This is a genomic window from Nocardioides sp. SYSU D00065, assembly GCF_017916425.1.
In the GTDB taxonomy this organism is placed as follows: domain Bacteria; phylum Actinomycetota; class Actinomycetes; order Propionibacteriales; family Nocardioidaceae; genus Nocardioides.
Map to the genome: position 1 here is coordinate 222,082 of NZ_JAFMSX010000004.1, position 56,591 is coordinate 278,672.

The 56,591-nt window shown below is 73.0% G+C and carries 53 protein-coding genes (2 of these 53 only partly in view); 22 read left to right on the forward strand and 31 right to left on the reverse strand.

Annotation, left to right across the window (positions count from 1 at the left end; genetic code table 11):
* Both J3P41_RS16575 and J3P41_RS16580 read right to left on the reverse strand, forming a co-directional pair.
* On the reverse strand, nt 1-1,820 hold the 5' portion of the coding sequence (locus tag J3P41_RS16575) for an alpha/beta fold hydrolase (protein ID WP_307862042.1). It extends 787 nt beyond the left edge of the window; the window shows 1,820 of its 2,607 coding nt (coding positions 1-1,820); it begins with the start codon at nt 1,818-1,820; its stop codon lies off the left edge, out of view.
* Nucleotides 1,817-2,842 (reverse strand): 3-oxoacyl-ACP synthase III, encoded by a 1,026-nt coding sequence (locus tag J3P41_RS16580; RefSeq protein ID WP_210651592.1) that lies wholly within the window; start codon nt 2,840-2,842, stop codon nt 1,817-1,819. Before J3P41_RS16580 ends, J3P41_RS16575 begins: the two co-directional genes overlap by 4 nt.
* A 327-nt stretch (nt 2,843-3,169) precedes the next feature.
* Between J3P41_RS16580 and J3P41_RS16585 the strand changes: the two genes are divergently transcribed.
* From J3P41_RS16585 to J3P41_RS19370, 3 genes are all read left to right on the forward strand, one after another.
* Complete coding sequence (locus J3P41_RS16585; RefSeq protein WP_210651594.1) at nt 3,170-4,444, forward strand: calcium-binding protein; 1,275 nt, start codon at nt 3,170-3,172, stop codon at nt 4,442-4,444.
* 122 nt (nt 4,445-4,566) lie between these two features.
* Entirely contained in the window at nt 4,567-5,862 is a 1,296-nt protein-coding gene (locus tag J3P41_RS16590; protein ID WP_210651596.1) for a hypothetical protein, read from the forward strand.
* Between the two features lie 722 nt (nt 5,863-6,584).
* A complete protein-coding gene (locus tag J3P41_RS19370; RefSeq protein ID WP_210651598.1) occupies nt 6,585-10,409 on the forward strand; it encodes an Ig-like domain-containing protein in 3,825 nt (1,274 codons plus the stop codon).
* Nucleotides 10,410-10,479: 70 nt separating this feature from the next.
* Here J3P41_RS19370 and J3P41_RS16600 read toward each other — a convergent pair whose 3' ends face one another.
* A complete protein-coding gene (locus J3P41_RS16600; protein WP_210651599.1) occupies nt 10,480-11,115 on the reverse strand; it encodes an isochorismatase family protein in 636 nt (211 codons plus the stop codon).
* A 106-nt stretch (nt 11,116-11,221) separates the two neighbouring features.
* Between J3P41_RS16600 and J3P41_RS16605 the strand changes: the two genes are divergently transcribed.
* Nucleotides 11,222-12,175, forward strand: a complete 954-nt coding sequence (locus J3P41_RS16605) for a GlxA family transcriptional regulator (RefSeq protein ID WP_210651601.1) — start codon at nt 11,222-11,224, stop codon at nt 12,173-12,175.
* A 69-nt stretch (nt 12,176-12,244) separates the two neighbouring features.
* Here the strand turns inward: J3P41_RS16605 and J3P41_RS16610 are convergent, their stop codons facing one another.
* From J3P41_RS16610 to J3P41_RS16655, 10 genes are all read right to left on the reverse strand, one after another.
* Nucleotides 12,245-13,384, reverse strand: a complete 1,140-nt coding sequence (locus tag J3P41_RS16610; protein WP_210651603.1) for a uroporphyrinogen-III synthase — start codon at nt 13,382-13,384, stop codon at nt 12,245-12,247.
* The gene (gene nirD / locus J3P41_RS16615; RefSeq protein WP_210651604.1) at nt 13,381-13,773 is read right to left on the reverse strand and encodes a nitrite reductase small subunit NirD; all 393 of its coding nucleotides are present in this window, start codon (nt 13,771-13,773) and stop codon (nt 13,381-13,383) included. The genes J3P41_RS16610 and nirD overlap by 4 nt, the downstream gene beginning before the upstream one ends.
* Nucleotides 13,770-16,391 carry a nitrite reductase large subunit NirB gene (gene nirB / locus J3P41_RS16620; protein WP_246862354.1) on the reverse strand — a complete coding sequence of 874 codons (2,622 nt, stop codon included), beginning with the start codon at nt 16,389-16,391 and terminating at the stop codon, nt 13,770-13,772. The genes nirD and nirB overlap by 4 nt, the downstream gene beginning before the upstream one ends.
* Before the next feature lie 123 nt (nt 16,392-16,514).
* A complete protein-coding gene (locus J3P41_RS16625; protein ID WP_307862043.1) occupies nt 16,515-17,921 on the reverse strand; it encodes an FAD-dependent oxidoreductase in 1,407 nt (468 codons plus the stop codon).
* Nucleotides 17,914-19,986: a molybdopterin oxidoreductase family protein gene (locus tag J3P41_RS16630; protein ID WP_210651605.1), complete on the reverse strand. Its 2,073-nt coding sequence runs from the start codon at nt 19,984-19,986 to the stop codon at nt 17,914-17,916. The genes J3P41_RS16625 and J3P41_RS16630 overlap by 8 nt, the downstream gene beginning before the upstream one ends.
* Nucleotides 19,986-21,455 (reverse strand): MFS transporter, encoded by a 1,470-nt coding sequence (locus J3P41_RS16635; RefSeq protein WP_210651606.1) that lies wholly within the window; start codon nt 21,453-21,455, stop codon nt 19,986-19,988. The genes J3P41_RS16630 and J3P41_RS16635 overlap by 1 nt, the downstream gene beginning before the upstream one ends.
* Nucleotides 21,456-21,552: 97 nt before the next feature.
* A complete protein-coding gene (locus J3P41_RS16640) occupies nt 21,553-23,241 on the reverse strand; it encodes an ABC-F family ATP-binding cassette domain-containing protein (RefSeq protein ID WP_210651607.1) in 1,689 nt (562 codons plus the stop codon).
* 363 nt (nt 23,242-23,604) lie between these two features.
* Nucleotides 23,605-25,722 carry a xanthine dehydrogenase family protein molybdopterin-binding subunit gene (locus tag J3P41_RS16645; protein ID WP_210651610.1) on the reverse strand — a complete coding sequence of 706 codons (2,118 nt, stop codon included), beginning with the start codon at nt 25,720-25,722 and terminating at the stop codon, nt 23,605-23,607.
* Nucleotides 25,719-26,720 carry a xanthine dehydrogenase family protein subunit M gene (locus J3P41_RS16650; RefSeq protein ID WP_210651612.1) on the reverse strand — a complete coding sequence of 334 codons (1,002 nt, stop codon included), beginning with the start codon at nt 26,718-26,720 and terminating at the stop codon, nt 25,719-25,721. Before J3P41_RS16650 ends, J3P41_RS16645 begins: the two co-directional genes overlap by 4 nt.
* Nucleotides 26,717-27,220 carry a 2Fe-2S iron-sulfur cluster-binding protein gene (locus tag J3P41_RS16655; RefSeq protein ID WP_210651614.1) on the reverse strand — a complete coding sequence of 168 codons (504 nt, stop codon included), beginning with the start codon at nt 27,218-27,220 and terminating at the stop codon, nt 26,717-26,719. The genes J3P41_RS16650 and J3P41_RS16655 overlap by 4 nt, the downstream gene beginning before the upstream one ends.
* A gap of 112 nt (nt 27,221-27,332) precedes the next feature.
* Here J3P41_RS16655 and wrbA point away from each other — a divergent pair, with 112 nt between their 5' ends.
* The gene (wrbA, locus tag J3P41_RS16660; protein ID WP_210651616.1) at nt 27,333-27,923 is read left to right on the forward strand and encodes an NAD(P)H:quinone oxidoreductase; all 591 of its coding nucleotides are present in this window, start codon (nt 27,333-27,335) and stop codon (nt 27,921-27,923) included.
* Nucleotides 27,924-28,042: 119 nt separating this feature from the next.
* On the forward strand, nt 28,043-28,366 hold the full coding sequence (locus J3P41_RS16665; protein ID WP_210651617.1) for a helix-turn-helix domain-containing protein: 324 nt from the start codon (nt 28,043-28,045) through the stop codon (nt 28,364-28,366).
* Nucleotides 28,367-28,419: 53 nt separating this feature from the next.
* Here J3P41_RS16665 and J3P41_RS16670 read toward each other — a convergent pair whose 3' ends face one another.
* From J3P41_RS16670 to J3P41_RS16695, 6 genes are all read right to left on the reverse strand, one after another.
* Nucleotides 28,420-29,022, reverse strand: a complete 603-nt coding sequence (locus J3P41_RS16670; RefSeq protein WP_210651618.1) for a ClpP family protease — start codon at nt 29,020-29,022, stop codon at nt 28,420-28,422.
* The gene (locus J3P41_RS16675; protein ID WP_210651619.1) at nt 29,019-29,633 is read right to left on the reverse strand and encodes a ClpP family protease; all 615 of its coding nucleotides are present in this window, start codon (nt 29,631-29,633) and stop codon (nt 29,019-29,021) included. The genes J3P41_RS16670 and J3P41_RS16675 overlap by 4 nt, the downstream gene beginning before the upstream one ends.
* 131 nt (nt 29,634-29,764) lie before the next feature.
* Nucleotides 29,765-31,042 (reverse strand): glycoside hydrolase family 16 protein, encoded by a 1,278-nt coding sequence (locus tag J3P41_RS16680; protein WP_210651620.1) that lies wholly within the window; start codon nt 31,040-31,042, stop codon nt 29,765-29,767.
* A gap of 136 nt (nt 31,043-31,178) precedes the next feature.
* Nucleotides 31,179-31,913 carry a SigB/SigF/SigG family RNA polymerase sigma factor gene (locus J3P41_RS16685; RefSeq protein ID WP_210651621.1) on the reverse strand — a complete coding sequence of 245 codons (735 nt, stop codon included), beginning with the start codon at nt 31,911-31,913 and terminating at the stop codon, nt 31,179-31,181.
* 132 nt (nt 31,914-32,045) lie between these two features.
* On the reverse strand, nt 32,046-32,783 hold the full coding sequence (locus tag J3P41_RS16690) for a TetR/AcrR family transcriptional regulator C-terminal domain-containing protein (protein WP_210651623.1): 738 nt from the start codon (nt 32,781-32,783) through the stop codon (nt 32,046-32,048).
* Nucleotides 32,784-32,844: 61 nt separating this feature from the next.
* A complete protein-coding gene (locus J3P41_RS16695) occupies nt 32,845-33,138 on the reverse strand; it encodes a hypothetical protein (RefSeq protein ID WP_210651624.1) in 294 nt (97 codons plus the stop codon).
* Between the two features lie 102 nt (nt 33,139-33,240).
* Between J3P41_RS16695 and J3P41_RS16700 the strand changes: the two genes are divergently transcribed.
* Both J3P41_RS16700 and J3P41_RS16705 read left to right on the forward strand, forming a co-directional pair.
* Nucleotides 33,241-34,704 (forward strand): YdiU family protein, encoded by a 1,464-nt coding sequence (locus J3P41_RS16700; RefSeq protein WP_210651625.1) that lies wholly within the window; start codon nt 33,241-33,243, stop codon nt 34,702-34,704.
* 41 nt (nt 34,705-34,745) lie between these two features.
* Nucleotides 34,746-35,054, forward strand: coding sequence for a hypothetical protein (locus J3P41_RS16705; protein ID WP_210651626.1), 309 nt, complete (start codon nt 34,746-34,748; stop codon nt 35,052-35,054).
* A 27-nt stretch (nt 35,055-35,081) separates the two neighbouring features.
* Here J3P41_RS16705 and J3P41_RS16710 read toward each other — a convergent pair whose 3' ends face one another.
* From J3P41_RS16710 to J3P41_RS16720, 3 genes are all read right to left on the reverse strand, one after another.
* Nucleotides 35,082-35,294: a hypothetical protein gene (locus J3P41_RS16710; RefSeq protein ID WP_210651627.1), complete on the reverse strand. Its 213-nt coding sequence runs from the start codon at nt 35,292-35,294 to the stop codon at nt 35,082-35,084.
* Entirely contained in the window at nt 35,291-35,536 is a 246-nt protein-coding gene (locus J3P41_RS16715) for a hypothetical protein (protein ID WP_210651628.1), read from the reverse strand. Before J3P41_RS16715 ends, J3P41_RS16710 begins: the two co-directional genes overlap by 4 nt.
* A gap of 357 nt (nt 35,537-35,893) precedes the next feature.
* A complete protein-coding gene (locus J3P41_RS16720; RefSeq protein WP_210651629.1) occupies nt 35,894-36,187 on the reverse strand; it encodes a DUF3253 domain-containing protein in 294 nt (97 codons plus the stop codon).
* Between the two features lie 74 nt (nt 36,188-36,261).
* Here J3P41_RS16720 and J3P41_RS16725 point away from each other — a divergent pair, with 74 nt between their 5' ends.
* Nucleotides 36,262-37,239, forward strand: coding sequence for a zinc-binding dehydrogenase (locus J3P41_RS16725; RefSeq protein WP_210651630.1), 978 nt, complete (start codon nt 36,262-36,264; stop codon nt 37,237-37,239).
* A 4-nt stretch (nt 37,240-37,243) separates the two neighbouring features.
* Here J3P41_RS16725 and J3P41_RS16730 read toward each other — a convergent pair whose 3' ends face one another.
* Nucleotides 37,244-37,567, reverse strand: coding sequence for a putative quinol monooxygenase (locus J3P41_RS16730; RefSeq protein ID WP_210651632.1), 324 nt, complete (start codon nt 37,565-37,567; stop codon nt 37,244-37,246).
* A gap of 91 nt (nt 37,568-37,658) precedes the next feature.
* Here J3P41_RS16730 and J3P41_RS16735 point away from each other — a divergent pair, with 91 nt between their 5' ends.
* The gene (locus tag J3P41_RS16735) at nt 37,659-38,654 is read left to right on the forward strand and encodes a 5'-3' exonuclease H3TH domain-containing protein (RefSeq protein WP_210651634.1); all 996 of its coding nucleotides are present in this window, start codon (nt 37,659-37,661) and stop codon (nt 38,652-38,654) included.
* Here the strand turns inward: J3P41_RS16735 and J3P41_RS16740 are convergent.
* Nucleotides 38,646-38,954: a MerR family transcriptional regulator gene (locus J3P41_RS16740; RefSeq protein ID WP_210651636.1), complete on the reverse strand. Its 309-nt coding sequence runs from the start codon at nt 38,952-38,954 to the stop codon at nt 38,646-38,648. The genes J3P41_RS16735 and J3P41_RS16740 overlap by 9 nt on opposite strands.
* A 133-nt stretch (nt 38,955-39,087) precedes the next feature.
* Here J3P41_RS16740 and J3P41_RS16745 point away from each other — a divergent pair, with 133 nt between their 5' ends.
* Entirely contained in the window at nt 39,088-39,525 is a 438-nt protein-coding gene (locus tag J3P41_RS16745; protein ID WP_210651638.1) for an Hsp20/alpha crystallin family protein, read from the forward strand.
* 121 nt (nt 39,526-39,646) lie between these two features.
* Here J3P41_RS16745 and J3P41_RS16750 read toward each other — a convergent pair whose 3' ends face one another.
* Nucleotides 39,647-40,318 carry a GPP34 family phosphoprotein gene (locus J3P41_RS16750; protein WP_210651640.1) on the reverse strand — a complete coding sequence of 224 codons (672 nt, stop codon included), beginning with the start codon at nt 40,316-40,318 and terminating at the stop codon, nt 39,647-39,649.
* 9 nt (nt 40,319-40,327) lie between these two features.
* Nucleotides 40,328-40,924 (reverse strand): hypothetical protein, encoded by a 597-nt coding sequence (locus tag J3P41_RS16755; protein ID WP_210651642.1) that lies wholly within the window; start codon nt 40,922-40,924, stop codon nt 40,328-40,330.
* A gap of 212 nt (nt 40,925-41,136) precedes the next feature.
* On the opposite strand from J3P41_RS16755, the gene J3P41_RS16760 reads away from it, so the two are divergent.
* The 9 genes from J3P41_RS16760 to J3P41_RS16800 all read left to right on the forward strand — a co-directional run bounded on the left by J3P41_RS16760 (nt 41,137) and on the right by J3P41_RS16800 (nt 51,249).
* Nucleotides 41,137-43,185, forward strand: a complete 2,049-nt coding sequence (locus J3P41_RS16760; protein WP_210651643.1) for a PhoX family phosphatase — start codon at nt 41,137-41,139, stop codon at nt 43,183-43,185.
* Nucleotides 43,186-43,321: 136 nt separating this feature from the next.
* The gene (locus J3P41_RS16765) at nt 43,322-45,589 is read left to right on the forward strand and encodes an esterase-like activity of phytase family protein (protein ID WP_210651644.1); all 2,268 of its coding nucleotides are present in this window, start codon (nt 43,322-43,324) and stop codon (nt 45,587-45,589) included.
* A gap of 31 nt (nt 45,590-45,620) precedes the next feature.
* Nucleotides 45,621-46,976, forward strand: coding sequence for an endonuclease/exonuclease/phosphatase family protein (locus J3P41_RS16770; protein WP_210651645.1), 1,356 nt, complete (start codon nt 45,621-45,623; stop codon nt 46,974-46,976).
* 267 nt (nt 46,977-47,243) lie between these two features.
* A complete protein-coding gene (locus tag J3P41_RS16775; RefSeq protein WP_246862355.1) occupies nt 47,244-48,134 on the forward strand; it encodes a ferritin-like domain-containing protein in 891 nt (296 codons plus the stop codon).
* Entirely contained in the window at nt 48,131-48,307 is a 177-nt protein-coding gene (locus tag J3P41_RS16780) for a hypothetical protein (protein WP_210651649.1), read from the forward strand. Before J3P41_RS16775 ends, J3P41_RS16780 begins: the two co-directional genes overlap by 4 nt.
* A gap of 68 nt (nt 48,308-48,375) precedes the next feature.
* The gene (locus J3P41_RS16785; RefSeq protein ID WP_210651651.1) at nt 48,376-48,810 is read left to right on the forward strand and encodes a twin-arginine translocase TatA/TatE family subunit; all 435 of its coding nucleotides are present in this window, start codon (nt 48,376-48,378) and stop codon (nt 48,808-48,810) included.
* On the forward strand, nt 48,807-49,091 hold the full coding sequence (tatA, locus tag J3P41_RS19050; protein ID WP_210651653.1) for a Sec-independent protein translocase subunit TatA: 285 nt from the start codon (nt 48,807-48,809) through the stop codon (nt 49,089-49,091). Before J3P41_RS16785 ends, tatA begins: the two co-directional genes overlap by 4 nt.
* An 11-nt stretch (nt 49,092-49,102) precedes the next feature.
* A complete protein-coding gene (gene tatC, locus J3P41_RS16795; protein ID WP_210651655.1) occupies nt 49,103-49,933 on the forward strand; it encodes a twin-arginine translocase subunit TatC in 831 nt (276 codons plus the stop codon).
* 2 nt (nt 49,934-49,935) lie between these two features.
* Nucleotides 49,936-51,249 (forward strand): Nramp family divalent metal transporter, encoded by a 1,314-nt coding sequence (locus tag J3P41_RS16800; RefSeq protein ID WP_307862044.1) that lies wholly within the window; start codon nt 49,936-49,938, stop codon nt 51,247-51,249.
* 9 nt (nt 51,250-51,258) lie between these two features.
* Here J3P41_RS16800 and ctlX read toward each other — a convergent pair whose 3' ends face one another.
* The 5 genes from ctlX to J3P41_RS16825 all read right to left on the reverse strand — a co-directional run bounded on the left by ctlX (nt 51,259) and on the right by J3P41_RS16825 (nt 55,105).
* Nucleotides 51,259-52,290 carry a citrulline utilization hydrolase CtlX gene (ctlX, locus tag J3P41_RS16805; protein ID WP_307862045.1) on the reverse strand — a complete coding sequence of 344 codons (1,032 nt, stop codon included), beginning with the start codon at nt 52,288-52,290 and terminating at the stop codon, nt 51,259-51,261.
* A gap of 44 nt (nt 52,291-52,334) precedes the next feature.
* A complete protein-coding gene (locus tag J3P41_RS16810; RefSeq protein WP_210651659.1) occupies nt 52,335-53,444 on the reverse strand; it encodes a low specificity L-threonine aldolase in 1,110 nt (369 codons plus the stop codon).
* A gap of 15 nt (nt 53,445-53,459) precedes the next feature.
* A complete protein-coding gene (locus J3P41_RS16815) occupies nt 53,460-53,663 on the reverse strand; it encodes a hypothetical protein (RefSeq protein WP_210651661.1) in 204 nt (67 codons plus the stop codon).
* A gap of 37 nt (nt 53,664-53,700) precedes the next feature.
* Nucleotides 53,701-54,507 (reverse strand): thermonuclease family protein, encoded by an 807-nt coding sequence (locus J3P41_RS16820; RefSeq protein ID WP_210651663.1) that lies wholly within the window; start codon nt 54,505-54,507, stop codon nt 53,701-53,703.
* Between the two features lie 64 nt (nt 54,508-54,571).
* Nucleotides 54,572-55,105 (reverse strand): 2'-5' RNA ligase family protein, encoded by a 534-nt coding sequence (locus tag J3P41_RS16825; protein ID WP_210651665.1) that lies wholly within the window; start codon nt 55,103-55,105, stop codon nt 54,572-54,574.
* 53 nt (nt 55,106-55,158) lie between these two features.
* Between J3P41_RS16825 and cobT the strand changes: the two genes are divergently transcribed.
* Together cobT and J3P41_RS16835 are read left to right on the forward strand one after the other, a co-directional pair.
* The gene (gene cobT / locus J3P41_RS16830; protein WP_210651667.1) at nt 55,159-56,196 is read left to right on the forward strand and encodes a nicotinate-nucleotide--dimethylbenzimidazole phosphoribosyltransferase; all 1,038 of its coding nucleotides are present in this window, start codon (nt 55,159-55,161) and stop codon (nt 56,194-56,196) included.
* On the forward strand, nt 56,193-56,591 hold the 5' portion of the coding sequence (locus J3P41_RS16835) for an adenosylcobinamide-GDP ribazoletransferase (protein ID WP_307862046.1). It continues 366 nt past the right edge of the window; 399 of the gene's 765 nt are visible here — the first part of the coding sequence; it begins with the start codon at nt 56,193-56,195; its stop codon lies beyond the right edge, outside the window. Before cobT ends, J3P41_RS16835 begins: the two co-directional genes overlap by 4 nt.

A 56,591-nucleotide genomic window follows, 5' to 3' on the forward strand; every position in this document is an offset into this window, starting at 1 on the left:
ACGCCGGACAACGCCTCGCGCTGGGCGACGGTCAGGTCGTCCTGCGTCGCGACCACGCGGCGCAGGGCTGCCGGGGAGGCGAAGACGATGCGCGCGTCGACGGTGCTCGCCGCGTCGGCGAGGAGCGGGGCGGTGAGAGTGTCCGGCGCGGTGACGTCGATGTCGGGCACCGCCGATCCGAGTCCCAACGCGGGTCCGAGGATGGAGAACGGCGCGAAGGCGGCGACGAACGTGTCGTCGGGCTGCAGGCCGTACGTCGCCCGGACGAGGTCGACCTGGGCGCGCACCTGGCGGTGGCGGTAGACGACCCCCTTGGACGGCCCGGTGGCCCCGGAGGTGAAGACGACGGCGCAGTCCGCGTCGGGGTCGGGGGGCGTCGGCGACGCCGCGGTCCGACCGAGGCGCGCGAGCTCGTCGAGGTCGTGGTCGACGCCGAGGAGCCGACGGGCCGCCGCGGGCACCGGCTGGGCCGCGATCCGCGATCCCGGCAGCCCCATCGCGCGGGCGGCGGCGAGGCCGGCCCGGCTGCCCACGACGTGGTCGACGGCAGCCCCGCGCAGCGCGCGGCGCATCCCGGCGAAGCCGAGTCCCTTGTCGGCGACCACCACCACGCCCCCGGCCCTCCACACGGCGTAGACCACCGAGGTCAGGGCAGCGGACGGCTCGACCAACAAGCCGACCCGGTCGCCGGGGCGTACGCCCGCCGAGGCGAACCCGGCGGCCAGCTCGTCGACGCGCTGGGCGAGCGCGGCCCAGCTCACCGTGGTGCCGTGCGCCGAGAAGACGGGGCTGGTGTCGTCCGAGCGCCGTTCGAGCGGGGCCCACAGCGGCTCGTGCGGACGGCTCGCCGAGGCGGTGGGGGTCGGCCCCGGGGGACCCGGTGGCTGGTCGAGCTCCTGCACCCAGGTGGTCACCACCTCGGCGTACTCCGGCGCGTCCTCCGTCACGAGGTGCGAGGCACCCTCGAACCGGTGCACCCGGGCGTGCGGCAGCCGCTCGCGCAGGTCCCTCAGGTAGCGCTCGCCGAAGACGGGGTCGCGTGGTCCCCAGAACAGCAGGGCCGGTACGTCGAGGGTGCGCACCCCCTCCGCGAGCTCGGCCACGACGTCGTACGACGGGTGGCCGGCCGAGAAGGGGATGTCGGCGACGAAGGCGCCCACGGCACGTCGGCGTTCCGCGGTGGCGTACGGCGCCGCGAGCGCGTCGCGGACCTTGCGGGGCAACGGCGGCCGGGACAGCGCCGAGGTGGCGCGCACGAAGGTGGGGGTCACCACGCAGCCGAGCGGGCGCACGCCCGGCAGGTGGGCCAGGCGGATCAGCGGCGGGCCGAGGTCGCCGGGCGGCTGGGCCACCGCGGTGTTGCCAAGGACGACCCCGCGCAGCTGGTCGCGGTGGGCCAGCGCCCAGCCCAGCGAGAGGATGCCGCCCCAGTCGTGGCCCACCGTGACGACGGGCCCGGTGACGCCCAGGGCGTCGGTGAGCCCACCCAGGTCGGCGACGCGCTGCGCCACCGTGCGGTCGGCGTCGGGGCGTTCGGAGAATCCCATGCCGAGGTGGTCGGGGGCGACGACGCGCCAGCCGGGCGGCGCGGCGGCGAGGAGCCGGCGCCAGAGGTAGGACCACGTCGGGTTGCCGTGCACGCACAGCAGGGTGCCCTCGGTGGGCTCCACGCCGTTGTCGAGCACGTGCCACCGGCGCATGCGTCCCTCGGCGTCCGGGGCCGACAGCATCCTCGACCACGCCGGGTCGAGGCCCGGCAGGTCCAGCACCGGATCCGGGAGCGTCGCCGCGGCCCGGCCGGACGTCGCGCGCGGACTCACCAACGAACCTCGAGGCAGCTGGCGTTGAGGCCCGACCCGATCCCCATGAGCAGCACGCGGTCGCCGCGGGTCAGCGAGTGCTGGTCGCCGGCGAGGGTGTACGCCACGGACGCGGGCCCGATGTTGCCGAAGGCGGGGAAGCTGCGCGGGACGAGGTCCGGGTCAATCTTGAGCCGCTCGCAGATGGAGTCGGTGTGCACCTGGGAGACCTGGTGCACGAAGAAGCGGGTGATGTCGTCGTCCCAGCCGAACTCGCTGGCCGCGCCGTCCCACAGCCCGGTGGACAGGTCGAGCCCGGCCGCGAGCAGCCCCTTGAGGTCGGTCCTCATGACGTCGTTGTCGCCCACGCAGAGCTCGTGGTGCTCGGTGGCGGCCCGGCTCACGCCGGCCACCAGCCGGTGTCCCTCGGGGTGCTGGTCGGCCCGGGCCAGCACCATGGCCACGGCGCCGGACCCCAGCGTGAGGGCGGCGAACTCGGACATCAGGTCGCGCGAGCTGACGCCGGCCTCGGACAGGCGACGGATCGTCGACTCCTGGACCGGCCGGGAATCCTCGCTGTCGACCACGAGCGCGACGTCGATGAGCCCGGCCTCGATCATCGCGGCGGCGATCTCCATGCCGTTCATGAAGCCGAGGCAGGCGTTGGTGACGTCGAAGTTCTGGCACCCGGGCGACAGGCCCAGGGCGTCGTGGATGACGACGGCGGTGGACGGCTCCAGCCAGTGGCGGCTGAGCGAGGTGTTGACCAGCAGGTCGACCTGCCCGGGCTCGATGCCGCTGGCGGCCAGGGCGGCCCGGCCGGCCTCGACCGCGCCGTCGGTGAAGTCCTGGTCCTCGCCCCACCAGCGCCGCTCACGGATGCCGACGAGTCCCTCGAGGAGCCCGGGGCGCATGCGGGTACGGCGGTAGACCTCGCCGAGTCGCTCGTCGAGCTGGGCGGACGTGACGACCTCGGGGGCCTCCACCCGCTCGACGCCCAAGACGACGGTGCGGTCGTAACGACGGGTCGAGTTCCGGTTCATGTCGTCTCCTGCCGCGCCCTCTGCCGCGGTTGCTGCGGAGTCCGTCGAAGAGTACCCGTGCGTCAAACCCGCATACGCCGAGAGGGTGTGCGGCTCGGGGCCGTACCCGTCGATGCTGACTGCGCCAGCGCGGCAAAGCGCACGCCTAGGCTGCCACCGGCTCCTGCGTGGCCTGGCTCGAGTGACACCAGTCCTGCTCGCGATGATCATCCGGTCGAGCCTCCGCGCGAAGGACGTCGGCCGACAACTCCCGGGCGGGTACGTGCGTCACACTCGAGACGGCCCGCAGACGGAGGCCGGCGCACCTGGAGGAGAGCCATGCGACGCATGCCCATCACTGTCTCGTTGATCGCCTTGGCGCCGCTCGGCGTCGTGGGCCTGGCCGCTGGTCCCGCGACCGCCGAGACGACGTGTGACGGCAAGGTGCCCACGATCCTCGTCGTCCCCGGTACGCCGACCACCGGCACGCCGGGTGACGACGTCATCCTCGGCACGTACGCCCAGGACCGGATCGACGGGGGTGCGGGCAACGACACGATCTGCGGGCTCGGCAACGCCGACACGCTGGTCGGCGGGCCGGGCGACGACCGGCTGTTCGGCGGCCTCGACGACTACTACGCCCCCGACGACGGCTACGCCGGCGACACGCTCGTGCCGGGCCCGGGGAACGACTTCATCGACCTGGGCGACGACCCGGCGTCGGCCACCGTCGACTACGTCGACCGGCTGGCGGACTACGACAGGATCATGTACGAGGACGCGCCGGGTCCGGTCGACGTGGACCTCTCGGCGGGCACGGCGACGGGCGAGGGGACGGACACGATCGTGGTGCCGACCTACTCCGGCGGCATCGTGGGCTCGTCGTACGACGACGTGCTGACGGGGACGGACGGACCGGACCGCATCGTCGGCGGCGCCGGCGACGACCGCATCCACGCGCTGGACGGCGACGACGACATGGAGTCCGGGACGGGCGACGACGTCGTACGCGGAGGTGACGGTGAGGACATCATCGTCTCGCCGGACAAGGGACGGGACCGGTTCTACGGCGACGACGGTGTGGATTACGTGGAGGCTCGCGGGCGTGGGAGCGCCATCGGCGGTGGTGGCGGCGACGACCACCTCGCCGCCCATTTCGGCGCCACGGTTCACGGCGGAGCAGGCGACGACGAGATCTGGGCGGAGCTGACCCGCAGGACCCGGAGCGAGGTGGACGCAGGCGACGGACGACGCGACGTCGTCCTGCTGCGGGCGCCGAAGTCGGAGTTCCCGCGGGGCACCAGGTACGTCATCGACGTGCCCCGCAAGCGCGTGACGATCGACGACGCGACACGTGCGCGCTACGAGGGCGTCGAGGACGTCAGGTTCTCCGGGCGTCCTGGCAGCCTGACCTACCTAGGCGGTCCCGGGCGCGACCGCCTGTCGGTGAGCGGCGGCATGCAGGTGACGGCGTACGGGCGCCGTGGGGCCGACATCCTCGTGGGCGGTTCGCGCAACGACCTCCTCGACGGTGGTCCCGGTCGCGACCAGCTCGTCGGTGGTTCCGGACGGGACCGGTGCATCGGCGGTGAGCAGCGACGCCAGTGCGAGGTGCGCCGCTGACGACGAGCGAGCGAGGGCAAGCAGGGGGCCAGTCTCCGTCAGCGGATCGTGACAACCTTTTGGTCCGATGCGTGGTCATACGGGTTCGTCAACGATCAAGGGGACTCATGAGGATGATCAGGTTGGCCGCCGTCGCGCTTCTAGGCGCGGCGCTGCTCGCGCCAGTGGGCACGGCCACCGCAGCGGGCGAGACATGTCAGGGGCAGGCGGCGACCATCGTCGGGACGCCTGGGGATCAGATCACCGGAACGGAGGGCGCGGACGTCATCGTGACGAACGACGCGATACGTGTCGACGCGCTCGGCGGCGATGACCTGGTGTGCTCGACCGGCGAGAACGGCGGCGTGACCTACGCTATCGGCGTCATCGTCGTCCTCGGCGCGGGGGCCGACACGTTCATCCCCTCCGAGCGCGACAATTCCACGATCTACGCGGGCACCGTCGACGGCACCGACACCGAAGCCGACGTCGTCCGCGTCAGCGGTGAAGGCCTCGTCATCTCCGGCATGGCAGGCCGGCCGAACGCCGACATCATCGACCTCGTCGTCGCCGCCGGCGAAGTCAGTTGGAGCGGCATCCAAACGGCCCCGGGCGCGGTGTCCGCGGACAGTAACGGCATCGGCATCTTGAGCGTTCGATCCGCCAACGGCGACGTCACGATGGACGCCAGCGACACGGTGACGGGCGCCGACACGGCGCTCACCTGGACGGGCCGGTTCGTCCAGCTCGGTTTCACTACGTCGGCCGAGTACGGACGGTTCACGTTCCGCGGCACCGACGGCATTGAGCGCGTCAAGGTCAACGCGCCGACGACGTATGACCGCGACATCGCGCTCGGCGGCGGGCACGACTCCTACGAGTCGAACAACCTGGGCGGAAAGGCGACGCGCATCAAGGGCGGCGACGGGCGCAACACACTGCTGCTCGACCTCGAGAGCCACGACCGGGTGCGCGCCGACCTGAGCCGTTCCCGGGTGACGGCCACCAAGGCGGGCGTCACGGACTCGATCCGCGTCCGCGGCTTCCCTGACCTCACCGCGGCCGCGAAGCGCGCCGACGTCATCGGCACCGACCGCGCGAACCACATCACCGTCGCCGCGTGCCGGACGACAATCAAGGGAATGAAGGGCCGGGACATCCTCTCCGCTGAGGCCAGGTACAGAGATCTCGCAGACCATTGGGTCAGGCCTCGGTGCTCCAACTACGAGGCCACGATCGACGGCGGCCCTAGCATTGACTTCATCGAAGGGAGCAGCGGCGATGACCGCCTTGTTGGCGGCCGTGGCCGCGACACCATCGCGGGCGGCCCCGGAAGGGACCGCCTCATCGGCGGCCCCGGAAAGGACCGCGTCAGCGGTGGACTCCAGCGCGACGTCTGTCAGGGCGAGAAGCTTCGGAACTGCGAGAAGCGCATCTGACCCAGCGATAGGCGCGTCTCGTGTGCCCCGCAGCGGGTCAGGTAGCAGCCGGGCCGTACCCCTCCCCGGGACGGCCCGGCGGCCCGTCCACCGTCTGACCGCGCGGAGAAAGCAACGACCTCGATAGAAGACGGAGGACGGCTCTTCCAAAGCGTCCGCTCATGCCGCGTTGAGGGCGGCCACGCTCGCCGCGCTCTGCCGTCCTCGGTGGGATGTGCCGCGATCGGAAACGTCGTCGGGCTGAAGCGTGCAGGGCGTCATGAGCTCGAGCGGTTCGAACCGGTAGTTCTCATGACGTCATGGAGGGGCGCCGGGACAGCCACTGGCCATGACGTCCGGCAAGGGTCCCTCACGTCCCAACATGCCGGGCTCCGCGCCTCTAACAGCTTTGCCTTCGGCGGCCTCTAGGGCATCCCGATCTGGCGACCCTCGTCACGAGCGCCCGAATCGCCAGTCCCACTCCCCGGCGGGACGTCACCCGCCTGACCGATGACCGGCCGCCGGCTCGAAGGCGCTCCGAGTCGATGACAGGCAGGACAGCGCACACCCCCCAGGACCCAGATCGTCACACGAGCGACCGCAACGTGACCCCACCGTCAACGCGACGAAACGCGCCCGTAAACGGACGATTTTAACGTTTCAAGCTCGCTGCTCAGTCTCGCCAGCAGCTCGCGTCGACGCTGCCGCGAGCCGCGTGCGACCGAACTCCCCAGGAGTTGTACGTGCGCCTCACCCTCCGACGTCGAGCAGGAGTCGGCCTCTCAGCCGCCCTCCTCGTCGCCCCCCTCGCCGCGCTCGCCGCGGCACCGGCATCTGCCGAACCCACCGAGACCTCCGCCTCCGGAGACGGCTGGGCCGTCACCCGGGCACCCGGCGGCTATCTCGTCACCGTGGACCTCGACGGTCCGCTGCCCATGAAGTCGGACGCGCCGACCGTCGTCGTCGACGGCGAGCCGATCGGCCTCGCGACCCAGTCGCCCGACGGCCGCTCACTCAGCACCTTCACGACCGACCCGGCGGTGCTCGACGCGACCTCCGCCGAGGCCGGGTGGGCCAGCCAGGCTCCGGTCGGCGACGGGACGCCGTCCCGCTCCGTCGCGGTGCCCGAGGCAGGAGCCGCCGCTGTGGCCCCGCTCGAGGCCGACCCGAGCGCACCCGGCGACTTCGAGTGGACCGAGTCGATCTACAAGTTCGGCGACCAGGCGATCCCGCTGTCCGCCATCGGCGGGGTCCGCGGCGAGCTCGAGGGCAAGGTCTACCTGCCGACGACCGGCGGGGCCCGCCCGACCGTGATCCTGCTGCACGGGCGCCACACCTCCTGCTACACCGCCGTCCCCGGCACCCCGGCGAACCCGGCCCGGTGGCCCTGCACCGCCGCGCCCGGTCCCGCGGACGCGCCGTACGACACCGGCCGCATGTCGATCCCGAGCTACGCCGGCTACGACGGCACCGCCCGGGCGCTGGCGAGCCGCGGCTACGCCGTCGTCTCGATCTCGGCCAACGCGGTCAACTCCAACGACAACGAGCTCGCCGCCGACCAGGGCGCACAGGCGCGCGGCCAGCTGCTGCTCGACACCCTGACGATGCTCGAGAAGGCCAACGCGGGCGAGCCGGTCAGCTACTACGACGCGTTCACCGACCGCGACGTCTCCCTGGCCCGGGCGCTCACCGAGGGATCCGCCTCGTACGCCCTGCGCGCGCCCGGCTTCGTCAACGGTGCCCCGGAGCTCGACACGATCACCCCGGAGACCCTGGTCGGCCGCTTCGACCTCAGCACGATCGGCATGATGGGCCACTCGCGGGGCGGTGAGGGCGTCACCTCGGCGGCGACACTCAACCAGGCGCTGGCGGACCCGTGGGCGATCGAGTCGATCCTGCCCCTCGCACCGGTCGACTTCGGCCGGATGACCGTGCCCAACGTGCCGATGAACGTGATCCTCCCCTACTGCGACGGCGACGTCTCCAACCAGCAGGGCCAGCACATGCTCGACGACTCGCGCTACGCCTACGGCGACGACGTGCTGCGGTCCGGCACGTGGGTGATGGGCGCGAACCACAACTTCTACAACACGGTCTGGACGCCGGGCGAGTACGCCTACAGCGTGAGCGACGACTGGAGCAACAGCGCCGCTCGACGAACCGAGCCCACGTGCGGCACCGACCCGACCGTGTCGGCGACCTCCATCCGGATGACCCCGGCCGAGCAGTACGCCCAGGGCACGTCGTACATGACCGCGTGGTTCCGGCTGACCCTCGGCGGCGAGGACCGGTTCCTGCCGATGTTCGACGGCACCGGCGCGGTTCCCGCGGCGCTGGACGGTGAGGACGTGCGCACGACCGCGACGGCTCCGTCCAGCTCGCGCGCCACGATCGCGACGTTCGAGAAGGCGTCGTCCCTCGTGCGGACCTTCGGGACGGCCACCGCCAACCCGTGCGCCAGCATGAGCGGCCGCACCACCCCGCAGGACCTCGCGGCGTGCAGCACCACGATGGCGAGCTCCCAGCTGCCGCACTGGACCCCGGCGTCCAACGGCGGCAACGTGCCGGCCACTCCGGTCACCCGGCTGGTGTGGACCAGCGCCACCGGCGCGATCCGGGTCTCCGTGCCCGCCGGCAAGCGCGACGCGACCGGCTTCGAGCGGCTCTCGGTCAAGATGGCAGCCGACGAGTCCGTCGTGACGGGCACCGACCTCACCCTCACCGTCGTCGACGGACAGGGTGAGACCTGGAGCTCCCTGGTGTCCGCGCTCAACCCGTACGCCCTGGTGCGGATGCCGACCTCCGCGAGCACCGCTGCGACGAGCACGCTGAAGAAGGTCGTCCTCCACCAGGTCAACGTGCCGGTGGCCGACCTCGCGACCGCAGGCCTCGACACCAGCGACATCCGCGAGGTCCAGTTCACGGCCGCGCAGGGCGCGGACGCCGTCGCCACCGGCGGTGCCTACCTCTCCGACCTGGCCTTCGAGTCCTCGTCGGTCGGCACGGCGAACAACCGGACCGAGCCGGTCGTGAACGTCTTCGCCCCGAGCGTCGACGAGGGGTCGGCCCCGGGCACCGTCGAGCTGGCTGCCTACCTCGACAGGCCCGCGACGGTCCCCGTGACCGGCTGGGTCTCCCTCCTCGGGTCGACCACGTCCCGCGCCGGCGCGACCATGGAGAAGGTCACCTTCGCGCCGGGCGAGACCTGCCAGGTCGTCACCGCGGCCGTGCAGGGCGACAAGGCCGACAGCACGACCGCGTCGACCAGCGTCAAGGCGAGCATCATCAACGTCTCGGGCGCGGTGCAGGGCAAGCAGGCGATCGTGTTCACCCGCATCCGTGAGGACGACGGCCTGCTCCCGAGCGGCAACCCCCCGACCACCCCGACCGCGCTGCCGCCGTTCGGCACCCCGGGCTCGGTCTGCGCGGAGCTGGACAGCGTGCTCGACGGCGGAACGGTGACCGTCCCGGCCACCACGGCCCCGGACACGACGGCCAGCGTCTCCTCGGCCGGCTTCCGGGCCGGCGAGGCGGTCACCTTCACGGCCCCCGGGCTGGCGTCGGTGACCTCTCTCGCCGACGGCGCCGGGACCGCGACCGCCGACCTGGCGGTGCCGGCCGCGACGCCGCGCGGTGCGCTCACGGTCACCGCGACCGCGGCGGCCACGGGCCGGGTCGCCTCGGGTGACCTCGGCATCCGCGACACCAGCACGACGACCCTGGCGATCTCGCCCGAGGCGCCTGCCCTTCGCCAAGCGGTCACGCTGACGGCCACCGTCGCCGGTGGCGACACCGACGGCACGGTGACCTTCTTCGACGGCACGACCGTGCTCGGCACGAGTCCGACCGTCGACGGCGTCGCCACCTTGACGGTGCCGGCCGGTCTCGGAGCGGGCGCCCACGCCCTCACGGCCGCCTTCGGGCGGTCCGCGGTGACCGAGGCGTCGGAGTCCGCCCCGGTCGCGTTCACCCTCGCCAAGGCGACGCCCACCACGGTCGTGACCCTGAGCAGCGCCTCGTCCGTCTTCGGCTCGCCGTCGGCCACGGCCGCCGTCGTCGTCGGGGGCGCCGTGGGTGGCGGCGACGTGGAGGTCACCGTCGGTACGACGACCGTCTCGCTGCCGCTCGACGGCGCCGGGCGTGCGTCGTACGCCCTGCCGGGCATGCTCCCCGCCGGCTCGTACGTCGTCTCGGCCCGCTACCTGGGCTCGGCCGACGCCGAGCCGTCCGCGGTGAGCTCGGCGGCGTACGCCGTCTCGCCGAAGGCGACGGCCACCCGGGTGAAGGCCGTGTCCAAGAAGCGCGGCAAGCAGGTCCGAGTCACCGTGACCGTCGCCGGCGCCGTGGCCGGCGTGCCGGCCACCGGCACGGTCCGGGTGACGTTGCGCGGCGCGGTCAAGGTGACCCGGACGGTGACCGTGCCGAGCTCGGGCAAGGTGGTGCTCTCGGTGCCGACGAAGAAGGCCAAGCAGCTCAAGGCCAGGAAGGTCGTCGTCCGGGCGACCTACCGAGCGACCGGCAGCTACGCCTCGAGCACGTCCCCCGCCAGGACGGTGCGCCTGAAGTAGCAGCAGGCGGGCAGACCCACAGCGGGCAGGAGGCGTCGGCCTCCTGCCCGCTGTGGCGTCGGCGGGTCGGTCAGCCGCCGAAGGCGGCGCGGCCCTGCGTGGCGGACGTACCGAGGTCGCTCTTGGGCAGAGCCCTACCGGCGGTGACGGCCGCAACCCATGCGTCAGTGGGTGCGACGGCCGCGAAGTTGGAGTGCAGGAGCACCAGGAGCGTCTCGTGCAGCTGGTCCGCGGAAACCTTGCCGGCCTCGTTCGCCAGGTGGATGGCGCCCGTCGCGTCAGACAGGATCTCGGCGGCCAGCCCGAGCTCCTCGGCACCCACGGCCGTGGCGATGTCGCAGTTGTTCGTCATGTACCCGACGATCGTGATGGTGTCGACGCCCTGCTCGGTCAACCACTCGGCAACATCGGTGCCGGCGAAGACGCTGCCCTTGGACTTCGTGACGCGCTTCCAGGCGGGGCTCAGGCGCTGCTCGACCTGGGGGTGCAGGGACCAGCTCTCGCTGTCCAGCGCGAAGACCGGCGCCCCCTGCGGCAGCTCGTGCTGCACGACCACGACGGGCAGGTCCTGCTGCTGGGCGACCTCGAGTGCGGCAACGATGTTGGCGAGCGACGTGTCGCGTGACGGGGCCTGGATCTGGAGGATCCCGTTGAAGTACTCCTGCTGGACGTCGACGACGATGAGTGCTCGGCGTGGGGCGGTCATTCGGTGCTCCTTGGTGCCTGACGGATGAGTGCGCACTCCACGATGGCTCAGCGGCCGCGGTAGCGTGAGTGGCATGCACGACGACATTCGATGAGATCGGGCCAGGATGCGGATCGCTGTCTACGCCTTCGACGGCATCACCATGTTCCACCTCGCCGCGCCGCTGCTGGTCTTCGGCGAGGTGGGTCGCCAGGGCCTCGCCGAGGGGTGGGACCCGGTCGTGTGGACCCGGGACGGCCGTGGCATCCGGACCGTCGAAGGTCCCCGGGTGGAGAATGTGAAGGGGCCTGCGGCGGTCGATGAGGCCGACCTGGTGGTGCTGCCGTCCTGGCCGACCGATCTACCTGCCGCTGACGCGGCTCTGGCCGGCAGGATCCGTGCCGCGCAGGCCCGAGGCAGCCGCGTAGCAGGCTTGTGCCTGGGCGCCTTCCCCGTGGTGGACAGCGGCGTGCTCGACGGCCGCGAGGTCGTCACCCACTGGGGCGCCGCCGAGGAGCTCGCACGACGCCGCCCCCAGGTCCGGGTCGACCCAGCAGCGCTGTACCTCGACCACGGCGACGTCCTCACCTCAGCGGGCACCGCCTCCGCGATCGACGCCTGCTTGCACATCGTTCGCTCGCAGCTGGGATCTGCCGCCGCCGCAACCGTCGCCCGCAACCTCGTCGTGGCTCCACACCGCGAAGGCGACCAAGCGCAGTACGTCGACCGCCCGATGCCCCTGCCCGGCGGCGTCGGGCACCTGGGGCCGACCATCGACTGGGCGCTGGCCCACCTCGATCGACAACTCACGGTCGACGACCTCGCACACCACGCTCGGATGAGCAGGCGTCACTTCACCCGCCGTTTCGCCGAGGTCACAGGGACCACCCCGGCGCGTTGGGTGATGGGCCGGCGCCTGGACGAGGCGCGACGCCTCCTCGAGACGACGACCTGGCCGGTAGCCCGCATCGCCACGGCCTGCGGGTTCACGAGCGTGGTGACGTTCCGGCAGAACTTCGTCGCGACCTACGCCACGACCCCCACCTCCTACCGCCAGCGCTTCTCGCTTCCTTCGACGTGACACCAGGCCTGCCGGTGCGGCGGCGCCCTCTGATCGGGCGGGTGAGGTCCGCACCCATGCGCGCGAGTCCTACTCTCCGGGGGTCCGCACGGCCGGCTCCACCGCCAGGCGATAGCCGCGCTTCACGACCGTCACGACCGCCTTGGTGCCGATGGCCGCCCGGAGCCGGGCCACCGCCATCTCGACGGCGTGCTCGGACCCCGCCTGCCCGCTCGGCAGCGCCGCCAGCAGGGCGCGCCGCGAGACGACGAACCCGGGGTTCACCAGCAGGGCGTTGAGCACGGCGAGCGGCGCGGCGGAGAGCTCGACCGGCACACCGTCGAGCAGCAGCGAGTCGGTGTGGACGATGAGCGTCCGGCCGTCGGCGAGGCGTACGTCGACTCCGTCGCGGCGGGTGGGCAGCTCGACCTCGAGCTGCTTGACCATCCCGGCCAGGCGCGAGCGGTCGGGGAAGATCGTGGGCACGCCCCACATCTCGAAGGCCGCCGCGGTCACCGGGCCGACGCACGAGGCGACGACGTCGGACTGGAAGGCCGAGATGGTGTCGTCGCGCCGGCCGACCGAGTAGGCGGCCTCCATCAGCGCCGCGACGGCCGGCGCGGAGGTGAAGGTGACGGCGTCCAGCCGGCGGTCGGCGATGAGGTCGATCATGGCGAACATCGGCTCCGGGTCGTCGGCCGAGGCGACACGGTAGATCGGCACGGTCACCACCGACGCGCCCAGGCGGCGCAGCGCGTGCGCGGCCATCGACAGCGACTGGCCGTGCTCCTGCACGACGATGCGCTTGCCGGTGAGGTCGCGGCCCCGCAGGTGGGCCAGCACGTCCTCGAAGCACTCGGACTCCGGCGCCCACAGCTCGCGCAACCCGTGGCGCCGCAGCACGCCGACGCTCTTCGGACCGCGGGCGAGGATCTCGGCCCGGCCGAGCGAGGCCACCAGCTCGTCGTACATCCCGGCGTCGGTGGCCGCCTCCAGCCAGGTGCGCATGCCGATCCCGGTGGTGGCCAGGAACAGGTCCACCGGACCCGCCATGACCTCCCTGGTGGCGGCCAGCAACTCGTCGAGGTCGACGTGGTTGGGCTCGAGGGACAACGCGGCCGCCCACTCCACCTCCGCGCCCCGGCGCCTCAGCAGGGCCACCTGCTCGTCGGCCTTCCGGGCGGCGGTGACCCCGATCCGGAACCCCGCGAGCGGTCGGGCCGCGCTCACGCGCCCTCCCGTGCCGCGTCGGCCAGCACGGGGCCGACCAGCACGGGGCCGACCAGCACCGTGCCGTCGACCACCGAGACGGCGTACGCCGGCACGCCCACCGACTCATCGTCGAGGCACCGGCCGGTGCGCAGGTCGAAGGCCTGCTTGTACATCGGCGAGCTCACCACCGGGACGTCGCCGCGGCTGCCGACGATGCCGCGCGCGAGCACCGACGCCCCGCTGAACGGGTCGATGTTGCCGAGGGCGAGCACCTCTCCGTCGTAGGTCCGGAAGACCGCGACCGGCTCCCCGCCGACCAGCACCGCGACGCCGCCCTCGAGCGGGATGGCGTCGACCCGGCACACCGGGGTCGCGGTCGGCTGCTCGGCGTCCACGGAGGTCCTCATGCCGGCGCTCCGACCGGGATCCGCGCGGGCAGGACCGGCTGGATCTGGTCGCGCTCGGTCGTGAAGGCGATCGACGGGTCGGGGGTGTCCGGCGCGTTGACGAACGAGACGAAGCGCTCCAGCTTGGCCGGGTCCTCCAGTGTCGCTCGCCACTCGTCCTCGTAGCCGCCCACGTGCCGCGCCATCTCGGCCTCGAGCTCGGCGCCCAGGCCGAGCGAGTCGTCGACCACGACCGAGCGCACCCGGTCGAGCCCGCCGTCGAGGTGCTCGATCCAGGTGGAGGTGCGCTGGAGCCGGTCGGCGGTGCGGACGTAGTACATGAGGAAGCGGTCGAGGTACGACACCAGCGTGGGGGTGTCGAGGTCACCGGCGAGCAGCCGCGCGTGGGCCGGCGTGGCGCCGCCGTTGCCGCCGACGTAGAGGTTCCAGCCCTTCTCCGTCGCGATGACGCCGAAGTCCTTGCCGCGGGCCTCGGCGCACTCGCGGGCGCAGCCGCTGACGCCGCCCTTGAGCTTGTGGGGGCTGCGCAGGCCGCGGTAGCGCAGCTCCAGCGCGATCGCGAGGCCGACCGAGTCCTGCACCCCGAAGCGGCACCACGTCGACCCGACGCACGACTTCACCGTGCGCAGCGACTTGCCGTAGGCGTGGCCGGACTCGAAGCCGGCGTCGACCAGCCGCCGCCAGATCGCGGGCAGCTGCTCCATCCGGGCGCCGAAGAGGTCGATCCGCTGACCGCCGGTGATCTTCGTGTAGAGCCCGTGGTCGCGGGCGACCTCGCCGATGACGATGAGCTTCTCGGGCGTGATCTCGCCGCCGGGGATGCGCGGCACCACCGAGTAGGTGCCGTTGCGCTGGATGTTGGCGAGGTAGGCGTCGTTGGTGTCCTGCAGGCCGGCCGTCGCCGGCTCCAGGATGTGCGTGCTGGTCTGGCTGGCCAGGATGCTCGCGATCGCCGGCTTGCAGACGTCGCAGCCGCGACCGGTGCCGTGCGCCTCGACGATGTCGTCGAAGCGCCGGTAGCCGTGCACCGCCACCACGTCGAAGAGCTCCTGCCGGGTGAGCCGGAAGTGCTCGCACAGCCCCTTCTCCACGACCTTGCCGACACTCGCGAAGTGGTCCTCGATGATGCTCTTCACCGTCGGCACGCACGACCCGCAGGTGCTGCCCGCGCGGGTGCACTGCTTGACCGCCGCGACGTCCTCGCAGCCCTGCTCTGCCACCGCGTGGAGGATGTCGCCCTTCGACACGTCGTTGCACGAGCAGACCTGGGCCTCGTCCGGCATGCCGAGCCGGACCCCGCCGCCGACCGGCAGGATCAGCTGCTCGGGGTTGTCGGGCAGCGCGATCCCGCTGCTCACCATCGGCCGGAGGACGCCGTACGCCGACGCGTCGCCGACCAGGATCCCCCCGAGCAGCCGGGTGCCGTCCTCGCTGACCACGAGCTTCTTGTAGACGCCGGCCACCGCGTCGGCGTACGTCAGCTCGAGCGCGCCGTCGGTCGTGGCGAACGCGTCGCCGAAGCTCGCGACGTCGACACCGAGGAGCTTCAGCTTGGTGGACATGTCGGCGCCGGTGAAGGTGCCGGGGCCGTCGAGGAGGGCGTCGACGACGACCTCGGCCATGGCGTAGCCGGGGGCGACCAGGCCGTACATCCTGCCACCGGGCGCGGCGCACTCGCCGACCGCGAAGATCGCGGGATCGGCCGTGCGGCACTGCGCGTCGACGAGGATCCCGCCACGCTCGGCGACCCGGAGGTCGCACTCGCGGGCCAGCGCGTCGCGCGGCCGGATGCCGGCGGAGAACACGACGACCTGCGCGTCGACGACCTCGGTGGGCGCGCCCGCCTCGGTCCCCGCCTGCCGCATCCGGAGCCCGGTGACGGACTCCGCGCCCTCGATCTCCTCGGTCACCACGCCGGTGTGCACGGTGACGCCGAGCCTCTCGACGTGCCGGACCAGCGTCGAGCCGGCCGCACCGTCGAGCTGGACGGGCATCAGGCGAGGGGCCATCTCGACGACGTGGGTCTCCAGGCCGAGCTGCACGAGCGCGTTGGCGGCCTCCAGACCGAGCAGGCCGCCACCGATCACGACCCCGCTCGTCGCGGCCACGCCGGCGGCCCGGATCGCCTCGAGGTCCTCGATGGTGCGGTAGACGAAGCAGCCGTCCTTGCCGCGGCCCTCGACCGGCGGGACGAACGGCGCCGCGCCTGTCGCGAGGACCAGGACGTCGTAGTCGTGGACGGTGACGGCACCCGGGTTCGCGAGGAGGTCACCGACGGCCGACGGCGGCGAGACCACGGTCACCGTGCGTGCCACGCGGTCGATCTCGGTCACCACGCTGTCCAGCACCAGGCGCACCCGCGGATCGTCGTACTCGCCGCCCGGCAGCAGCGACAGCGCCTCGGCCCCCTGGCCGAACCAGCTGGTCAGCGCGACCCGGTCGTACGCCGCGCGCGGCTCCTCGCCGAAGATCACGACGTCGTGGGTCTCGGTGAGGCCGCGCTCGATCGCCGCCTGGGCGAACCGGTGCCCCACCATGCCGTGCCCGACGACGACGATCCGCTTGCGTGCGGCCGTGCTCATGTCCTTGCCCATGCCCTTGCCCTTGCCCTTGCCCATGTCGAGGACGGTAGGAAGTCGATGTTGTCGGCGGCCTCGCCCAATGTTTCGGGGAGGAAAACTGGCCGGCACGGCCTCACGGACGCCTCCCGTGAGTCCGGGGGTGTCGGTCAGCGGCCCGGGTCAGGTCGCAGCGGACAGGGTGCCCACGAGCCGGCGTACGACGTCCGCGCAGCCCCCGCAGCCGGTGGTCGCGCGAGTGACGTCGGCGCACTCCCCCATCGAGCTGCACGCCCGGATCTCGCCGGCAGTGACGCCTGCGCAGGCGCAGACCTCGGCGTCGTCGGGCAGGGGCGCGGGAGCGTCGGCGGGTTCGGGGAGCAGGAGCCGGCCCGGCTCGTCCGGACCGAGCAGGGTGCCGCGATCGTAGAGCTGGGTGATCAGCCCGACGCGGGACAGGTTTCCGACGAGCGCCGCCGCCACCACCCGGCCGCCGTGCAGGACGAGGCGGCGGTGCGAGCCGGCGATCGGGTTGGTCACCTCGACGACGTCGCCGTCCGCGCCCTCGGCGTCGCCCAGGACGGCGACGTCGAGTCCCGTGGCGCGCAGCCGCGCGACGCTGCGCCGGCCGTCGTACTCCGCGTCCTCGCCGCGCAGCACCCGGGCGAGCACCTCGGCCTGCTCCCAGGCGGGTGCCACGAACCCGGTCGTACGACGGCGGTGCTCGGCGCAGTCGCCGATGGCGTGGATGCGGTCGTCGGTGACGCTCGCGAGCGTGCGGTCGACCACGACGCCGCGACCGACCATCAGGCCGGCGCGGCGGGCCAGCGCGGTCGACGGACGGCCTCCGGCGGTCAGCACGACGAGGTCGGTCGACAGCACCGCACCGTTGTCGAGGTGGAGCCCGGCGTCCGTCAGCCGGACGGCGCGCGCGCCGGTGTAGACAGCGGTCCCGAGCCGGCGCAGGTCGCGGGCGAGGACGGCGCCCGCGCGCGGTCCCAGCTGGCGGGCCAGGAGGTGGTCGGCGCCCTCGACGACCTCGGTCGACACCCCGCGCACGGACAGCGCGCGGGCGACCTGGAGGCCGAGCAGGCCACCGCCCACGACGACGGCTCTCGGTGCGTTTCCGGCGGACAACCCGTGCTCGACCAGCGGACCCAGCGCCGCGTCGAGCCGGTGGCAGTCGCCGAGGCTCCGGAAGGGGTGGACCCGCGGGTCGAGCGTGCCGTCGCGACGGACCAGGCCGCGCACCGGCGGGAGGCTGGGGATCGAACCGCAGGCCAGCACGAGCCGGTCGAAGGCGATCCGCTCCCCGTCGACGAGGACGACCTCCGAGGCCGTCCGGTCGATCTCGAGCACCCGCGCCCCGAGGCGGAGTTCGAAGCCCTGCGCCGCGAACCAGGCGGGCGAGCGGAGGGTCAGCGCGTCCGCGGGGTGCGTCCCCTCGAGCACGGCCGAGAGCAGGATCCGGTTGTACGGCGCGTGGTGCTCGTCGGCGAGCACGGTCAGTCGGACGTCGGCGCCGACCAGCGACTCGGCCAGCCGGGCGGCCGCCATGCCACCGCCGACCACGACGACGCGCTCAGGCACGGGCGACCGGGTCTGGTGAGGGTCGCTGCGCGACCTCCTCGACGCGCGCGAGGCGGGCCGCGCACACCTTGAACTCCGGCATCCGCGAGGCCGGGTCCAGCGCGTCGTTGGTCAGCCGGTTGGCGCCGACCCAGTGGAACGGGACGAAGACGGTGTCGGGGCGGATCGTCGGCACCACGCGCGCCGGCGCGCTCATCGTGCCGCGGCGCGTCGACACCCGGAGCGGGTCACCGCTGTCGACACCGAGGCGTGCGGCCAGCAGCGGGTGCACCTCGATGAACGGGCCGTCGTCGGGGAGCGACCGGACGCGGCGGGTCTGGGCCCCGGACTGGTACTGCGCGAGCACGCGGCCGGTCGTGAGGTGGACCGGGTAGTCGGCGCAGGGCTGCTCGGCGGCGCCGCGGTGCTCGACGGCGTACATCCGGGCTCGGCCGTCCGGGTGCGCGAAGGACTCGGCGAAGAGGCGCTCGCCGCCCCAGAACACGCCGCCCTCGTCGCGGATCCGGTCGTAGGTGATCGCGGAGTAGTCGGCCGGCCCGCCCGCCGACGCGCGCCCGAGCTCGGCGAACACCTCCTCGGGGTCCGTGGAGAACGGCACCGACGACAGCCGGGAGGCGAGGCCGGCGATGACGTCGAGGTCCGAGCGCACGCCCGGAGGCGGGGTGATCGCCCGCTGGCGCAGCACGACGCGACCTTCGAGGTTCGTCATGGTCCCGGTCTCCTCGGCCCACTGGGTGACGGGCAGCACGACGTCCGCCAACGCCGCGGTCTCCGACATCACCACGTCGCAGACCACGAGCAGGTCCAGCGACTCGAGGCGCTCGGTCACGTGGGTGGCGCGGGGCGCGCTGACCACGATGTTGGACCCCATCACCAGCAGCGCGGACGGCCCGCCGGGGGTGCCGAGCGCGTCGAGCAGCTCGTACGCCGACCGCCCGGGGCCCGGCAGCGTGTCGGGGTCGACGCCCCACACACCGGCCACGTGGGCGCGGGCGGCGGGGTCGTCGATGCGGCGGTAGCCCGGCAGCTGGTCGGCCTTCTGCCCGTGCTCGCGCCCGCCCTGGCCGTTGCCCTGGCCGGTGAGGCAGCCGTAGCCGGCACCGCGCTTGCCGACCATGCCCAGCGCGAGCGCCACGTTGATCCACGCGAGGACGGTGTCGGAGCCGGTGGAGTGCTGCTCGGCGCCGCGGGCCGTGAGCACCATGACCCGCGGCGATCCGGCGAGCATCGCCGCGAAGGCACGCAGCTCGTGCGCCTCGATCCCGGTCACCCGCTCGACGCGCTCGGGCCACCACGCGGCGACCGACTCCCGCACCTCCGGCCAGCCGGTCGTCCGCGCGGCGAGGTAGTCCTCCTCGACGGCGCCGCCGGCCACGAGCAGGTGCAGCACCCCGAGGGCGAGCGCCAGGTCGGTCCCGGGGACCGGCTGCAGGGTGAGGTCGGCGCGGTCCGCGGTCGGCGTACGGCGCGGGTCGACGACGACGACGCGACCGCCCCGCTCGCGGAGCCGGTCGAGGTGGCGGGCGGCCGGCGGCATCGTCTCGGCGAGGTTCGACCCGACGAGCACCAGCACGTCGGCCTCCTCGACGTCGGCGAGCGGGAACGGCAGCCCGCGGTCCAGCCCGAAGGCGCGGATGCCGGCCGAGGCGGCCGACGACATGCACCACCGGCCGTTGTAGTCGATCTGGGAGGTGCCGAGCGCGGCACGGGCGAGCTTGCCGAGCGAGTACGCCTTCTCGTTGGTGAGGCCGCCGCCGCCGAAGACCGCGACGCCGTCCGGCCCCCGATCGGCCCGGGCGGCCCGGAAACCCGCGGCGACCCGGTCCAGCGCGTCGTCCCAGGACACCGCCGACCACTCGCCGGTCTCCCGGTCGCGGACCAGCGGGGAGGTCAGCCGGTCACGACCGCCGTACAGCCCGGCCGCCGACCAGCCCTTGCGGCACAGCGCTCCCCGGTTGACCGGGAACTCCTCCCACGCCGAGACCTCAGGCACCCGGCGGCCCTCCAGCCGCATGCCGCACTGCAGCGAGCAGTAGGGGCAGTGGGTCTCGACCGCGGCGCCCATCAGATCTCCGCTGCGGCGAGGCCGTGCGCCCGCACGGGCCGACGCAGGTAGAGGGCCCACGTCATCAGCGCGCACAACAGGTAGTAGGCGGTGAAGACGGCGAACGCGCCGCGGGTCGCCGACAGCGGGTCGGCCACCCAGGGGGCGGAGAACGCCAACGGCACCAGGAAGCCGCCGACGGCTCCGACCGCGCCGATGACGCCGAGCGCGGAGGACGACTGCCGAGTGGCGGTGACGAGGGCTGCCGCACGCTCCGGCGTACCGGGTCGCGTGGACCGCTCCGCCGCTGCACGCCACAGCGACGGGATCATCTTGTAGACCGAGCCGTTGCCGATGCCGGTCGCGGCGAAGATGCAGAGGAAGAAGCCGAGGAACAGCGGGAACCACTCGGCGTTGCGGTGCGCGACGGCCGGGTCCGCGCCCGGGTTGGCGGTGAGCTGGGAGACGGTCCACAGCACGCCGAGGGTGAAGCCGGTCATCGCGCCGAACGCCGCGAGGGTCACCCGGGCACCGCCCCACCTGTCGGCGAGCCAGCCGCCGAGGGGTCGCGTGAGCGAGCCGACGCCGGCGCCGAGGAAGGCGTAGAACGCGAAGTAGATGCCGGTGCCCAGCGGCGCCGGCTCCGGCACCCAGAAGTTGAGCTTGATGAGCAGCGGCATCGCGGCCGAGTAGCCGATGAAGGAGCCGAACGTGCCGATGTAGAGCATCGACAGCAACCACGTCTGCCGCTGCTTGACGACCTGCATCTGCTCGCGCGGCGACGACGTGACCGTGCTGAGGTTGTCCATCCACAGCCACGCCGCGGCCGTCGCGAGCAGCGCCAGCCCGGCATAGACGTACGCCGCCCGCTCGAGGTGGATCCCGCTGCCCGAGGCCTGGACCAGGCCGAAGATCCCGGCGCCGCCGACCATGACCGGGAGCAGCAGCTGGATGAGCGAGACGCCGAGGTTGCCGCCCGCCGCGTTGAGCCCGAGCGCCGCGCCCTTCTTGTCCGAGGGGTAGAAGAAGTTGATGTTGGCCATGGACGAGGCGAAGTTTCCCCCGCCGACGCCCGCGGTCGCCGCGATCACGCAGAACACCCAGAACGGGGTGGCGGGGTTCTGGACCGCGACCGCGAACAGCAGCGTCGGGACGAGCAGCAGCAGCCCGCTGACGATGGTCCAGTTGCGCCCGCCGAACCGCGGCACCGCGAAGGTGTAGGGCAGCCGAAGCACCGAGCCGACCAGGTTGGGCACCGCGACGAGCAGGAAGAGCTGCTGGGCGCTGAACTCGAAGCCCTGCGCCAGCAGGAACGCCGACGACACGCTCCAGATCAGCCACACCGAGAAGCCGACGTGCTCGGCGAACACCGACCACACGAGGTTGCGCCGCGCCACGCTGCGGCCGGTGCTCTCCCAGAACTCGGGGTCCTCGGGACGCCAGTCCTCGATCCAGCGGCGGGTGCGACGGGAAGGGTTTCGCGTGCTCATGCGAGGAGCGTCCGCCCGGCGTGTGTCGTCCTGCGCCAGACGTGGTCACCTCGTGGTCACCATCTCCTCACAACCTCACGCGGCGTAGACATGCTGATCATCGATGAGGCGGACCCTCGCCGAGGGAGGCGCCCAGCTCGAGACGCGGCCACCCGCCCAGGTCGGCGAGCATCTGCCGGTCGTGCGTCGCCACCACGACGGCAGACGAGGTCGTCATCAGCGCCTGGGTGAGCTCGTCGACCAGGGCGATCGAGAGATGGTTGGTCGGCTCGTCCAGCATGAGGAGGTCGGGCCTGGAGGAGAGGCACATCGCCAGGTGCAGACGTCGCTGCTGGCCCTGGGACAGGCGTCCGACCGGGGTGCGCAGGGTGGCCGCGTCCAGCAGGCCCATGCCGGACAGTGACGGAGGCTGTCCCGGGCCGCCGGACGCCAGCAGCCGGTCCACGTGCGCTCGGTAGGTCTCGTGCGCGGTGCGGTCGGGGTTCCAGGGCGGCACCTCCTGCGACAGCAGCACCACTCGGGCTTCCCGGTGCACTCGGAGCTGTCCGTGTGTCGGCTCCAGCTGGCCGGCGAGCACGGCCAACAGCGTCGACTTGCCGGCGCCGTTGGGTCCGGTGATCAGCAGGCGGTCACCGCCGGTGAGGGACACGTCCACCGCACGCTCGAGGCGACCGGCCACGGTCAGGCCGCGGCCGTGGAGCACCGGTCGGCCGGTCCGGGTCGCCGCGTCCGGCCAGGACAGGCGCCGCGGCGGCTCGGGCACGGTGATGCGGTGCCGCTCCAGCTCCTCCACCCGCCGGTTGAACGCCTGCACCACCCCCGCCGTGCGGGTGGCGCGCTGGTGCTTGCCGGTCCCCTTGTCCGGGCGCCATCCGGTCAGCAGGCGCGCTCGGGCGTCGGCGGCAGCCTGCTCGAGCTGGGCGCGCTCCGCCAGCTGGGCGTCATGCTCCTGCTGCCACCGCTCGCGCTCGCGGCGACGCCCCTCGACCCAGCCGTCGTACCCGCCGGCGTAGTGGCGCGGCAGACCGTCGCGGCTCGGGTCGAGGTCGAGGAAGGTCGTGGCGACCTCGCGCAGCAGCGCCCTGTCGTGGCTCACCACGGCCAAGCCGCCGGGACGCTCGCGGAGGCGCCGGGTCAGGAAGTCGAGCGCGTCGGCGTCCAGGTGGTTGGTCGGTTCGTCCAGCAGGAGCAGGTCGGTGCTGGCGCCGAGCACGACGGCCAGGCGCACCCGGTAGCGCTGCCCGACCGAGAGCGTGGCCAGGCGTCGACTCCGGTCGGTGCACGCGCCCAGCCCGTCGAGGGCGAGGTCGATGCGCCGTTCGGCGTCCCAGGCGTCGAGGACGGTGGCGACCTCCAGAGCCTCGGCGTAGGCGTCCTCGGCTCCGGGCTCGCCGGCCGCCAACGCCACGGTCGCCGCGTCCAGTCGTTCGAGGGCGGCCAGGGAGTCGCCGACGGCGTCCCTGACCAGGTCCCCCACGGTCCGGTCGTCCGCGATCTCGAGGGTCTGCTCGACCAGGGCGAGCGTGCCGGTGCGCGACACCACGCCCTCGTCCGGGTTCAGGTCTCCGGCCAGGACGTGCAGCAGGGTCGTCTTGCCGCGCCCGTTCTCGCCGACCACGGCCAACCGCGAGCCGGCCGAGACCGTCACGTCGACGCCGGACAGGACGGTGCGCTCACCCAGGGACAGCGTCACGCCCTCGGCGCGCACGTGCGCCGCGGCGCCCGCCGGCCCGCGCGGCAGCGCGGCGGAAGACTGCGAGGGCAGGGAAGGGTCATCACGAAGCATGCGTGTTCTCTCAGCTCGTCAGGGAGCCGGGCAGCACGCGCGGCCGCCCGGCGCAGGGCCGGGACGGCGGACGAGAGGTTCAGTCGGGTTCGGCCGCCGTCAGCGGACGAACCAGGGCTTCGCGCAGAAAGTCATGGGCCGGACCGTACGGGACGCGGGCAGGGCGTCGCCAGCGGATTTCGGGGCCGTCGCGTGGGTGGCGGCGGCGCTGGGCCGGTGGGTGCCGCAGTTCAGCGTGCACGCGAGCGCGGCGACCCGACGACGCGCCGGGCTGCTCCCGGGACCCGACCGAGCCACCCGTCGCTCCTGACGCCCGGAGGGCCGGGCGGGCGGGCACCCATCGTCCGGGCCGTCCGGACGTTTCTACTCCAGGAAGTGGTCGGCGGTGAGCGGCAGCGAGCGCACCCGCGTGCCCGTTGCGTGGAAGGTGGCGTTGGCGACCGCGGCCGCCGTGCCCACGATGCCGATCTCGCCGATGCCGCGCGACCCCATCGGCGTGAAGGCCTCGTCGGACTCCTCGAGCCACTCGGCGTCGACGTCGAGCACGTCGGCGTGCGAGGCGACGTGATAGGTCGCGAGGTCCTGGGTCACGACGTGCCCGAAGCGGGGGTCGCGGTGCGACTCCTCGAACAGCGCCGCGGAGAGCCCCATGACCAGTCCCCCGACGAGCTGGGAGCGAGCCGTCCTCGGGTTGATCACCCGGCCCACGGAGTACACGCCGTGCAGCCTCGGCACCCGCACCTCGCCGGTCCAGCGGTTGACGCGCGCCTCAGCGAAGACGGCGCCGAAGGAGTGGAAGGCGTAGGCCTCGGATGCAGGGTCGTCGGCGGCGGAGGCCGTGGTGTGCAGCCCCGGGGCGGGTACGGCGCCGTGGTCGGCCCGGAACAGCTGCGCGGCCGCGACGATCGCGCTGCCCCAGGAGCTCGTCCCGGACGACCCGCCGGCGACCGACGCGGAGGGCAGGAGGCTGTCGGCGATGGCCAGCTCCACGTCCGTCGGGGCCACGTCGAGCGCGTCCGCCGCGATCTGGGTCAGCACCGTACGGGCGCCGGTGCCGATGTCGACCGAGCCGATCGCCACCTCGTAGCGGCCGCCCTCCAGCGAGGTCACCCGGGCGGTGTTGCCGGGCTGCTTCATGGCGGGGTACGTCGCGGACGCGACGCCGGTGCCGATCCACCAGTCCCCGTCCAGCCTGGCCCGCGGCTCGGGCGGACGGTCGGCCCAGCCGAACCGCTCCGCCCCGCGGCGCAGGCACTCGACCAGTCGCCGGTCGTTGAACGGCTTGCCGGTCTCCGGGTCGAGGTCGGGCTCGTTGCGCTCGCGCAGCACGATCGGGTCCAGACCGCAGGCGACAGCGAGCTCGTCCATCGCCACCTCGTGGGCGAACATGCCCGGCATCTCGCCCGGGGCTCGCATCCACGACGGGACGGCGACGTCGAGGCGGGCGAGCCGGTGGCTGGTGCGTCGGTGCGGCGCGGCGTACAGCATCCGGGTCGGCGACGCGGTCTGCTCCGCGAACTCGCGCACCACCGACGTCTGCTCCTGCACCGCGTGCTCGATCGCGGTCAGCCTGCCGTCGGCGCCGGCCCCGAGGCGCATGTGGGAGATCGTGGCGGTGCGGTAGCCGGTGAGGGAGAACATCTGCTGGCGGGTGACCGCCAGCCGGACCGGGCGTCCCCCGGTTGTTTGGGCGGCGAGCACCGTGGCCATGACGTGGGCGTGCGCCTCGCCCTTGCTGCCGAACCCGCCCCCGACGTAGGGCGCGCGGACCCGCACCTGGTCGGGCTCGAGCCCGAGCATCGGCGCCAGCGCCTGGACGACGCCGTGCACTCCCTGGGTCGAGTCGAACATCGAGAGGACCTCGCGGCCCTCGTGCTCGGCCCACCAGGCCACGGTGGCGTGCGGCTCCAGCGGGTTGTTGTGCTCGTAGGGCGTGCGGTACGTCTGCTCGACCAGGACCGGCGCCGACGCGAGGGCCGCGTCCACGTCCCCCTCGTCGGTGTCGGTCTCCATCGCCGGGTTGACCTTGTCCGGCTTGTACGTCGCGTTGTCCTCGCGCAGCTCGGCCTCGTGCGGCTCCGGCTCGTAGGACACCTCCACCAGCGCCGCACCTTCGCGGGCCGCCTCGGACGTCTCGGCCAGGACCAGCGCGACCACCTGGCCGCGGAAGCCCACCCGATCGTCCTGCAGGATCGCCAGCTCGCCGTTGTCGGTCTGCTCGAGGCGAGGCGCGTTCGTGTGGTCGAGCACGGCGGTGACGCCGGGATGGGCCAGCGCTCGCGACGGGTCCACCCGGCTCACCCGGCCCTTGGCGATCGTCGAGGTCACCAGCCACACGCTCAACGGCGCGCTCACCCCCTCGTCCGCACCGTGCTCGACGGCGTACGCCGCCAGCCCCGTGACCTTCTCCGGCCCGTCCACCCGGTCGAGCGAGGTGCCGATGGAGCGCGGGGCGATGCCGCGCGTGCGCTGCTCGGTCATCGCCGCACCTCCCCGGCCAGGCGCAGCAGCGTCATGGTCGTCGTGTTGCGCACCATCGCCACCTTGTAGGCGGTCCCGTCGTCGGTCGTGGCGGTGGCGAGCTCCTCGTCCACGGCCGCGCGGACCGCGTCCTCCTCGATGCCGCCGCCGGTCAGCGCCGCCTCGGCCCGGCGCGCGCGCCACGGCTTGTGGGCGACCCCGCCCCAGGCGATCCGTACCTCCCCCACCCGGTCCCCCTCCATGCGCAGCGTCGCGGCGACGGAGACGAGCGCGAAGGCGAACGAGGCGCGGTCGCGCACCTTGGCGTACGTCGACCGGGTGTCGGTGTCGACCATCGGCAGCTCGACCGCGGTGATGAGGTCGCTGGCCGCGAGGGTGGTGTCGGCCTCCGGGCGGTCGCCGGGCAGGCGATGCAGGTCCTCGAGCCGGATCCGCCGCTCACCCTCGACGCCGAGCACGACGACGGTCGCGTCCACGGCAGCGAGGCCGACAGCCAGGTCCGAGGGGTGGGTCGTCACGCAGTGGGCGCTCGCGCCCAGGATCGCGTTGTAGCGGGCGTAGCCGCCGAGCGCGGAGCAGCCGGTGCCCGGCTTCCGCTTGTTGCACGCGGTGGTGACGTCCTGGAAATAGACGCAGCGGGTGCGCTGGAGCAGGTTGCCGGCCGTGGTCGCCTGGTTGCGGATCTGGCCCGAGGCGCCGGCCAGCGTGGCCCGGGCGACCACCGGGAAGCGCGAGCGGACCACGGGGTGCGCCGCGAGGTCGCTGTTGCGGACGTTGGCTCCGATGCGCAGCACGGCTCCGTCCTCGCCCTCCACCTCCTCGACGTCGTCGAGCGGCAGCCGGCTGACGTCGACCAGCACGTCCGGGGCAGCGACGCCCAGCTTGAGGTGGTCGACGAGGTTGCTGCCACCGGCCAGGTACCTCGCCCCGGGGTGGCTCGACACCAGCTCGACGGCCTCCTGCGCGGACTCGGGACGCCGGTAGTCCAGCGCCCTCATCCGCGCGCCGCCTCTCGGACGGCGGCAAGGATGCCGGGATAGGCACCGCACCGGCAGAGGTTCCCGCTCATCCGCTCACGGATCTCCGCGTCGTCGAGGTCCACCTCGGCGGTGAGGTCCTCGGTGACGTGGCTGGGGTGTCCCTGCGCGACCTCGTCGAGCATGCCCACCGCCGAGCACACCTGGCCGGGCGTGCAGTACCCGCACTGGTAGCCGTCGTGCGTCAGGAACGACCGCTGCACGGGGTGCAGTCCGTCGCTGCCGAGCCCGGCCGCGGTGACGACCTCCGCGCCGTCGTGCGCCACCGCCAGCGCGAGGCAGGTGAGGTGCCGCCGCCCGTCGAGGAGCACCGTGCAGGTCCCGCACTGGCCGTGGTCGCACCCCTTCTTGGGCGAGATGACCTGCAGGCGCTCACGCAGCGCATCGAGCAGCGTGGTGCGCGTGTCGACGGAGAGCGAGTGCGTGGTGCCGTCGACCACCAGGTCGATCTCGATGTCCATGGTCAGGCCCGTACCCCGAACCACGCCGGGCATCCCGGGCTGGCCGACGTCGGCCGGATGCCCACCCTCGCGGACGGGGTGCACCGCCGGTGGCGTTGCTAGCGTCGACGTCATGACCAAGCTCGCGATCGTCTACTACTCCAGCTACGGCACCGCGCACGCCATGGCCTCGCGCCTCGCCGAGACCGCGCAGGCCCAGGGCGCCGAGGTGCGGCTGCGCCGCGTGCGGGAGACCGCCCCGGACGAGGTGGTGCAGGGCGTCGAGGCATGGGCCGCCCATGCCGCGTCCGTGGCCGACCAGCCCGTCGCGGAGCCCGACGACCTCGCGTGGGCCGACGCGGTCATCATGGGCAGCGGCACCCGCTACGGCCACGTCACCAGCCAGCTCCAGGCTTTCATCGACACGCTCGGCCCGCTGTGGCAGCAGGGCGACCTGGCCGACAAGGTGTACTCGTCCTTCACCTCCGCCTCGACGCTGCACGGCGGGCAGGAGTCGACGATCCTGGCCATGCACACGACCTTCTGCCACTTCGGCGGGATCATCGTGCCGCCCGGCTACACCGACCAGACGAAGTTCACCGACGGCAACCCCTACGGCGTCAGCGTCACCGCCGGCCCCGACGGGATCGACGACACCGCGGCCACGGCCCTCGACCACCTCGTCACCCGCGTCCTCACCGTCGCGCGGCGGCTCGAGGGCTGACGTCACGCCCGCCGGGCGTCCGCCCGAGCCTTCGCCCGAGCCCTTCGCCCGCGCCCCGAGCGGTTCCGCCCTGAGCAGAACGGCGTCGCATCGCGGCGCGGGAGGGCTAGGTTCGGTCCATGGGTGACATCCTGCGGTTCCCCGCACACCAGTCCGCTCACGACTCCGCGCCCGACGCCGGTGCGAGCGAGCCGGCGACCGAGCCGCTGTGGCGCGAGCTGGTCGGCCGCGAGCTGCACCGCCAGCGCCTGGGCCGCGGCGAACGCCTCGTCGACGTCGCGCAGCGCGCGGGCGTCTCGATGCAGTACCTCTCCGAGGTCGAGCGCGGCCTCAAGGACCCCTCGTCGGAGATGCTCCACGCCATCTCGGGCGCCCTCGGGCTGAGCGTGCGCGAGCTGGCTGGCCGCGCGGCCAGGGGCGACGTGCTCGCCCTGGCCGCCTGACCTCGGCCGCCTGACCCCGGCCGCCTGACCGCGCCCGCCTGAACCGGGCCGACTCACACCAGGGCGGGGCCCTGCTCGGTCAGCACGGTGTCGACCAGGCCGTAGTCGACGGCTGCCGACCCCGGCAGCACCAGCGTCCGGTCCGTGTCCTGCCGGATCTGCTCGGCCGTACGCCCGGTGTGCCGGGCCAGCACCTCCTCGAGCAGCAGCCGCACCCGGGCCACCTCGTCGGCCTCCAGGATCAGGTCGGGGATGGTGCCCCGACCCTGCGTCGCCGGCTGGTGCAGCACGACGCGTCCGTGCGGCAGGATCGCCCGTCTGCCCGGTGCTCCCCCGGCCAGCAGGACCGCGGCGGTCCAGGCCGCCTGCCCCACACACACCGTCTCGACCGCAGGTCTCACGAACTGCATCGCGTCGTAGATGGCCAGCATGGCCGTGATGGAGCCGCCCGGGGAGTTGATGTAGAGGTTGACGGGCAGCTCCGGGTTCTCCGAGGCGAGGTGGAGCATCTGCGCGATCACGGCGTTCGCGACCCCGTCGTCGATCTCCGTGCCGAGGTAGACGATGCGCTCCGACAGCAGTCGCGAGTAGAGGTCGAGCGTCCGCTCACCCCGCGGCGTCTGCTGCACGACGTAGGGGATCGGGTAGCCGCTCATCGCGCACCCGCCAGGCCGATGGTCCGCTGCCGCTCCGGGGTCACGTGGTCGAGGCTGCTGATCACGTGGTCGACGAAGCCGTAGGCGAGCGCCTGCTCGGCGCTGAACCAGCGGTCGCGACGGGAGTCCCGCTCCACGGTCTCGCGGCTCTGGCCGGTGTGCTCGGAGATGAGCCCGAGCACGGTGTCGCGGGTGTGCCGCAGGTCCTCGGCCTGGATCTCGATGTCCACCGCGGTCCCCCCGATCCCCGCCGAGCCCTGGTGCAGCAGGACTCGGGCGTGCGGCAGGGCGTAGCGCTTGCCGGGCGTGCCGGCCGAGAGGAGGAACTGTCCCGCGCTCGCCGCCATGCCCATGGCCAGGGTGCTCACGTCGTTGGGGATCAGTCGGATGACGTCGTGGATGGCCAGCATGGAGGAGACGGACCCGCCGGGCGAGTTGATCCAGAGACTGATGTCGGCGCGCGGGTCCTCCGCCGAGAGCAGCAGCAGCTGGTGCATCAGACGGTTGCCGTTGTCCTCGCGCAGCTCCTCCCCCAGCACGACGATGCGTTGGTGCATCAGGCGGCGGACCAGCTCGTCCTCGATGCGTTCGGATGTGGTGACGGTGCTCATGCAGCCATCGTGGCCGCGCGGCGCCCGCGACCACAGGGCGTTCTGCGCGCCGCGGATCGGCCCACGGCGGATCAGCCCACCGCGGATCTACGCACCCGAATCGCGCATCAACCGGGGATCGGACTCGCCGATCAGTCCGGAGACGACCGGTGCTCCGCGTCGGCCCCGGTCTCCCACACGCGGACCCAGTCGACGTACATGTGCTGGGGCAGGTGTCGCGCCTTGATCTTCGGGATCTCGTAGTCGGCGGCGATCAGGCTGAGGATCGGGAACTGGCGCACGTCGGAGACGCCCCTGCTCATCCGCGCCGACTCCTGGCCGTCGATGCGGAAGACGAGCGTGCGCGGCGTCCACTCCACGGAGAAGACGTGGTACCTCTTCGACCAGCCGTCGCGCCGGCTCGCCAGGAACGACGACTGGCGCGGGACCCAGCCGCCGGAGGAGATGCGCCGCCTGCCGTCGTAGCGGTGCACGAACGTGGCCAGGCCGCCCTGGGGATGGTCGTCGCCGAAGTACTCGACGACGTCGATCTCGCTGCCCAGGGCACCGGGGTACATGCCGCCGGCCGGCTGCAGCCAGAAGGCGCCGTGTTGACCGCGCAGGCGGTGGAACTTCACGCGCGCGGCCGCGACGCCGTAGCGGAAGGCGTACGACCCCTCCGTGCCGATGTGGCCGTTGAGGCGGTAGGCGAACCTGCCCGAGACCGCGTCGCGGCCCCGGATCCGGCACCGTGAGGTCGCGCTCGGGTCCTGGACGACGCTGAGCCGCACGGTGCCGCCACCGACGCGCACCGCGCTCGGATCTCCCTTGGAGCACGAGCGGCGACTGCCATGCACGTAGTCCCGGCCCCGGTGGTTCCACACCGGGTGCAGGTGCGAGCCGGAGAACTCGTCGGTCCAGGTCGCGTCGAGCCACCGGGCGGTGCTCACGGTGCCGCTCGTCAGCGGCGCGAGCCCCCGCGCGCCCATCGCCCGCACCCGGTAAATCTGGGCCTGTCCCCCGACCGCCGCCGTCGAGGCGAACTCGGCTCGCCCCCGGCCGTCCTGCTCGGTGGTGGCCACGACCGCCCAGGCCTCGCCCTGCTGCACCTGCAGCTGGACGCGGCGGCCGGCCCGCGCCGGCCGGATCGTGGCTGTGATGGCCGCCCTCGCGGCGTCGGGACTGGCCACCCCCCGCCCGTGCTGCACGATCTGAGGAAGCGCCTGGAGCCTGATCCGCTGCCCGGAGCCGACCAGCACCGAGACGCTCGCCGCCGGCTCGTCGACGGAGCCGGCGTCCGCGTCAGCGGCAGAGCTGCTACCGGGATCGGCGCCTGAGCCAGTGGCGGAGCCGGGACCGGCCCAGCCGACGAGGGTGATGGGCACGAGCAGCGCGAAGAGGCTGGCCGCGACGAGGCGTGAGGCTGACATGGAGGACCTTCGTTCGTGCCGGGTGAGGTGGACACTCGGCCGGGGGCTGAGTCGTACGAGTCATGTGACGCAGCCACCTGCACGTTGGTTGTCGCCGCTCGGGCGAGCGCACCGACGCCGCGCCGGCGGATCGCCTTCAGGCCGCCGAGGGCGGGTCGGCCAGCTCGGCGCGCAGCTCGGCCAGGATCCGCGTGAGCAGCCGGGACACCTGTGCCTGGGTCAGCCCGACGGCCTGAGCGATCTCCTGCTGGGTGCGGTCCTCGTAGAAGCGGAGGTGCACGATGCGGCGATCACGTGGGGACAGCCGGCGCACGAGAGGATGCAGCACGACCTGCGCCTCCGCCCTCTGGAACTCCCGGTCGTGCTCGCCCAGGAAGTCACCGAGCGACGTCGTGTCCTCCCCGACAGTGGCGTCCAACGACGTCGGGGTGAAGCACCCGTCCGCCGCCAGCGCCTCGACCACGTCAGTCAGCTCCGCGCCGAGGTGTGCCGCGACCTCGCTGGGACGCGGCGAGCGACCGAGGGTGAGGGCCAGGTCGTCGGAGGCGGTCGTGATGCGGGCCTGCAGCTCCTGCACCCGGCGCGGCGGGCGGATCGTCCAGCCGGCGTCGCGGAAGTGCCGGCGGATCTCGCCGCGGATGGTGGGAGCGGCGTAGGACATGAAGTCGTGGCCGATGTCGGGATCGAAGCGGTGGGCGGCCTTGGTGAGGCCCAGCAGCGCGACCTGCTCCAGGTCGTCGAGCTCGATGCCGCGGTTGCGGTAGCGGGCGGCCATCGACCGTGCCGCCGCCAGATGGGCGGTGATGAGGTCCTCGGGCGGGTGCCCGGCGGATCGGGCGGGGCGCTCGTGGACGACCGGTGCTGGACCCACGGTGGTGCTCCTTCCGTCCCGGGGAAGCGCGCTCACCGTGCTCCCCAGTAGGCGTCTTACGTTGTAAACCATGACGCAGGAGCACGACGGGTACCTCACCCCGAAGGATGGAGCGCGCGAGCGGAAGGAAGCTCAGTCGAGCGGCAGGTTGCGCGCGACCGTCATCCGGTCCAGCAGCGCCTCGAGCGCCTCCTCGAACTCCACGGCCGACCGGTCCTCGGACAGCGAGGCCCGCAGCCGGTGCACGGTCGGGTACGACTCGAGGCCGGGGTCGCTCGCCCGGTCGTCGAGCACGTCCAGCGGTCCCACGTCGGCGCCGTGCGCAGCGACCTCGAGCAGCAGGTGCCCGAGCAGGAAGCTGGTGTAGGCGCGGTATCCCTCGACGGCGGCGTCCTCGCTGAAGCCTTCGTCGAGCAGCGCGGACAGGAACGTCTCGACCCACTCGAGGCTGCGCAGCGGCGGGCGCAGCCACGGAGCCTCGGCAGGCCGGGACGCCACCAGCGGGAACGCCTTCGGGTGGGCCAGCGCCATGCGCCGGACTCCGTGGGCCAGGCGCTGGAGGAAGTCCTGCCAGCCGTCGCGCGGGACGTCCAGCACGACCGCGTCCGAGCGGACGTCGGCGACCAGCGTGTCCACCACCGCGTCCAGCAGCTCCTCCTTGCTGGGGACGTAGCGGTAGAGCGCCATCGCCTCCACGCCGAGCCGCTCACCGAGCCGGCGCATGGTCAGCCCGGGCAACCCGTGGGCGTCGATGAAGTCGAGCGCCGCCGCGACGATCCGCTCCCGGGTGAGCGGCTCACGTGACGGCGCCGGATCGCTGCCCGTCTCGTCGTCGCTGCCGGCGCTGTCGGCGTCCGGGTAGTCCTCCACCACGGGTCCTCACCACTTCCCCACGAGCGTGTGCTCACACCGTAGCGCCCGGTCGCCGGGGCTACTCGCCGGTCCGCGTCACCCCGAACATCAGCACCCGGCGGTCGACGTCGTAGTACACCGTCCGAGTGTTGCGCAGGGTGTCCTGGAGGTTGTCGGCGTCCTCCGCGGTCACCGTCAGCACCTCCTCCCACGCTCCCTCGTCGAGGACGAGCTGGAGCGTCCACACCCCTTCGCGGCCGCCCTCCCCGGCGGTCCACGAGAACTGGTAGTGGGTCAGCTGACGCACCCGCAGGCTGTCGTCGGTCATCCGGATGCCGGATCCGGTCTCCGGAGTCGTCTTGGGCCGTGCCATGGCGGTGTCCCTCCCTGTGGGGCTCCGTCCGGTGAGGGAGCCGGACCTCGTCCGTACCCGGCGCCCGCGGGCGGATACCCGGCACCGACGTATCGTCGAAGGGTGACCCCGGCCCAGGCCCCCACCCTCACCCTCGACAACCGATTCGCGCGCGAGCTGCCGGAGATGGCCCTCGCGTGGAAGGCGCACCAGTTCCCCGCTCCGCGCCTGCTCGCCCTCAACGAGTCCCTCGCGGCGGAGCTCGGGCTCGACCCGGCGTGGCTGCGGAGCGAGGAGGGGACGGGCCTGCTGAGCGGGAAGGTCGTACCGGAGGGCGCCACGCCGGTCGCCCAGGCCTACGCCGGGCACCAGTTCGGCGGCTACTCCCCCCGCCTCGGCGACGGGCGCGCGCTGCTGCTCGGCGAGCTGGTCGACGACGGCGGCCGGCTGCGCGACCTGCACCTCAAGGGTTCGGGACGCACTCCGTTCTCCCGCGGCGGCGACGGCTTCGCGGCGGTCGGACCCATGCTGCGCGAGTACGTCATCAGCGAGGCCATGCACGCCCTCGGGATCCCCACGACCCGCTCGCTCGCCGTCGTCGCGACCGGACAGACCGTCTACCGCGAGGAGGCCCTGCCCGGCGCGGTGCTGGCACGGGTGGCGAGCAGCCACCTGCGCGTCGGCACCTTCCAGTTCGCCCGGGCCACCGGTGACGTCGAGCTCCTGCGCCGGGTCGCGGACCACGCGATCGCGCGGCACCACCCGGGAGCCGCCGACGCCGAGCAGCCGTACCTCGCGCTGTTCGAGGCGGTCGTGGCAGCACAGGCCTCGCTGGTCGCGCAGTGGATGCTGGTCGGGTTCGTCCACGGCGTGATGAACACCGACAACGTGACGATCTCGGGCGAGACGATCGACTACGGCCCGTGCGCGTTTCTCGACGCCTTCGACCCGGCCACCGTCTACAGCTCCATCGACACCGGCGGCCGGTACGCCTACGGCAACCAGCCCGTCGTCGCGGAGTGGAACCTGGCCCGGTTCGCGGAGGCGCTGCTGCCGCTGCTGGCCGAGGACCAGGAGACGGCGATCGCGGTGGCCACGGAGGCGCTGGAGGGTTTCCGGCCACGCTACTCGGCCGCCTGGTCGGCGGGCATGCGCGCCAAGCTGGGCCTGGCGGGCCACGCGGACGACGCCGCCGTCTCGACCGTCGTGGGAGACCTCGTCACGCTCGCCCAGGACAACCGCGTGGATCACACCTCCCTGTTCCGCAGCCTCGGCGCCGCGGCACGCGGTGACGCCGAGCCGGCGCGCGGGCTGTTCCTCGACCTCGCCGGCTTCGATGCGTGGACGCAGCGCTGGCGCTCGCTCGGACCGGACGCCACGGCGATGGACCGCGTGAACCCCGTGTACGTCCCGCGCAACCACCTCGTCGAGGAGGCCCTCACCTCGGCCACCGCGGGCGACCTCGGTCCGTTCGAGCGGCTCCTCGAGGTGGTGGCCGCTCCCTACGACGAGCGCCCCGGACTGGACCGCTACGCGGACCCGGCGCCCGAGTCCTTCGGCACCTACCGCACGTTCTGCGGCACCTGACTCCGAGGCCGGTGTCCCACCTGGGGCGTAGCGTGCCGGGCATGGCGGGCGGCATGGGGCGAGGGCGTGGCGAGACCCTGGCGCAGCGCGTCGCCAACACCCGGGCCCGGTCGGCCGGCGCGCCGAGCGCGGTCACACCGGACCCGGCTCCGCCCGGCCCGGCGTCACCACCGCCCCCGCTCAAGCACGCGTGGTACGACGGTCCGCACGGGCGGCAGCCGGCCCTGCTGCTCGAGTGGCGCAACATCGAGGGTCACTACGACGGGCGGATCTGCGTCGCGGCGCCGGACGGGGACGGCTGGGCGCTCGTCGAGATGTGGGTCGACGGCGCCATGCTGGCCCCGGCCTGACGCTGCCCGGCTCCTGCCTACCGGACGTCAGTCCGGCGGCTCGTCCGGTCCCTGCCCGCTCGCGTTCGTGACGTCGGCGTGGGGATCGTCGCCGCGCCAGGGATCCGTCTCGTCCGGGTCGTCCGCGTCCTGGGGCCGGGCCACCTTCGTCTCCAGCTCGTCGACGATGGCGCGGGCCCGGCCGGGGCGCGCAGTGGGGTCGCTCGGCTGGCCACCGCCTGCTCCCCCGTCGGTCGTCACAGCCGGCTGACCAGACGGGCGACGTCGCGGCGCAGCATCCGGGTCAGGAGCGCCGGCCGCGGCGCGGCCGACCGCTCGCCGGCACCGGGGCCCTGCAGCTCGAGCGCCAGCTCGTCCGCGGTCGGGCGGCGGCCGTGGCGGCGGATGAAGTGGTGGACGGCGCAGTGCTCGTCGGGAGACAGCGCCATGGGCCCGTAGCCCGGCACAGGGTCTGGTGTCGGGTCGGGTGCAGCACGCCTCATGGCGATCCCCTTGGCAGAGAGGAGGACGACGCCCTTGCTCAACGTCGTTCTCGGCAGTACCCCATCCGGGGCCGCTCACACACCGCTGCGGGGACCTTCACGCGCCGAGGTGGACCAGCAGCCCGTCGACGATGCGCCGCCCTGCTCGTGGGAACCGGTCCCGCAGCCCCTGCCCGCGAGCCGGGGCGCCGACACTCGCCTGGTGCTTCATCACGGTATGTCGGCCGATGGGCACTTCCCCAGGCGAGTTGCGCTGGGGAAGTGCCCATTCGCCTACATACCGTGATGGATAGGCAGCGGGACAGGCAGCGGGATAGGCAGCGGGGTTGGGGCGGGTTCTGAGCGGGCGTCGCCGCCTCATCGCCGGCGGATCCGCACCGGTCCCCGAGCCGTGGCGACGTCGACCACCCGGCCGCGCTGCGTCACCTCGACCTCGCCGCGCTCGACCAGTCGACCGGCTGCGGCACGGGCCGCCGGCATGAGGTCGCGCCAGGCGTCGCCGTCGCCCTCCTCCCCGCCGGTCCCGCCCGCCTGGGCCACCGTTCGAGCGGCCTCGGAGGGGCAGATGGTGGCGCTGGGTGCGCGATGCTCCAGCAGCTCGAGGATGGCCTCCTCCAGCTGCTGTCCCACGCCGGGCGAACCTGGGTCCATCTGTCCAGTCTGCCGCACCGAGCGTGGGACGGCCCTGTTTCACTGGGCTCACCAGCCCCGACGAAAGGCAGTCCGTGCGCGCACTCGTCCAGCCCCGTTTCGGCGACCCCGCCGAGGTCCTCAGCGTCCAGGAGGTCCCCGACCCCGAGCCCGGTCCCGGCCAGGTTCTGGTGCGGGTCCTGCTCTCCCCCATCCACAACCACGACCTCTGGACCGCGCGCGGCAGCTACGGCTTCAAGCCGGAGATGCCGGCCCGCGCCGGCACCGAGGCGGTCGGCGTGGTCGAGAGGCTCGGCGACGGCGTCGACCACCTGCAGGTGGGTCAGCGGGTGGCGACGGGTGGCACCTTCGGCGCCTGGGCCGAGCTCATCGTCGCGCCGGCCGCCGCCCTGGTGCCGGTGCCCGACGGCATGGCGGACGAGGCGGCCGCGCAGCTGGTGTCCATGCCGTTCAGCGCCATCGCGCTGCTGGACTTCCTCGGACTCTCCGAGGGCGACTGGTGCGTGCAGAACGCCGCCAACGGAGCGGTCGGCCGCCTGGTCGCCCAGCTGGCACGCGCCCGCGGTGTCCACGTCCTGGGTCTCGTCCGCCGCGCCGAGGGTGTCGACGAGCTGGCCGAGCACGGCATCCGGGACGTCGTGGCGACCGACGACGACGCCTGGCGCGACCGAGTTCGTGAGATCGTCGGCGACGCCCCGCTCGTCGCCGGGGTCGACTCCGTCGGGGGCGCGGCCGCCGGCGACGTCGTGTCGCTGCTCGCCGAGGACGGGGTGCTGGTCGTCTTCGGCGCGATGGCCTCCCCCACCCTCGAGATCGCCTCGGGCGACGTCATCTTCAAGCAGGTCGTCGTCAAGGGCTTCTGGGGAAGCAAGGTCTTCGCGGCGATGGACCGCGACAAGCGCTCGAGGCTGATGGGCGAGCTCGCCGACGGCCTCGCCTCCGGGGCCCTGACGCTGCCGGTCGAGCGGGTCTACGCCCTGGACGAGATCGCCGACGCCGTCCGGGCCAACCAGGCGCCCGGGCGACGCGGCAAGGTCCTGCTGCGCCCCTGAGGGCTCAGTCGACCGCCATCTCGCCGAGCTCGGACCAGTCCGACTGCTCGACCGTCTGGCTGACGATGCGCGGCGTCGCGGCGAGGTACTGCGGAAGCTCCGCCTGGGCAGCCCTGAAGTGCTCGGACCCGACGTGCGCGGCGCCCGCGTCGCCGTCGCGGAAGGCCTCGACGAGGACGTACTCGTTGGGGTCGTCGAGGCTGCGCGACCAGTCGAACCACAGGCAGCCCTCCTCCGCCCGCGTGGCCTCGGTGAACGCGCGGGTGATCTCGGGCCACGCCTCGGCGTGCTCGGGGCGGACGGCGAACTTGGCGGTGATGAAGATCAAGGCGTCTCCTCGGGGGTCAGGCACGGACGGGACGGGCAGTCAGACCTTACGAGCACCCTGTGCGCGGGACACTAGGCTGGGGCCGATCCTCATGACTCCCACCGCCCCACGTGACCGCCGGCTGCTGCTCGTGGTGGACGCGCCGTCGCTGCTGCACCGCAACCACCACGCGCGCGCCCACACCGGCCTGCGGGATCGGCAGGGCCGCCCGATCTGGGCCCTGCACGGGATGCTCCGGCAGATCCTGGAGTCCATCGACTCGTTCGCACCGGACGCCGTGCTGTTCGGGCTGGACGACCGCACCGCGTCGCTGCGGCGCCAGGCCTACCCGGACTACAAGGCCGGCCGGGCCGAGAAGGACCCGCAGCTCGTCGACCAGCTGGACCGAGCCGCGGCCCTGCTCGACGCGCTCGGGCTGGCCACGCTGACGCCGGCCGGGCTCGAGGCCGACGACGTCAACGCGTCCGGCGCCACGTGGGCCGCTCGCCACGGCTGGGACTGCGTGATCATCACCTCCGACCGCGACGCGTTCGCCCACATCAGCCGCCACACCCGGGTGCTGCGGCTCATCGACGGCGGCATCCACGGCTCGCCCCTGCTCGACCCGGCCCGGCTGTTCAACATGTACGGCGTCCGCCCGGCCAACTACCTCGCGTTCGCCGCGCTGCGCGGCGACGCCAGCGACAACCTCCCCGGCGTGCAGGGCATCGGGGAGAAGACGGCCGCGATCCTGCTCGACGTGGCGGGCTCGATGGACGCGGCGTGGGCCGACATCGACCACGACGAGGGCCGCTCCCTCCTCGCCGCCATGGACGACTGGTCGGCGGAGACGGGCGGGCGCCGCATCGGCGCCACCGTCGTACGACGACTGTGCGCGCCCGGTGCGCGCGAGCGCTACGACTTCAACGTCGAGATGATGTCCGGTCGCGACGACCTCGACCTGGGGCTCACCCCCGACGTGCCGGGCTCCCGCGGCCTGCTGCCACTCGACCTGGACCGGGTGACGAAGGTGGTCGGGTTCCTCGACAACGACTTCACCACGGACTTCGCGGTGCGCGTGCTGACCGGCCGGCCGGCGTCAGGCTGACTCGGCCCGCCGGGTTCCCCCGGCGCCAGACTCGTCCGCCACCCGCTCGCGCAGCTCGGCCAGCTCGTCCTCCAGCTCGAGCACTCGAGCGACGCCGGCGAGGTTGAGCCCGTCGGCGAGCAGGTCGCGGATCCGCTCGAGCCGCGCCACGTCGTCGGCGCTGTACAGGCGCGTGCCTCCGGCGGTGCGGTCGGGACGCAGCAGCCCACGGCGCTCGTAGACCCGGAGGTTCTGGATCTCCATGGACACCATGGAGGCTGCCACCGAGATGGCGTACACGCCGTGGTCGCTCCGCGTCATGCCCGGTCCTCCTCTTCGTGAAATTTCCCTGCTGGAAGCCTTGATTCTGCCTGAAGCGTTGACTATAAGAAACCTGTAACAGCAAGTACAGGTCGTGGGCCACAGGCCCACCCGGCAGAACCAGGAGGAGACGATGCTGCTTCGCACGACGGACCCGTTCCGTGATCTCGACCGCCTCACCCAACAGCTGCTCGGCACGACCAACCGTCCCGCGGTGATGCCGATGGACGCCTGGCGCGAGGGCGACCGCTTCGTCATCGAGTTCGACCTGCCGGGCGTGAGCCCGGACAGCATCGACCTCGACGTCGAGCGCAACGTCCTGACCGTGCGTGCCGAGCGCGTGGCTCGCAACGGCGACTGGGAGGCACTGGCCTCCGAGCGGCCTCGCGGCGCCTTCAGCCGCCAGCTCGTGCTGGGCGACAACCTCGACCTCGACCGCATCGAGGCCGCCTACGCCGACGGTGTCCTGCGGCTGGTCGTGCCCGTCGCGGAGAAGGCGAAGCCCCGCAAGATCGAGATCGCCCAGGGCGGCTCAAGCCGGTCCGGCGAGCCGGCCGAGCTCACCGCCTGATCGCCCAGCTACCGACCGACCCGTCCACCCTGGCCGTGGTGGCCGCAGCCCTTGCGCAGTGAGCTGCGGCCCCCACGGCCCTTCCTTGCGCCCACCCGCACCCAGCGGGTGCCGATCGGGCTCACCCCGACGCGGCGCCGCCGGCGGCGATCGCCGGCAGGATCGCCGCCGTCATGATCGCGGTGTTCATCGCGGCGACCGCCTTGGCCACCGCCTCGCCGGCCGTGACGTCCTGCGAGACCTGCTCGATGCGCCGCTTCAGGTCGCGGTTGCCCAACGTGCCCTTCTCCTCGGCCAGCACCTTGGGCGCGACCCCCAGTCCCTGCAGGATCGCCAGCAGCGTGCTGTCCTCCGGTCGCGGCGTACCGCCCTGCAGCACCACCCGCAGCTGCTCGCGCACCCGGCGCTCGAGCTCCGGGTCGCGCACCGGATACTTCGCCGGCACCAGGCCGAGCGCTCGCTTCTCCTCGACCTCGATCACCCCGGCCGCGGCGAGCGCCTCCGCGAGTCGCGACTCGGCCGCCACCTTGCCGTCCGTCACCAGCGACGAGAGCCGCTTGCCGTCCCGCTCCTGCAGGCGGGCGAGCGCGGCGTCGAGCGCCGGGTGCCCGGTCCGGTCAGCAGCCAGGACCGTCATCCGCGGGTCCTTGTCGTCGCTCAACGTGATCCGCTCGGCGAGCACGAGGTCGGTGACCAGCGCGGCGGCGAGACCGTAGCCGCGCTGGGCCATCGCACTCTCGGGCTTGCCGTCATCGCGCCGCAGCAGCAGGAACAGGGACTCCGCGATCAGCATGCCGCCAGCCTAGACAGGATCGCCCTGGCGAAGGTCGAGGGAGAGCAGCCGCCCGGCCAGGGCGACGGCCGGCCCCAGCAGCAGGACGACGGCCAGCGTGCCGAACCCGACGGTCGCCCCGAGCAGCCAGCCCCCCAGCGCGCCGGCGCCCTGCACCAGGTTGTAGCTCCACCGGAAGGGCACGGGCGGGTCCCAGGCCAGCGCTGCCGCCTCGGCGGGACCGGCACCGGTGCGGCTCCCCAGGTACATCGCGATGCCCGCGGCCAGGACCGGGAAGGCGGCGGCGAGCAGGGCGAGCCGCACACCGAGCCCGTCCGGGGTGCCCAGCAGGCCGAGCACCACCGAGACGGTGACACCCACCAGCAGGACCTGCACGACCGTGCCCACGCCCGGGCGGACCCGGCGCAGTGCCGCCAGGGCCACCAGGACGACGCCCACGGCGAGGTTGACCACCCAGAAGTCGATCCCGGTCGCCATCGAGAGCCCGTTGACGAAGGTGGAGTAGCCGTCCGAGCCCAGGTCCGCCGCCAGGAGCAGCGCCACCCCGCTGCCGAGCACGAGGCAGCCAACGAGGAGCAGGGCCGTACGGCGGGGACTGGGGATCACGGCCCACAGCATGTCAGGGCCGCCGGGGTCGAAGCGCCGCGCGGCGCCTAACGCGGACGACCCGCGTCCGCAGCACGATTGTCGAGTCGTTCACTGGATGTCCACCTGCTGGCCTCCAACGGGGTCGAGCGGCGTACGAGAGTGGGCTGCGCATCCGGCGATCAGCACCGCTGGTCGCACCTGCCCCCGCACCCCCTCTACTCGGAGAAACGATGACCGACACGACCCCGCGGCCCCTGCTCCCCCTCCTGCCGATGGCGGGCCGCACCCACGGCAACCGGAGCGCGGTGACGTGCCACCTTCGGTGTGGCGACGCCTGCTTCGTCACCGCCCCGAACACCACCGAGACCTCCTACTTCCGCGACGTGGCGACACAGGCGCTGCGCCGTCGTACCGTCGTCGGCGCCGGCCTCACCGCCACCGCCCTCGGCGTGGTGTCCGCCTCCCCCGCAGCAGCGGGTCGCGGCCACGGCCACGGACACGGCAACGGGCACGGCCACGGCCACGGCCACCACCAGGACCTGGCCTTCGAGGCGATCGCCCCGGCCGCGGTGACGGTGGACGACGTCACGGTCCCGGCCGGCTACGAGTGGGACACGATCATCCGCTGGGGCGACCCGATCCTGCGCGGTGCGCCGACGTTCGACCCGGCGAACCAGACGCCGGAGGCCCAGGCCGGCCAGTTCGGCTACAACAACGACTACCTCGACATCATCGAGACCAACCGCCAGGGCACCCGGGCGCTGCTGGTGTGCAACCACGAGTACACCAACGAGGGCATCATGTTCCCCCCGGGGACCGACCCGGAGACGCTGATCCGCACCGCGTGGGCCGCCCACGGCATGTCGGTCGTCGAGCTCAAGCGGCGCCGACGCGGCGAGAAGTGGACGTACGTCCCCGGTGCCCGGCTCAACCGCCGGATCACCCTCGACACCCCGTTCGCCGTCGACGGCCCGGCCGCCGGCTCCGACCTGCTCAAGACCGCGGCCGACCCCACCGGCACCCGCGTGCTGGGCACCATGAACAACTGCGCCGGCGGGACGACGCCGTGGGGCACCGTGCTCTCGGGCGAGGAGAACTTCAACCAGTACTTCAAGGCCACCGGCACCGACCCCCGCGAGGCGCGCTACGGCCTGTCCGCCACGCAGGACGCGCGCAACTGGCGCTCGATCGACCCCCGGTGGGACGCCACGAACCCCGACTACGCCAACGAGCCCAACCGGTTCGGCTGGATCGTCGAGGTCGACCCGAGCGACCCGCGGTCCACGCCGGTCAAGCACACCGCGATGGGTCGCTTCAAGCACGAGGGCGCCAACGTCATCGTCAACCGCGACGGGCACGTCGTGGCCTACATGGGAGACGACGAGCGCTTCGACTACCTCTACCGGTTCGTCTCCCGCGACCGCATCCGCCGCGGCGACAGCTGGTGGGACCGCCGGCACAACAAGACCCTGCTCAGCGAGGGCGATCTGTCCGTCGCACGCTTCAGCGGTGACGGCCTCGAGGACGGCGTCAGCGACGGCACCGGCGAGTGGATCCCGCTCACCCGCGACGGGCAGTCGATGGTGCCGGGGTTCAGCATCGAGGAGGTGCTCGTCTTCACCCGCCTCGCCGCCGACGCCGTGATGCCGACCAAGATGGACCGCCCCGAGGACGTGCAGCCCAGCACGCACAACGGCCGCGTCTACGTCGCGTGCACCAACAACACCGACCGCGGCAAGGTGGGCAAGGAGGGGCCGACCGAGCCCAACCCGCGCGCGGCGAACAAGGACGGTCACGTCGTCGAGATCCTGCCGACGTACGGCGACCACACCCGGTCGACGTTCACCTGGAACCTGTTCCTCATTTGCGGCGACGCCGCCTCCGCCGGCACCTACTTCGGCGGCTGGACCGGCCCGGTCTCCCCGATCTCCTGCCCCGACAACGTGGCGTTCGACAGTCGCGGCAACCTGTGGGTCTCCACCGACGGCCAGCCCAGCGCGATCAAGGTCAGCGACGGCCTGTTCAAGGTGCCGGTGGAGGGCCCCGAGCGCGGTCGCGTCCAGCAGTTCCTCGCGGTGCCCTCGGGCGCCGAGACGTGCGGTCCGGTGATCCACGACCAGGACGGCTCCGTGTTCGTGGCGGTCCAGCACCCCGGCGAGGACGGCACCTGGGACGCGCCGCAGTCCCGGTTCCCGGACTTCGTCCCTGCCGGCACCGCTCCGATCCCCGGACAGTTCGCCGGACCGCGTCCGTCGGTCGTCCAGGTCACCCGCGACTGACCCCGCAGCACTCCTTCACCCGGCACCACCCCGTACGTCCGCTCATCCCGCACGAACCGGTGCGGGCCGCCCTTGCGGCGGCTCGCACCGGGACCTCTCCCTGCCCGGACCACTCGGAACCAGCCAAGGACCTGCCATGCCCCTTCCCGTCCGTCGTACGGCGCTGGCCAGCATCGCCGCGCTCGTCAGCCCCCTCCTCCTCGCCACTCCCAGCCACGCCGACCGGCCCGACGGCCACGGCAGCGACCGTGACCGCAACCGCTGGGTCGAGGTGCCGACCCTCGTCGGTCGCGCCACGATCGACGCCGACCACCTCGCGCCGGGCCCCCCGTCCGGTGCGCAGATGACGCCCGCCAACGGGCGTACCGGCCCGTTCCCCGGCCAGGTCGTGCCGGGCTTCTCCGCCATGCTGGACAACGGCGACGGCACGTTCTGGGCGATGCCCGACAACGGCTTCGGCACCAAGGCCAACTCGGCCGACTTCCTGCTGCGGATGTACGAGGTGCGCCCCGACTTCGAGGGCGACGACGGCGGGGACGGCTCGGTCGACATGCCGCGCTTCCTGTCGTTCCGCGACCCCGACCACAAGGTGCCGTTCCCGATCGTCCACGAGGACACCGCCGAGCGGCTGCTGACCGGCGCGGACTTCGACATCGAGTCGATCGTCCGGCTGCGCGACGGCAGCTTCCTGATCGGCGAGGAGTTCGGCCCCTTCGTGCTGCACGTCGACCGCAGCGGCAAGCTGCTCGATGCCCCTGTGCCCCTGCCTGGCGTGCAGTCGCCGCAGAACCCCTACCTCGACGGCGCGCAGCCGACGCTGCCGGCCAGCAAGGGGTTCGAGGCGATGGCCTTCGACGGCTCGCGCTACGCCTACCCGATCCTCGAGGGTGCCCTGACCGCGGAGACCGACCAGCGCGTACGCCGGATCCACCAGCTCGACACCAGGACGATGCGCTACACCGGCCGCACCTGGGTCTACCGCACCGTGGAGGCCGGCAACGTCGTCGGCGACGCGTTCATGACCGGCCGCGACAGCATGCTGGTCCTCGAGCGCGACAACTTCGGCGGCGCCCAGGCGGTGACCAAGCGCATCGTCGAGGTCGACCTCGACCGGACCGAGCCGGGCGGCCACCTCGTCGCCGAGCCCGTGCTCGACCTGCTCGACATCGCCAACCCCGACGGCATCGGCGCGGGCGGCGGCTACGGCACCGGGGACCCCTTCTCGTTCCCCTTCGTCTCCGACGAGACGGTGGTGCAGCTGCGCGACGGCAGCTTCGTGTTCACCAACGACAACAACTTCCCCGGCGACGACGCCCGCGTCGAGGGCGAGCCCGACGACATCGAGATCATCCGCGTCGAGCTGCGCCGCGAGCGGGTGCGCACCGGCGGTCCCACCGTCTTCGCCCACCGCGGGGCCTCCGGCTACCGCCCGGAGCACACCATCGCGGCCTACCAGCTCGCCGCCCAGCAATGCGCCGACTACGTCGAGCCCGACCTGGTGATGACCAAGGACGGCATCCTCGTCGCCCGGCACGAGCCCGAGATCGGCGGCACCACCGACGTGTCGGCCCGGCCGGAGTTCGCGGGCCGGCAGACCACCAAGCAGGTCGACGGTCGCCCGGTGACCGGATGGTTCGTCGAGGACTTCACCCTGGCCGAGCTCAAGACGCTGCGGGCCAAGGAGCGGCTGCCGCAGCTGCGTTCCGCCAACACCGCCTGGGACGGTCTCTACCAGGTCCCGACCCTCGACGAGGTGCTGACCTTCGCCCGGCGCACCGAGACCTGCGACGGCGAGCCCCTCGGCGTGATCCCGGAGATCAAGCACAGCACCTACCTCGCGCAGGCCGGGCTGGCCGCCGAGCGCCCGCTGCTGGAGGCGCTGGAGCGCAACGGCGTGCGTCCCGGTCGCACGCCGGCGATGATCCAGAGCTTCGAGGTCACCAACCTGCGCCGCCTGGACCCGATGACCCGCTTCGAGCTGGTCCAGCTCGTCGACTGCGCCGGCGCCCCCTACGACCAGGTGGCGGCCGGCACCGGAGTGACGTACGCCGACCTGGTGACCCGTCGCGGCATGCGGCAGGTGGCTCGCTACGCCGACGTCGTCGGCATGTGCAAGGACGTGATGATCCCGCGCCTGCCCGACGGCAGCCTGGGACGGCCGACGGAGGCCATCGGCAACGCGCACCGCGCCGGCCTGACGGTGACCGGCTGGACCTTCCGCCGGGAGAACTCCTTCCTGCCGTTGCAGTTCCGCTCCTCCACCGACCCGGCCGGCATCGGCGACCTGGCCGGCGAGATCCGCACGTTCCTGCGAGCGGGCATGGACGACTTCTTCACCGACAACCCCGACGTCGGCGCCGCGGTGGCCGCCTCCGCGGCGACCCACCCGCGCCGCTCGTCGTAGGTTGTCCAGACCCTCTCGGAAAGGCCTCCCCATGACCTCACGCCTGCGCACCACCCCGACCCGCGTGGCGCTGCTGCTCGGCACCACGCTCACCGCCACCCTGGCAGCCGCCAGCCTCGCCGCTCCGGCCGCCGTCTCCGCCGGGGGCCACGGACCCGGCCACGGGCACGGGCACGGACACGGCCACGGCCACGGCCACGGACCCGGCCACGGCTCCCAGGGCGGCGAGATCCGGTTCGCCACCTTCAACGCCTCGCTGAACCGCGCCACCGAGGGCGAGCTGGTCAGCGACCTGTCCACCCCCGACGACGTCCAGGCCGCGGCGGTCGCGGAGACCATCCAGCGCACGGAGCCCGACGTGCTGCTGATCAACGAGTTCGACTACGTCGAGGGTGGCCGGGCGGCCGAGCTGTTCCGCGACAACTACCTCGAGGTCGGCCAGCACGGCGCCGACCCGGTCGACTACCCGTACTACTTCGTCGCGCCGGCCAACACCGGCGTGCCCAGTGGGTTCGACCTGAACAACAACGGGGTGGTGGGCGAGCCCGGCACCCAGGCCGGTGGCGACGACTCGCTCGGCTTCGGCCTGTTCCCGGGCCAGTACGGCATGGTCGTCTACTCCAAGTACCCGATCCTGACCCGGGACGTCCGCACCTTCCAGCACTTCCTGTGGAAGGACATGCCCGGCGCCCTGCTCCCCGACGACCCGGCGACCGACGCGCCGGCCGACTGGTACTCGCCCGAGGAGCTCGACGTGCTCCGGCTCTCGTCGAAGTCGCACTGGGACGTGCCGATCGACGTGCCGGGCCGCAAGCCGGTGCACTTCCTCGTCTCGCACCCCACGCCGCCCAGCTTCGACGGCGCGGAGGACCGCAACGGCACCCGCAACCACGACGAGATCCGGTTCTGGGCCGACTACGTCACCGGAGGCCGCGCGGCGTCGTACATCTACGACGACGCCGGCGAGCGCGGCGGCCTCGACCGGGGCGAGCACTTCGTCGTCGCCGGCGACCAGAACGCCGACCCCTACGACGGCGACTCCGTGGACGCGGCGATCACCCAGCTGATCGATTACCCGCGCATCCAGGACCCGCACCCGCGGTCCACCGGCGCGGTCGAGCAGGCCGACCTGCAGGGCGGCGCCAACCTCACGCACTCCGGTCCGGACGCGGAGGACACCGCCGACTTCGCCGACACCACCCCCGGCAACCTGCGGGTGGACTACGTGCTGCCGAGCCGGACGCTGAAGGTGCGCGACACCGGCGTCTTCTGGCTTCCGACGCGCCACCCGCTGTTCGCGCGCCTGGTGGGCGTCTACCCGTTCCCGGTCAGCGACCACCGCCTGGTGTGGCTCGACGTGCGGACGCCTGCACGTCACCGCCGCTGATCGACGCAGCACCACCGGCCGGCCGGCACCTCCGGGTGCCGGCCGGCCTCGTGCTGTCCCTCCGCCGCTCCTGGCACACGCCGACCCCCTTACCCCCAGGGGTGTGATCGGGACGTCCCTCCAATCCGGGACCCGCCGCGCGCCGAATGGCCTAGGTCACACCAGTCGAGCCAGAGCCTCGGCGGGGCCGCCAGAGGCTGGGCGACCTTGAACGCACAGCGACACCCGGATGGAGTACGCATGTTCGGCAAGGCAGTAGTCACAGACATGATCAACCGCAGCGCGGAGAACGAGACGGACCGCCGCTTGTTCCTCAAGTCGGCCGGTGTCGCCGGTCTCGGCGTCGTCGGCGCCGGAGCGCTCGGCACCATGAGCGCCGCTCCCGCGCAGGCGGCGGCGATCAGCGACGGCGCCGTCCTCAACTTCGCGCTGAACCTCGAGTACCTCGAGGCGGAGTTCTACTCCTACGCGTTCTACGGCCGCGGCATCGACGACAAGCTGACGTCGGGCAAGGGCAAGAAGGGCGGCGTGGTCGGCGGCAAGAAGGTCCCGTTCCAGACGCCGGCGATCTACAACTACGCCAAGGAGATCGCGTGGGACGAGCTGCACCACGTGCAGTTCCTCCGCAAGGCGCTCGGCGGCGCCAAGGTCGCCCGACCGGCGATCGACCTGCAGAGCAGCTTCACCGCCGCGGCGACGGCGGCCGGACTGATCCAGCCCGGCCAGACCTTCGACCCGTTCGCCAACGAGAACAACTTCCTGCTGGCGGCGTACCTGTTCGAGGACGTCGGCGTCACGGCCTACAAGGGCGCGGCCCCGCTCATCTCCAACAAGACCTACCTCGAGGCGGCCGCCGGCATCCTGGCCGTCGAGGCGTACCACGCCGGTCTCGTCCGCTCGGCCCTCTACTCCAAGGACCTGCAGGACGCGGCGCGGGCCATCTCGAACGCCCGCGACAGCCTGGACGGCACGGGCAACCGGGACCAGCCCATCGGCAACGCGACCTCCGCCAACATCACGCCCGTCGACGGCAACGGCATCGCCTTCAGCCGCTCGGCCGGTGAGGTGCTCAACGTGGTCTACCTCAACCCGAAGTCGGTCACCAAGGGCGGCTTCTTCCCCCAGGGCGTCAACGGCGTCATCCGCAAGAGCGCGTGATCGTCGTGCCGACGATCGAGCTGGTCGGGATGCTGCTGCTCGGCCTCGTGGTGCTCCGCGCCGCGTGGCTGGCGACGCACCCGGCCGTGCACCACGCCGCGCTGCGGCCGGCTCGCTGGTCGCGCGAGGTCGACCGCGTGCTGCACGGACACCACCCGCAGCACCGGGCGTGACCGCTCCAGGTGGCCTGGACACCCCCGTGGTGTCCGGGCCACCTCGGACCGGCTGAGAGGAGAACCCCATGTTCGGCATCGGACTGCCCGAGCTCGCCGTCATCGCCTTCTTCGGCGTGGTGCTGCTCGGGCCTGACAAGCTCCCCGGGCTGGCCAAGCAGCTAGCCCACGGCATCAAGGCGGCCAAGCGCATGGGTGACTCCGTGCGCGACGACCTCCGCACCTCGCTCGGCGAGGAGTACGCCGACCTCGAGCTGCGCGACCTCCACCCGCGCGAGCTCGTGCGGCGCCAGGTCCGCGAGGCGCTCGACGAGCGCGACGCGGAGGGCACCGACGCGGACGGCGACCTCGCGCACGAGGAGCTCGAGGACGACGAGGACGACGAGGACGAGGTCGACGAGGTCGACGGGCTCCACGTCACCGCAGCACGGCACGACCCCGCCGCCGCCGGCGTCGGAGACGCAGGAGCGGTCCCGCTCCGCGACGAGAGGAAGACCGCATGACCACCACCACATCCCTGCTGATCGGCGGGTTGGGCGGCATGGAGCTGCTCATCATCCTGGCCGTGCTGGTCCTGCTCTTCGGGGCCACCAAGCTGCCCGAGCTGGCCCGTGGCACCGGCCAGGCGCTGCGCATCTTCAAGGCCGAGACCAAGGCCCTGAGCGACGACGACCGGCCCGCGCCGGCCGCGGGCGCAGCCCAGCCCGTCGCGCAGCCCGTCGCCCCGCCCGTCGCGCAGCCCGTCGTGGAGGCGCCGCACGACCGGGACGCCGCGCGCGGCTGAGGGGGACGGCCATGTCCATCGCCACCGTCGTCGACGTCCTGCGGGGCCCGGCCGCCGGGCCGGGAGTCGTCCCGGGCCGGATGTCGCTGGCCGACCACCTCCGCGAGCTGCGCGCCAGGCTGATCCGCTCGGCGCTGGTCCTGGTGGTCGCCTTCGGCGTCGCCCTGCTGTTCTTCGACCCGCTGCTGGCGCTGGTGCTGGGACCGTACAACCAGGCCCGCGACCTCGTCGGAGCCGACACCCGGACCACGGCGTACGTCGCCGGCGCCACCGGTCCCCTCATGCTGCACCTGAAGCTCTGCGGGACGGCGGCAGTGATCGCGTCCAGCCCCTACTGGCTCTACCAGGCCTGGGCGTTCGTGGTCCCGGGCCTGCTGCCCCGCGAGCGACGGTGGTCGCGGGTCTTCGCCGCGGTCGCCGGCCCGCTGTTCATCGGCGGCGTGGCGCTGGGCTACTACGTGCTGCCCAAGGGGCTGGGCGTGCTCATCGGCTTCACGCCCGACGGCATGGAGAACCTCGTCGAGTTCGGCGAGTACTTCTCGTTCTTCAGCCGGATGCTCCTGGTCTTCGGCGTCGCGGTAGAGCTGCCGTTCTTCCTGGTGCTGCTCAACCTCGCCGGCGCCGTGACCGGCGCGCAGCTCGGACGGCACCGCACGATCATCCTGATGGCGACCGTCGTGTTCGCCGCGATCGCGACGCCGTCCACCGACCCGTTCAGCATGCTGATGCTCGCCGTGCCGATGATGGTGCTGTTCGGGCTCGCAGAGGTCGTCACCCGCACCGTGGACCGGCAACGGGCGCGCCGCGCGCTCCCGCGAGACCTGGGCATCTCGGAGGTCTGAGGGTGTTCCAGTCCAAGCGCTTCGCCGCTCCCCCGCCGCGCCGCCCGCTCACCGGCGCGATCCCGGACCTCACCGCCGACGTGCCGGTGGGTCCGGGCGGCTCGGGCGGGCCGGGAGTGTCACGCCGCGCCCGGACGTGGCCGCTGCTGGGCCCCGCGTTCGTGACCGCGGTGGCGTACGTCGACCCGGGCAACTTCGCGACCAACATCGCCGCCGGGTCGGGCTACGGCTACCTGCTGGTGTGGGTGGTGGTGGTCAGCAACGTGATGGCGATGCTCATCCAGTACCTGTCGGCGAAGGCGGGCGTGGCGACCGGGATGAGCCTGCCCGCCCTGTGCCGGGCCCACCTGCCGCGCCCGGTCGTGCGCGGGCTGTGGGGCCAGGCCGAGCTGGTGGCGATCGCCACCGACCTGGCCGAGGTCGTCGGCGGTGCACTCGCGCTCAAGCTGCTCTTCGACCTCCCGCTGCTCGCCGGCGGCGCCATCACCGCCGCGGTGGCCTTCGCCCTGCTCGGCCTCAAGGGTCGCGACCACCGGCACTTCGAGACCGTGATCACCGGCCTGCTGGGGGTGATCCTGGTGGGCTTCGTGTACGACGTGGCCGTCAGCGGCGTCGACTCGGTGGCGGTGCTGGACGGCACCCTGCCGCGCTTCGCCGACGCCGACAGCGTGATGCTGGCGGCCGGGATGCTGGGCGCCACGGTCATGCCGCACGCGATCTACCTCCACAGCGCCCTCACCAGCGAGCGGCTGCGCCCGCGCAGCGACGCCGAGCGCCGCACGGTCATGCGAAGCCAGCGCGTGGACGTCGTCGGCGCCATGACCGTGGCGGGCCTGATGAACCTCTCCCTCCTCCTCGTGGCCGCGGCGGCCCTGTCGGGTCAGGGCATCGACACCATCGAGGGCGCGCACGCCGGGCTCGGCGCGTCCCTCGGCCAGGCGTCCGCGCTGTTGTTCGCGCTCGGGCTGCTGGCGTCGGGGTTCGCGTCCAGCAGCGTCGGGACGCTGTCGGGGCAGGTCATCATGGAGGGGTTCGTGCGACGTCGCGTCCCGCTGGCGGCCCGGCGGCTGGTCACCCTGCTCCCGGCCGTCGTGGTGCTGGCGATCGGCGTCGACCCGACCCAGGCACTCGTCGCCTCCCAGGTCGTGCTGTCCTTCGGCATCCCCTTCGCGCTGGTGCCGCTGGTGTGGTTCACCGCGCGTCGCGACGTGATGGGCACGCTGGTCAACCGCAAGGTCACGACGGGCGCCGGGGTGCTGGTCGCGGCGGCGATCGTCGTCCTCAACGTCGTGCTGCTGGTGCAGCTGGCCGCCTGAGCGTGGCGATCAGGCGTTGCCGTCGACGTAGCGACCGTCGGGGGTGGTGGGGTTGTCCTCGTTGATGGCCTCCACCGCCTCGGTGATCTCGGCCTCGGCCAGCGGCGGGCGCCGGTCGAGGTGGATGCCGGCGATCATGCAGCGCACCGACCCGCCGGCGAGCTCGATGGTGGGGATGTCGACGGCGACGATCTCGCAGGACTCCTCGATCGCCGCGACCTGGTCGGGACGCAGCGAGCGGCAGGCGCGGCCCGACATGGCCATGATGTAGCGCCGCTTGCCGTCGGGTCCGCGACCGCAGAGCTCCACCGCGTTGCCGGCGAACTCCCGCACCTGCTGCTCGGTCAGCTCGACGATGGTCCGTCCGGTCACCGCGAGCCGCTCGCGCACCTGCTCGCGGCGGTGCTCGTCGGGGATCATCTCCAGCGCGATCAGTGCGACCTCGGTGCCCACGCAGGCGATGACGTTGGTGTGGTAGACCGGCACGCCGTCGGAGTCGACCGCGTCGAAGGCCATCGGCTCGTAGTTGAAGTCGGTGCAGAACCGCTCCAGCACGGTCACGTCGGCGCGGTGGCTGCGCGCGGTGTACGCCACCCGCGAGACGTGGTCGAGCACCATCGCTCCGGTGCCCTCGAGGAAGACGCCGTCCGGCTCGAGGCCGGAGTAGTCGATGATCGCCTGCACGCGGTACTCGGACTTGAGCATCTCCAGCACGTCGGCGCGCCGCTCGTGGCGCCGGTTGGAGGCGTACATCGGGTAGACCGCGACGGTGCCGCCGGCGTGGGTCGAGAGCCAGTTGTTCGGGAACACGCTGTCGGGGCGGGTGTGGTCGTCGTCGTCGAAGACGTGGACGCGTACGCCGGCGGCGCGCAGGGCCGCCGCGAGCGCGTCCATCTCCGCCAGCGCCATGGCCGAGGTGGTGTCGTCGGACTGTCCGGCGGGGGCGTCGGACTGGAACGCGTTGTCGGCCGCCGTCGCCGGGTTGGGGACGTAGTGGGTGGCGCGGACGAGGATCACGGCAGAGGGGGCCTGGGCACTCACGGGAGGAATGTAGGCCACCGGGCACGTCCTTGGTGAACCGCTGGCTACGTCGCCGTCCGACCCGCCAGGACGACGGCCGCGAGGAGGTCTGCCACCTCGCCGGGATCGTGGGTCACGGCCGCGTCGTAGCAGGCCAGCTCGGTCTCCACCCAGCCCGGCACGTCCGCGGCGTGCCAGAGCCCGGACGGCACGACGCCGTGCTCCTCGGCCCAGCCGATCACCCGCTCGTTGACCTCCTCGGCCGTGCCGGGGGCGTAGGCGAGAAAGGTCGAGATGTGCGGCACCTCGGGGAACGTCGCGAAGCCCCGCGCGTGCAGGGCGGCAGCGAGCTCGATCGCCCACGCCCGGTGCTCGCCGAACCTCGTGAGCTGCTCACGCAGGCCCCCCAGGCCGCCGACCGCGGCCGCAGTCATGGAGTAGAGGGTGCCGCCCATGCGCGTCCGCCAGGAGCGCAGCTCCCCGGCGAGGTCCTCGGGGCACACGACGAGCGCGCCGCTCGAGCTGCCGAGCCCCTTGTAGAGCGAGACGTACATCGAGTCGAACAGCTCGCCCGCCTCGGCCAGGGTGCGGTCCCAGTGCGGCACCGACTCCCAAATCCGGGCACCGTCCGCGTGCAGCGGCACGCCGCGTCGGCGGGCCGCCGCGGACAGGTCGACGAGCTCGTCCCACGACGGGAGCAGGCACCCGGCATCGCGCAGCGGCAGCTCCACCAGCGCCGCGCCCAGGCGACCGCCGACCCCGGCCAACGCGCCCGCGGTGGGCGTCTCGCGCCCGGTGGTCAGCCACTCGAGCTCGAGCCCGAGGACCCGGCGCGGCCCGTCCTGCTCGTGTCGCACGAGGTGGGACAGGTCGGGCAGTGCGACCCGGCGCGATCCCGAGCGGTCGCACCAGGCGCGGAGGGTGGCCTGCTGGGCCATCACGCCGCTCGGAAACATGACGGCAGCCGGCTTGCCGAGCAGCTCGGCGACCTCGGCCTCCAGCTGGGCGACCGCGCCGGCCTCGCCGTAGCGGTCCCACTCGACGCCGTGCTCGTCGGCGAAGGAGGCGAGCTCGCGGAACATCGCCGCCGGGGACGACGGCGCGCGCCAGAAGATCGGCTCGGCCGAGGCCGACGCCGCGCGGAGCCGGTCGCGGAGGTCGCTCGTCGAGGACATCCCGGTCGGGCCGGCTCAGGCCTGGCGCTTGAACCAGTACGTCGTGTCGGATCCGGGGATCACCTGCACGAGCTCCCAGCCGTTGACGCCCAGCGTGGAGAGCAGGTCCTCCCACGACTCGGTGCCCTCGACGAGCGCCTCCGGGTCCGCGTTGTAGCCGCCGACCTCCACGTTGCCCTCGTCGTCCACAGTGATCTCGAGATGTGCCCAAGCAGCCATGCCGCGATCCTGCCACGTCTCCGGTCGCCGCGGGGGCTCAGTCCCAGCAGCGCATCCACGACCCGCGCTCCTGTTGCGCTGCGCGCCGCTCGGCGCGCTGGTAGGACGCGGCACGGCGGAAGGGGTCGTTGCGGTGGACGTACACCCGGGCGCGGCCCGCGGCGAGCTGGGCGCGTCCGACGTCCGTGCCGCGACGGTGCACGTAGCGCAGCAGCCGGTCGTAGCGGTCGCGGTCGGCCTGCGAGGGATCCGAGACGAGGAGCACCCGGGAGCCGACCGGCGTGAGCCGTCGCAGCGAGCGGCTGGCCTCGGAGCCGCCGCACTCGGTGCGGCCGTGCACCTCCGGGGTGTCGATGCCGAGGAGGCGCACGTACTCCTCGTCGCCGTCCGGCATCCGCACCAGGAGCGTGTCGCCGTCGGTCACCCGGACGACCCGCGCACGATCGCGGCGGATGTGGCCGCTGCCGGAGCCACCCGGGTCGGTGGTGGACGTGGTCGGCGCCGCCGGCGTCGGTGTCGCGCTCGGGACCGGCGTCGGAGTCGACGTCGGAGTCGACGTCGGAGTCGAGGTGGGCGTCGAGGTCGGAGTCGAGATGGGCGTCGTGACGACCGGCGTGACGGTGGTCGAGCACGGGCAGGGGTTCGACTCGCAGGCGACGCCGTCCCCGTCGGATTCGAGCTGGTGCGGGTCACCGGGCCCGGCGCTGGCGAAGAACGCCTGCGCGGCGGCCTGGGTCGCGAAGTCGCCGCAGTCCATGTCGGCCGCCTCGGCCGGGTCGGCCGCCAGCGACGTGCAGACCGCCGTCAGCACGGTGGCGAGCAGGAGCAGGACGAAGCGACGCATGGCGCCACCTTCACCCGGCGCGATCGCCCCCTCGTGCGACTCGGCGGGAAATGGCTCGATCGGACTACGCGTCCGGGCCGGCGAGCGGCCACTCACGCAGCACGCGGCAGTCGCCCGACTCCCACCACGCGAGCTGGAGCCGGTCGAGCACCACGTCGACCGGCACGGTCCCGGCGAGCAGCGCCGCCGTCGACGCCAGGTCGACCTCGTCCGACACGGCGTCGACGGTCAGGTGGGGTCGTACGTCGTCGCCGAACCGACCGCCGTACGGCGTCCACGCCGGGAACGCCGCCACCAGCCGGCCGGTCAGGTCGCGCAGCAGGTCGTCCGGATCGGGCACGAGGTGGAGGATGCCGTCGGGAAACTGCGCGAGGTCCGCGAGCCGCACCCGGATCGGCGGGGTGGCCGCGGCGAGGCCGCCGACCGTCGCGAGCGTGGCGGCGTCCGGCGCCGGGTCGAACGGCCCGAGGGCCGTGATGTGGGCGTGCCCGAACCGGGGGTCCGTCGACACGAAGCCGGGGTCGTAGTGGGCGGTGCGAGCCCGGACCCACGCCTCCAGCGGCGGGACCGGCAGCTGGAGGACGGAGTGGCCGGGCACGGCACCAGACTGGCACGTACCCGAGGTGCCGCACGCCCTAGGCTGACCGCGCCATGGACCAGACGCGCATCGCCCCACCCTCACCCGAGACTCACGCGGCAGCTCGCGAGCGCCTGGCCGGCCTCGCCACCCCGTCCGGCGCCCTCGGCCGAGTGGGCGAGCTCGGCGCGTGGCTGGCCGCCGCGCAGGGCGAGGTGCGCCCGCGCCCGGTGACGGACGTGCGCCTGGTGGTGTTCGCCGGCGACCACGGGGTCGCCGCGCACGGCGTCTCGGCCTATCCGCCCGCGGTCACCGAGGCGATGGTCCGCACGATCGTCTCCGGGCGGGCCGGCGTGAGCGCGTTGGCCCGCGCGCACGGCGTCGAGGTGAGCGTGGTCGACGTCGCCGTGGACGCCGACCTCGCCGACCTGCCCGCGGAGGTCACCGCGCGCAAGGTCCGGCGCGGGTCCGGCGCCATCCACCTGGCCGACGCGCTCACCGCCGAAGAGGCCGGACGCGCCGTCGCGCTCGGCGCCGAGGTGGCGCGCGAGCTCGTCGACGGCGGCGCGCAGCTGCTGATGACCGGCGACCTCGGGATCGGCAACACCACGCCCGCTGCCGCACTCGTCGCCGCCGTGCTGCACCTCCCCGCCGACGAGGTGACCGGCCGGGGCACCGGCGTCGACGACGCCGGGTGGACCCGCAAGCGCGACGTCGTCGCCACGGCCCTGAAGCGCGTCGCCGGCCGGGACCTCGATCCTGTAGGGCTGCTGACAGCGCTCGGCAGCGCCGACCTCGCGGCCACGACCGGCTTCCTCGCCGAGGCGTCGCGCCTCGGCGTCCCGGTCGTGCTCGACGGGCTCATCTCGGTGGCCTGCGCCCTGGTGGCCGAGGCGCTCGCGCCGGGCGCCCGGACCTGGTGGGTCGCGGGGCACCGCTCCACCGAGCCGGCTCAGGGCCACGCGCTCGACGCGCTCGGCCTCGAGCCGCTCCTCGACCTCGGCATGCGCCTCGGTGAGGGCTCCGGTGCCGTCGCCGCGCTGCCGGTCCTGCGCTCGGGCATCGCGGTGCTGCGCGACGTCGCCCTCCTGTCCGAGGTCCTGCCGGCGTGATCGTGCGGGATGCCTGGCTGTTGGCCACGGGGACCCTCACCGCGGTGCGGGTCCCGCCTCCGAGCCGGGTGGACCGGTCCGTCGCCGGCCTCGCCATGGTGCTGGCACCGGTGGCCGTGGTCCCCCTCGGCGCCGCAGCGGCGGTCGTCGCCCTCGTCGCCCGCTGGGTCGATCTGCCCGCACCCGCGGCGGCGTACGCCGTGCTGCTCGTGCTGGCGCTGGGCACCCGTGCCTTCCACTGGGACGGCCTGGCGGACACCGCCGACGGCCTGACCGCGTCGTACTCCCCCGCGCGCTCGCTCGAGGTCATGCGCACCGGGCCCGTCGGCCCCGCAGGCGTGGTGGCGTTGGTCCTCGTCGCCGGGCTGCAGGCCACGGCGCTGACGTCCCTCCTG

Coding starts and splice junctions, on each gene's coding strand:
- J3P41_RS16580 (WP_210651592.1), bottom strand. CDS start 2,842: ATGAACCGGAACTCGACCCGTCGTTACGACCGCACCGTCGTCTTGGGC.
- J3P41_RS16585 (WP_210651594.1), top strand. CDS start 3,170: ATGCCCATCACTGTCTCGTTGATCGCCTTGGCGCCGCTCGGCGTCGTG.
- J3P41_RS16600 (WP_210651599.1), bottom strand. CDS start 11,115: ATGACCGCCCCACGCCGAGCACTCATCGTCGTCGACGTCCAGCAGGAG.
- J3P41_RS16605 (WP_210651601.1), top strand. CDS start 11,222: ATGCGGATCGCTGTCTACGCCTTCGACGGCATCACCATGTTCCACCTC.
- nirD (WP_210651604.1), bottom strand. CDS start 13,773: ATGAGGACCTCCGTGGACGCCGAGCAGCCGACCGCGACCCCGGTGTGC.
- nirB (WP_246862354.1), bottom strand. CDS start 16,391: ATGGGCAAGGGCAAGGGCAAGGGCATGGGCAAGGACATGAGCACGGCC.
- J3P41_RS16630 (WP_210651605.1), bottom strand. CDS start 19,986: ATGGGCGCCGCGGTCGAGACCCACTGCCCCTACTGCTCGCTGCAGTGC.
- J3P41_RS16635 (WP_210651606.1), bottom strand. CDS start 21,455: ATGAGCACGCGAAACCCTTCCCGTCGCACCCGCCGCTGGATCGAGGAC.
- J3P41_RS16640 (WP_210651607.1), bottom strand. CDS start 23,241: ATGCTTCGTGATGACCCTTCCCTGCCCTCGCAGTCTTCCGCCGCGCTG.
- J3P41_RS16645 (WP_210651610.1), bottom strand. CDS start 25,722: ATGACCGAGCAGCGCACGCGCGGCATCGCCCCGCGCTCCATCGGCACC.
- J3P41_RS16650 (WP_210651612.1), bottom strand. CDS start 26,720: ATGAGGGCGCTGGACTACCGGCGTCCCGAGTCCGCGCAGGAGGCCGTC.
- J3P41_RS16655 (WP_210651614.1), bottom strand. CDS start 27,220: ATGGACATCGAGATCGACCTGGTGGTCGACGGCACCACGCACTCGCTC.
- wrbA (WP_210651616.1), top strand. CDS start 27,333: ATGACCAAGCTCGCGATCGTCTACTACTCCAGCTACGGCACCGCGCAC.
- J3P41_RS16665 (WP_210651617.1), top strand. CDS start 28,043: ATGGGTGACATCCTGCGGTTCCCCGCACACCAGTCCGCTCACGACTCC.
- J3P41_RS16670 (WP_210651618.1), bottom strand. CDS start 29,022: ATGAGCGGCTACCCGATCCCCTACGTCGTGCAGCAGACGCCGCGGGGT.
- J3P41_RS16675 (WP_210651619.1), bottom strand. CDS start 29,633: ATGAGCACCGTCACCACATCCGAACGCATCGAGGACGAGCTGGTCCGC.
- J3P41_RS16680 (WP_210651620.1), bottom strand. CDS start 31,042: ATGTCAGCCTCACGCCTCGTCGCGGCCAGCCTCTTCGCGCTGCTCGTG.
- J3P41_RS16695 (WP_210651624.1), bottom strand. CDS start 33,138: ATGGCACGGCCCAAGACGACTCCGGAGACCGGATCCGGCATCCGGATG.
- J3P41_RS16705 (WP_210651626.1), top strand. CDS start 34,746: ATGGCGGGCGGCATGGGGCGAGGGCGTGGCGAGACCCTGGCGCAGCGC.
- J3P41_RS16715 (WP_210651628.1), bottom strand. CDS start 35,536: ATGAGGCGTGCTGCACCCGACCCGACACCAGACCCTGTGCCGGGCTAC.
- J3P41_RS16720 (WP_210651629.1), bottom strand. CDS start 36,187: ATGGACCCAGGTTCGCCCGGCGTGGGACAGCAGCTGGAGGAGGCCATC.
- J3P41_RS16735 (WP_210651634.1), top strand. CDS start 37,659: ATGACTCCCACCGCCCCACGTGACCGCCGGCTGCTGCTCGTGGTGGAC.
- J3P41_RS16740 (WP_210651636.1), bottom strand. CDS start 38,954: ATGACGCGGAGCGACCACGGCGTGTACGCCATCTCGGTGGCAGCCTCC.
- J3P41_RS16745 (WP_210651638.1), top strand. CDS start 39,088: ATGCTGCTTCGCACGACGGACCCGTTCCGTGATCTCGACCGCCTCACC.
- J3P41_RS16750 (WP_210651640.1), bottom strand. CDS start 40,318: ATGCTGATCGCGGAGTCCCTGTTCCTGCTGCTGCGGCGCGATGACGGC.
- J3P41_RS16760 (WP_210651643.1), top strand. CDS start 41,137: ATGACCGACACGACCCCGCGGCCCCTGCTCCCCCTCCTGCCGATGGCG.
- J3P41_RS16765 (WP_210651644.1), top strand. CDS start 43,322: ATGCCCCTTCCCGTCCGTCGTACGGCGCTGGCCAGCATCGCCGCGCTC.
- J3P41_RS16770 (WP_210651645.1), top strand. CDS start 45,621: ATGACCTCACGCCTGCGCACCACCCCGACCCGCGTGGCGCTGCTGCTC.
- J3P41_RS16775 (WP_246862355.1), top strand. CDS start 47,244: ATGATCAACCGCAGCGCGGAGAACGAGACGGACCGCCGCTTGTTCCTC.
- J3P41_RS16785 (WP_210651651.1), top strand. CDS start 48,376: ATGTTCGGCATCGGACTGCCCGAGCTCGCCGTCATCGCCTTCTTCGGC.
- tatA (WP_210651653.1), top strand. CDS start 48,807: ATGACCACCACCACATCCCTGCTGATCGGCGGGTTGGGCGGCATGGAG.
- tatC (WP_210651655.1), top strand. CDS start 49,103: ATGTCCATCGCCACCGTCGTCGACGTCCTGCGGGGCCCGGCCGCCGGG.
- J3P41_RS16810 (WP_210651659.1), bottom strand. CDS start 53,444: ATGTCCTCGACGAGCGACCTCCGCGACCGGCTCCGCGCGGCGTCGGCC.
- J3P41_RS16815 (WP_210651661.1), bottom strand. CDS start 53,663: ATGGCTGCTTGGGCACATCTCGAGATCACTGTGGACGACGAGGGCAAC.
- J3P41_RS16820 (WP_210651663.1), bottom strand. CDS start 54,507: ATGCGTCGCTTCGTCCTGCTCCTGCTCGCCACCGTGCTGACGGCGGTC.
- cobT (WP_210651667.1), top strand. CDS start 55,159: ATGGACCAGACGCGCATCGCCCCACCCTCACCCGAGACTCACGCGGCA.